General features: G+C 62.7%; 51 protein-coding genes and 2 pseudogenes (2 of these 53 only partly in view). 21 read left to right on the top strand and 32 right to left on the bottom strand.

The features are described 5' to 3' along the window. The 4 genes from PVZ80_RS05465 to PVZ80_RS05450 all read right to left on the bottom strand — a co-directional run. Positions 1-65: the 5' end (the start) of an alpha/beta hydrolase gene (locus PVZ80_RS05465; RefSeq protein WP_016704330.1), read on the bottom strand. It extends 949 nt beyond the left edge of the window; 65 of the gene's 1,014 nt are visible here — the first part of the coding sequence; it begins with the start codon at positions 63-65; the stop codon falls past the left edge of the window. 41 nt (positions 66-106) lie between these two features. Further along, on the bottom strand, positions 107-526 hold the full coding sequence (locus tag PVZ80_RS05460; RefSeq protein ID WP_009044954.1) for an organic hydroperoxide resistance protein: 420 nt from the start codon (positions 524-526) through the stop codon (positions 107-109). Between the two features lie 279 nt (positions 527-805). Next, positions 806-1,267 carry a MarR family winged helix-turn-helix transcriptional regulator gene (locus PVZ80_RS05455; protein WP_007931403.1) on the bottom strand — a complete coding sequence of 154 codons (462 nt, stop codon included), beginning with the start codon at positions 1,265-1,267 and terminating at the stop codon, positions 806-808. 75 nt (positions 1,268-1,342) lie between these two features. Next, positions 1,343-2,293, bottom strand: a complete 951-nt coding sequence (locus tag PVZ80_RS05450; protein WP_016704328.1) for a LysR family transcriptional regulator — start codon at positions 2,291-2,293, stop codon at positions 1,343-1,345. Between the two features lie 108 nt (positions 2,294-2,401). Between PVZ80_RS05450 and PVZ80_RS05445 the strand changes: the two genes are divergently transcribed. Further along, positions 2,402-3,151: a sulfite exporter TauE/SafE family protein gene (locus tag PVZ80_RS05445; RefSeq protein WP_009050124.1), complete on the top strand. Its 750-nt coding sequence runs from the start codon at positions 2,402-2,404 to the stop codon at positions 3,149-3,151. Here the strand turns inward: PVZ80_RS05445 and PVZ80_RS05440 are convergent. Further along, complete coding sequence (locus PVZ80_RS05440; RefSeq protein WP_164486091.1) at positions 3,141-3,995, bottom strand: LysR substrate-binding domain-containing protein; 855 nt, start codon at positions 3,993-3,995, stop codon at positions 3,141-3,143. The two genes, PVZ80_RS05445 and PVZ80_RS05440, sit on opposite strands and share 11 nt — an antisense overlap. Before the next feature lie 97 nt (positions 3,996-4,092). On the opposite strand from PVZ80_RS05440, the gene PVZ80_RS05435 reads away from it, so the two are divergent. Together PVZ80_RS05435 and PVZ80_RS05430 are read left to right on the top strand one after the other, a co-directional pair. Beyond that, positions 4,093-4,314 (top strand): DUF1127 domain-containing protein, encoded by a 222-nt coding sequence (locus tag PVZ80_RS05435; RefSeq protein ID WP_009050122.1) that lies wholly within the window; start codon positions 4,093-4,095, stop codon positions 4,312-4,314. Between the two features lie 64 nt (positions 4,315-4,378). Continuing rightward, a complete protein-coding gene (locus PVZ80_RS05430; RefSeq protein WP_124301948.1) occupies positions 4,379-5,590 on the top strand; it encodes a winged helix-turn-helix domain-containing protein in 1,212 nt (403 codons plus the stop codon). Positions 5,591-5,640: 50 nt separating this feature from the next. Here PVZ80_RS05430 and PVZ80_RS05425 read toward each other — a convergent pair whose 3' ends face one another. Then, a complete protein-coding gene (locus tag PVZ80_RS05425; RefSeq protein WP_273863502.1) occupies positions 5,641-6,987 on the bottom strand; it encodes a class II 3-deoxy-7-phosphoheptulonate synthase in 1,347 nt (448 codons plus the stop codon). 162 nt (positions 6,988-7,149) lie between these two features. On the opposite strand from PVZ80_RS05425, the gene PVZ80_RS05420 reads away from it, so the two are divergent. Beyond that, positions 7,150-7,905, top strand: a complete 756-nt coding sequence (locus PVZ80_RS05420; RefSeq protein ID WP_009050119.1) for a spermidine synthase — start codon at positions 7,150-7,152, stop codon at positions 7,903-7,905. A 77-nt stretch (positions 7,906-7,982) separates the two neighbouring features. On the opposite strand, the gene PVZ80_RS05415 is transcribed toward PVZ80_RS05420, so the two are convergent. Both PVZ80_RS05415 and PVZ80_RS05410 read right to left on the bottom strand, forming a co-directional pair. Then, positions 7,983-8,774, bottom strand: a complete 792-nt coding sequence (locus tag PVZ80_RS05415; RefSeq protein WP_009050118.1) for a crotonase/enoyl-CoA hydratase family protein — start codon at positions 8,772-8,774, stop codon at positions 7,983-7,985. Then, positions 8,740-9,075 (bottom strand): hypothetical protein, encoded by a 336-nt coding sequence (locus PVZ80_RS05410; RefSeq protein WP_164485202.1) that lies wholly within the window; start codon positions 9,073-9,075, stop codon positions 8,740-8,742. Before PVZ80_RS05410 ends, PVZ80_RS05415 begins: the two co-directional genes overlap by 35 nt. Before the next feature lie 85 nt (positions 9,076-9,160). On the opposite strand from PVZ80_RS05410, the pseudogene PVZ80_RS05405 reads away from it, so the two are divergent. After that, positions 9,161-10,868 (top strand): annotated as a pseudogene (locus PVZ80_RS05405) (DEAD/DEAH box helicase). A gap of 112 nt (positions 10,869-10,980) precedes the next feature. Here the strand turns inward: PVZ80_RS05405 and PVZ80_RS05400 are convergent. Next, positions 10,981-11,748 (bottom strand): DODA-type extradiol aromatic ring-opening family dioxygenase, encoded by a 768-nt coding sequence (locus tag PVZ80_RS05400; RefSeq protein ID WP_273863501.1) that lies wholly within the window; start codon positions 11,746-11,748, stop codon positions 10,981-10,983. A gap of 101 nt (positions 11,749-11,849) precedes the next feature. On the opposite strand from PVZ80_RS05400, the pseudogene PVZ80_RS05395 reads away from it, so the two are divergent. Further along, a pseudogene (locus PVZ80_RS05395) lies at positions 11,850-12,506 on the top strand (thiopurine S-methyltransferase); the annotation flags it as partial. 65 nt (positions 12,507-12,571) lie between these two features. Here PVZ80_RS05395 and htpX read toward each other — a convergent pair. Next, on the bottom strand, positions 12,572-13,462 hold the full coding sequence (gene htpX / locus PVZ80_RS05390; protein WP_007931437.1) for a protease HtpX: 891 nt from the start codon (positions 13,460-13,462) through the stop codon (positions 12,572-12,574). Positions 13,463-13,765: 303 nt separating this feature from the next. Next, positions 13,766-14,977 carry a pyridoxal phosphate-dependent aminotransferase gene (locus PVZ80_RS05385; protein ID WP_009050115.1) on the bottom strand — a complete coding sequence of 404 codons (1,212 nt, stop codon included), beginning with the start codon at positions 14,975-14,977 and terminating at the stop codon, positions 13,766-13,768. 224 nt (positions 14,978-15,201) lie between these two features. Between PVZ80_RS05385 and msrB the strand changes: the two genes are divergently transcribed. The 3 genes from msrB to PVZ80_RS05370 all read left to right on the top strand — a co-directional run bounded on the left by msrB (position 15,202) and on the right by PVZ80_RS05370 (position 16,650). Next, positions 15,202-15,594, top strand: a complete 393-nt coding sequence (gene msrB, locus PVZ80_RS05380; RefSeq protein WP_009050114.1) for a peptide-methionine (R)-S-oxide reductase MsrB — start codon at positions 15,202-15,204, stop codon at positions 15,592-15,594. A 112-nt stretch (positions 15,595-15,706) separates the two neighbouring features. After that, entirely contained in the window at positions 15,707-16,192 is a 486-nt protein-coding gene (locus PVZ80_RS05375; protein WP_009050113.1) for a glutathione peroxidase, read from the top strand. Then, positions 16,189-16,650 carry a MarR family winged helix-turn-helix transcriptional regulator gene (locus PVZ80_RS05370; protein ID WP_028683058.1) on the top strand — a complete coding sequence of 154 codons (462 nt, stop codon included), beginning with the start codon at positions 16,189-16,191 and terminating at the stop codon, positions 16,648-16,650. The genes PVZ80_RS05375 and PVZ80_RS05370 overlap by 4 nt, the downstream gene beginning before the upstream one ends. Here PVZ80_RS05370 and PVZ80_RS05365 read toward each other — a convergent pair. Beyond that, positions 16,634-18,955 (bottom strand): hybrid sensor histidine kinase/response regulator, encoded by a 2,322-nt coding sequence (locus PVZ80_RS05365; RefSeq protein ID WP_009050111.1) that lies wholly within the window; start codon positions 18,953-18,955, stop codon positions 16,634-16,636. The two genes, PVZ80_RS05370 and PVZ80_RS05365, sit on opposite strands and share 17 nt — an antisense overlap. A 164-nt stretch (positions 18,956-19,119) precedes the next feature. Between PVZ80_RS05365 and PVZ80_RS05360 the strand changes: the two genes are divergently transcribed. Together PVZ80_RS05360 and PVZ80_RS05355 are read left to right on the top strand one after the other, a co-directional pair. After that, complete coding sequence (locus tag PVZ80_RS05360) at positions 19,120-20,010, top strand: ATP-binding protein (protein WP_009050110.1); 891 nt, start codon at positions 19,120-19,122, stop codon at positions 20,008-20,010. Beyond that, positions 20,007-20,489 carry a GAF domain-containing protein gene (locus tag PVZ80_RS05355; protein WP_273863500.1) on the top strand — a complete coding sequence of 161 codons (483 nt, stop codon included), beginning with the start codon at positions 20,007-20,009 and terminating at the stop codon, positions 20,487-20,489. The genes PVZ80_RS05360 and PVZ80_RS05355 overlap by 4 nt, the downstream gene beginning before the upstream one ends. Before the next feature lie 7 nt (positions 20,490-20,496). On the opposite strand, the gene PVZ80_RS05350 is transcribed toward PVZ80_RS05355, so the two are convergent. The 10 genes from PVZ80_RS05350 to PVZ80_RS05305 form a co-directional block, all read right to left on the bottom strand. Continuing rightward, the gene (locus tag PVZ80_RS05350; protein ID WP_257373109.1) at positions 20,497-23,445 is read right to left on the bottom strand and encodes an HD domain-containing phosphohydrolase; all 2,949 of its coding nucleotides are present in this window, start codon (positions 23,443-23,445) and stop codon (positions 20,497-20,499) included. Positions 23,446-23,664: 219 nt separating this feature from the next. Further along, positions 23,665-25,656, bottom strand: coding sequence for an ATP-binding protein (locus tag PVZ80_RS05345; RefSeq protein WP_273863499.1), 1,992 nt, complete (start codon positions 25,654-25,656; stop codon positions 23,665-23,667). A 221-nt stretch (positions 25,657-25,877) separates the two neighbouring features. Then, positions 25,878-26,504 (bottom strand): response regulator transcription factor, encoded by a 627-nt coding sequence (locus PVZ80_RS05340; protein ID WP_009050106.1) that lies wholly within the window; start codon positions 26,502-26,504, stop codon positions 25,878-25,880. A gap of 290 nt (positions 26,505-26,794) precedes the next feature. Next, positions 26,795-31,753 (bottom strand): hemagglutinin repeat-containing protein, encoded by a 4,959-nt coding sequence (locus PVZ80_RS05335; protein ID WP_273863498.1) that lies wholly within the window; start codon positions 31,751-31,753, stop codon positions 26,795-26,797. 111 nt (positions 31,754-31,864) lie between these two features. Then, a complete protein-coding gene (locus tag PVZ80_RS05330; protein WP_435307278.1) occupies positions 31,865-33,589 on the bottom strand; it encodes a ShlB/FhaC/HecB family hemolysin secretion/activation protein in 1,725 nt (574 codons plus the stop codon). 742 nt (positions 33,590-34,331) lie between these two features. Further along, positions 34,332-35,663, bottom strand: coding sequence for a deoxyguanosinetriphosphate triphosphohydrolase (locus PVZ80_RS05325; RefSeq protein WP_009050103.1), 1,332 nt, complete (start codon positions 35,661-35,663; stop codon positions 34,332-34,334). 68 nt (positions 35,664-35,731) lie between these two features. Beyond that, a complete protein-coding gene (locus tag PVZ80_RS05320; protein ID WP_009050102.1) occupies positions 35,732-36,895 on the bottom strand; it encodes an EAL domain-containing protein in 1,164 nt (387 codons plus the stop codon). Positions 36,896-37,033: 138 nt separating this feature from the next. After that, complete coding sequence (locus PVZ80_RS05315; RefSeq protein WP_009050101.1) at positions 37,034-37,375, bottom strand: hypothetical protein; 342 nt, start codon at positions 37,373-37,375, stop codon at positions 37,034-37,036. Continuing rightward, positions 37,372-37,758 (bottom strand): phage holin family protein, encoded by a 387-nt coding sequence (locus PVZ80_RS05310; protein ID WP_009050100.1) that lies wholly within the window; start codon positions 37,756-37,758, stop codon positions 37,372-37,374. Before PVZ80_RS05310 ends, PVZ80_RS05315 begins: the two co-directional genes overlap by 4 nt. A 1-nt stretch (position 37,759) precedes the next feature. After that, a complete protein-coding gene (locus PVZ80_RS05305; protein ID WP_009050099.1) occupies positions 37,760-38,074 on the bottom strand; it encodes a DUF883 family protein in 315 nt (104 codons plus the stop codon). 330 nt (positions 38,075-38,404) lie between these two features. Between PVZ80_RS05305 and PVZ80_RS05300 the strand changes: the two genes are divergently transcribed. Further along, complete coding sequence (locus PVZ80_RS05300; protein WP_103330995.1) at positions 38,405-39,613, top strand: ammonium transporter; 1,209 nt, start codon at positions 38,405-38,407, stop codon at positions 39,611-39,613. A gap of 49 nt (positions 39,614-39,662) precedes the next feature. Here PVZ80_RS05300 and PVZ80_RS05295 read toward each other — a convergent pair whose 3' ends face one another. Further along, on the bottom strand, positions 39,663-41,621 hold the full coding sequence (locus PVZ80_RS05295; RefSeq protein WP_273863497.1) for a monovalent cation:proton antiporter family protein: 1,959 nt from the start codon (positions 41,619-41,621) through the stop codon (positions 39,663-39,665). Between the two features lie 204 nt (positions 41,622-41,825). Between PVZ80_RS05295 and PVZ80_RS05290 the strand changes: the two genes are divergently transcribed. From PVZ80_RS05290 to PVZ80_RS05275, 4 genes are all read left to right on the top strand, one after another. After that, positions 41,826-42,062 (top strand): glutaredoxin family protein, encoded by a 237-nt coding sequence (locus tag PVZ80_RS05290; protein WP_009050096.1) that lies wholly within the window; start codon positions 41,826-41,828, stop codon positions 42,060-42,062. A 112-nt stretch (positions 42,063-42,174) separates the two neighbouring features. Further along, a complete protein-coding gene (locus PVZ80_RS05285; RefSeq protein ID WP_009050095.1) occupies positions 42,175-42,603 on the top strand; it encodes a S24 family peptidase in 429 nt (142 codons plus the stop codon). 56 nt (positions 42,604-42,659) lie between these two features. Next, the gene (locus PVZ80_RS05280) at positions 42,660-42,980 is read left to right on the top strand and encodes a hypothetical protein (protein ID WP_007923266.1); all 321 of its coding nucleotides are present in this window, start codon (positions 42,660-42,662) and stop codon (positions 42,978-42,980) included. 88 nt (positions 42,981-43,068) lie between these two features. Next, a complete protein-coding gene (locus PVZ80_RS05275) occupies positions 43,069-43,959 on the top strand; it encodes a pseudouridine synthase (protein WP_053269643.1) in 891 nt (296 codons plus the stop codon). 85 nt (positions 43,960-44,044) lie between these two features. Here the strand turns inward: PVZ80_RS05275 and PVZ80_RS05270 are convergent, their stop codons facing one another. Then, on the bottom strand, positions 44,045-44,266 hold the full coding sequence (locus PVZ80_RS05270; RefSeq protein WP_007923269.1) for a YgdI/YgdR family lipoprotein: 222 nt from the start codon (positions 44,264-44,266) through the stop codon (positions 44,045-44,047). Between the two features lie 71 nt (positions 44,267-44,337). Continuing rightward, a complete protein-coding gene (gene mobA / locus PVZ80_RS05265) occupies positions 44,338-44,946 on the bottom strand; it encodes a molybdenum cofactor guanylyltransferase MobA (protein ID WP_009050093.1) in 609 nt (202 codons plus the stop codon). Positions 44,947-45,025: 79 nt separating this feature from the next. Here mobA and moaB point away from each other — a divergent pair, with 79 nt between their 5' ends. Both moaB and PVZ80_RS05255 read left to right on the top strand, forming a co-directional pair. After that, entirely contained in the window at positions 45,026-45,565 is a 540-nt protein-coding gene (moaB, locus tag PVZ80_RS05260; RefSeq protein ID WP_007923271.1) for a molybdenum cofactor biosynthesis protein B, read from the top strand. Beyond that, complete coding sequence (locus PVZ80_RS05255) at positions 45,549-46,775, top strand: molybdopterin molybdotransferase MoeA (RefSeq protein WP_053269642.1); 1,227 nt, start codon at positions 45,549-45,551, stop codon at positions 46,773-46,775. The genes moaB and PVZ80_RS05255 overlap by 17 nt, the downstream gene beginning before the upstream one ends. 58 nt (positions 46,776-46,833) lie before the next feature. On the opposite strand, the gene PVZ80_RS05250 is transcribed toward PVZ80_RS05255, so the two are convergent. Beyond that, positions 46,834-47,097, bottom strand: a complete 264-nt coding sequence (locus PVZ80_RS05250; RefSeq protein ID WP_009050091.1) for a hypothetical protein — start codon at positions 47,095-47,097, stop codon at positions 46,834-46,836. Positions 47,098-47,321: 224 nt separating this feature from the next. Here PVZ80_RS05250 and yegS point away from each other — a divergent pair, with 224 nt between their 5' ends. After that, positions 47,322-48,224 (top strand): lipid kinase YegS, encoded by a 903-nt coding sequence (yegS, locus tag PVZ80_RS05245; protein ID WP_028683048.1) that lies wholly within the window; start codon positions 47,322-47,324, stop codon positions 48,222-48,224. Here yegS and PVZ80_RS05240 read toward each other — a convergent pair. From PVZ80_RS05240 to PVZ80_RS05230, 3 genes are all read right to left on the bottom strand, one after another. Then, positions 48,221-48,880 carry a response regulator gene (locus tag PVZ80_RS05240; protein WP_009050089.1) on the bottom strand — a complete coding sequence of 220 codons (660 nt, stop codon included), beginning with the start codon at positions 48,878-48,880 and terminating at the stop codon, positions 48,221-48,223. The two genes, yegS and PVZ80_RS05240, sit on opposite strands and share 4 nt — an antisense overlap. After that, positions 48,877-49,770 carry a sensor histidine kinase gene (locus tag PVZ80_RS05235; protein ID WP_009050088.1) on the bottom strand — a complete coding sequence of 298 codons (894 nt, stop codon included), beginning with the start codon at positions 49,768-49,770 and terminating at the stop codon, positions 48,877-48,879. Before PVZ80_RS05235 ends, PVZ80_RS05240 begins: the two co-directional genes overlap by 4 nt. A 503-nt stretch (positions 49,771-50,273) precedes the next feature. After that, entirely contained in the window at positions 50,274-50,741 is a 468-nt protein-coding gene (locus tag PVZ80_RS05230; RefSeq protein ID WP_009050087.1) for a hypothetical protein, read from the bottom strand. 540 nt (positions 50,742-51,281) lie between these two features. Between PVZ80_RS05230 and PVZ80_RS05225 the strand changes: the two genes are divergently transcribed. Next, on the top strand, positions 51,282-52,217 hold the full coding sequence (locus tag PVZ80_RS05225) for a chemotaxis protein CheV (protein WP_009050086.1): 936 nt from the start codon (positions 51,282-51,284) through the stop codon (positions 52,215-52,217). A 99-nt stretch (positions 52,218-52,316) separates the two neighbouring features. Beyond that, positions 52,317-53,120, top strand: coding sequence for an MOSC domain-containing protein (locus PVZ80_RS05220; RefSeq protein ID WP_009050085.1), 804 nt, complete (start codon positions 52,317-52,319; stop codon positions 53,118-53,120). Positions 53,121-53,202: 82 nt separating this feature from the next. Here the strand turns inward: PVZ80_RS05220 and ppnP are convergent, their stop codons facing one another. The 3 genes from ppnP to PVZ80_RS05205 all read right to left on the bottom strand — a co-directional run. After that, on the bottom strand, positions 53,203-53,487 hold the full coding sequence (ppnP, locus tag PVZ80_RS05215; protein WP_007930001.1) for a pyrimidine/purine nucleoside phosphorylase: 285 nt from the start codon (positions 53,485-53,487) through the stop codon (positions 53,203-53,205). Between the two features lie 82 nt (positions 53,488-53,569). After that, entirely contained in the window at positions 53,570-54,112 is a 543-nt protein-coding gene (locus PVZ80_RS05210) for an exonuclease domain-containing protein (RefSeq protein WP_009050084.1), read from the bottom strand. A gap of 69 nt (positions 54,113-54,181) precedes the next feature. Beyond that, positions 54,182-55,789, bottom strand: partial view of an acetyl/propionyl/methylcrotonyl-CoA carboxylase subunit alpha gene (locus tag PVZ80_RS05205; protein WP_273863496.1) — the 3' portion only. 354 nt of this gene lie beyond the right edge of the window; only the last 1,608 of its 1,962 coding nucleotides appear in the window; the start codon falls outside the window, past its right edge; the stop codon is at positions 54,182-54,184.

Here is a 55,789-nt window from a genome sequence, read left to right as displayed (position 1 = left end):
GCGAAGGCCGTGTTGATGGACAGGGCGAGAAGGCTACCGGTCAAGACCTTGCTGAAAGTGTTCATGTTCGTCTCCTGGGCGGTGCGGGCGCTGGTGCGCAGTTGGGTTAGACAGTCACGTGCAGACGTACGTCGACGTTGCCGCGGGTGGCGTTGGAGTAAGGGCAGACCTGGTGAGCCGCTTCGACCAGGGATTGCGCATCGCTCTGTTCAAGACCTGGCAGGCTGATGTGCAGGTCGATGTCCAGGCCGAAGCCGCCAGGAATCTGGCCGATGCCGACATGGGCGGTGATCGAGGCGTTGTCCGGGATCTTGCGTTTGCTCTGGCTGGCGACGAATTTCAGGGCGCCGATAAAGCAGGCGGAGTAGCCGGCGGCGAAGAGTTGTTCAGGGTTGGTCGCCTGGCCGCCGGCACCACCGAGTTCTTTGGGGGTGGAGAGTTTGACGTCGAGGATGTTGTCGCTGGAGACGGCGCGACCATCACGGCCACCGGTTGCGGTTGCGACTGCGGTATAGAGAGTTTGCATGGTGTGAGCCTCTTGGGTTTCGAAGTTTTGCGCTAAATGTTTGCGCGCTAAGTAAGTGCGAAATAAATGTATCGCTCAAATATTTAGTGCGCAAGACAATTTTTTGAAAAAAACTCGGAAATGCTTGCCAGAAGCCCATATCTTTTAGCTAAGCGAATGATTTAAATAATATTTTTATCGAGAAATTTTTTCGTCGATACGCTGTTGGCGGCATCGAAATAGAGAGGATCGCGAGCAAGCGCTGCTGCAGGAGGGGCAGGCGTGCTCGCGAGAGCGCGGTTAAAGGCTGTCTTGCAGATGGCCGCGCAGGTTCAGCAGGTCGGCCTGCAGTTTGCGCAGCTGTTCCAGGGTCAGGCCGCTGGCGCCGAGGATGCATTGGGGAACGCCGCGCGCCCGGTCATACAGGGCCCGGCCTTGCTCGGTCAGCTCGATGATCACCACCCGTTCGTCTTCGCGGCTGCGGGTACGGCTCAGCAATCCCTCGGCCTCCAGGCGCTTGAGCAAGGGCGTCAATGAACCGGGATCGGTCAGCAGGCGGCTGCTGATTTCGCCGACGGTCAGGCCGTCCTGCTCCCAGAGCACCATCATCGCCAGGTACTGGGGATAAGTCAGGCCCAGCTCCTGCAGCAGCGGTTTATAGACTTTGGTCATCAGCAGCGAAGTCGAGTGCAGGGCGAAGCACAACTGGTTATCCAGCAGCAGATCGTCGCATTTTTCCGGGGTGGAGCCTTTGGTGTTCATGGTCGGGCCTTGATCGATACTCGCCCTGAATCTAGCGGGCGAATCTTTAATGCGCCAGATAATTCTCGCCGGCTCTCAGCCCATGGCGCTCTGCAGGGCCAGATCCCATGGCGGAATCGGGCTGAAGCGAGTCTTCAGGTATTCCAGCAACAGACGGCTGCGGGCGTTGGTGTGCTGTTCCAGGCGCAAGGCATAGATACCGGCGCTTTCCGGTTTGGGCAGGCCGGTTTCGCAGAACAGCGGCAATAGCTCCCCGCGCAACAGGTATTCGCTGGCCAGCCAGGTCGGCAGGTGGGCGATGCCCAGCCCGGCCAGGGCTCCGGACAACAGGGCCTCGGCATTGTTGGCGCTCAGGCGGATGCGTTGTGGGCGGTGAGTCTGCAATTGCCCGTCCAGTTCGAAGCGCCAGGCGAACAGCGGAGCCAGGCCGTCCCAGTCCAGGCCATCATGCTGGCTCAGCTCGGCGGGATGGACCGGAGTGCCGCGAAGCTTGAGGTAGGCCGGGCTGGCACAGGCGATGCGCACGATGCTCGCCAGCGAGGTCGCCACCATGCGGGTATCGACCCTTTGCCCGGCGCGCAGCACCAGGTCGACCTTGCCCAGGTGCGAGCCCTGCATGTCGACGAAGCTGTCGATCAGGTGCAACTGCACATCCAGCCCCGGATAGAGCATCAGGAAATCGGCGATGGCCGGCGCCAGGTGTCGCCGGCCGAACGCCGCGGGCGCGTCGATGCGGATCAGGCCTTCCGGCGCATGGCTCAAGGACACGGCTTCCGCCCGGGCCAGTTGCAGTTCGGCGACGATGCGCCGGGCGCGTTCGGCGAAGGCCTGGCCAGCCGCCGTCGCCACCACCGCGTGGGTGGTGCGCATGAACAGCTTGCTGCCGACCGCGTTTTCCAGGCTGTCGATACGCCGGGCCACCGCCGAAGGGGTCAAGGGATGCCGGCGCGCGGCGGCTGAAAAACTCCCGGCTTCCAGGACATCGAGAAACAGGCCGAGCTGGTCGGTGAGGGCGTTGGGGTTCATGGCGGGCATTTGCCTGTGCGAAATTGGCAAAGCCATTGTGCGTTGCTGTGCGTTTCCGCACCAGAGCCGACTGCGTAGCATGCAAGGCCCGAGGTGAGGAGAGTGGCGGTGATCGATTTAGCGATGTATGTGGTGTTGGGCGCGGCGCTGGGCACGGTGGGCGGCTTGTTCGGGATCGGTGGCGGCCTGATCGCGATTCCCGTGCTGGGTGTGCTGTTCGGGTTGGACCAGCAGATCGCCCAGGGCACGGCATTGGTGATGGTGGTCCCTAACGTGATGCTCGCGTTGTGGCGCTATCACCAGCGCAACCGGATCGAGGCGCGGCATGCGCTGCCATTGGCCTTGATGGGTTTCTGTTTTGCCTGGCTCGGTTCGATCTGGGCGGTGGGCATCGATGCCCAGGTCATGCGGATCGGCTTCGTCGCGTTCCTGGTGGCCTTGTCGGCCTACAACCTGCTGCGCATGTTCCTGGCCAATGTCCCGGCTTCGGCGCAGATGCGTTACCCCTGGCCGTGGCTCGGCGTGCTGGGGGCCGCTTCCGGGGCCATGGGCGGGCTGTTTGGGGTCGGTGGCGCGGTGGTTGCCACGCCGGTGCTGACCAGCGTGTTCGGCACCACCCAGGTGGTCGCCCAGGGGTTGTCGCTGGCCCTGGCCTTGCCCAGCACCGGGGTAACGCTGGTGACCTACGGAGTGCATCAGGAAGTGGACTGGATGATCGGTCTGCCGCTGGCGGCGGGTGGTCTGCTGAGCATCAGTTGGGGGGTGAAAATCGCCCACGCGCTGCCCGAACGAATGCTGCGCGGGCTGTTCTGCGGTTTCCTGGTGGTCTGTGCGGTGATGCTCGCCTTTAAAGTTTGAAGCCTTCGACTATGTGCTCGGCCAGGCATTCGGTGATGGGCGAGGGCGTGTTGAGGTTGCGCACCAGCATGATGCTGGCTTCGGGCAGCAGGGGCAGGTCTTCGGCGGCGCCCAGGATGCGCATGTCCGGGGTGATCAGGCTTTCCAGTTGCGCGGTGATCGCCAGGCCGGCGCTGACCACGGCCATCAGGGCGGCCAGGCTGGAGCTGTTATAGGCAATGCGATAGTCGCGCCCGGCGGCGTCCAGCGCATTGCAGGCCCACTGTCTGCAGAAGCAATCGCTGTTGAACATCGCCAGGGGCAGCGGCGTCTGTTCGTGGGGACAGAAGCCCTGGGCCTCGGCCCAGACGAAACGCTCCTTGCGCAGCAACTGGCCGATTTCGCTGCCCGGCTCGCGTGTGACGATGGACAGGTCCAGGTCCTGGCGCAGCAACAATTGCTTGGACGACTCGCAATGCACTTCGATCTGGATCAAAGGGTAAGCCTGGGCAAAACGCGACAGGATCCCCGGTAGAAAACGCATCACGTAATCGTCCGGCGTACCGATGCGCACGGTGCCGACCATGTGCGGCTCGCGCAGGGTGTTGAACACCTCGCTGTGCAGTTTCAGGATGCGCCGCGCGTAACCCAGCAGCACCTGGCCCTCGGCGGTCAGGCGCACCTGCCGGCCCTCACGCTGGAACAACTGGCGTTGCAGCACGTCTTCCTCGAGCCGCTTCATCTGCATGCTCACCGCGGACTGGGTGCGATTGACCTGCTCCCCGGCCTTGGTGAAACCGCCCTGATCGGCGATGGCGACGAAGGTGCGCAGGACCTCGGTATCAATGCTTGGGTAGCTGGACAATTCATCAAACTCCGAGATGTATTGCATAAGAAACATTCGTTGGATTGATCTTAGCCCCGGGTGGAGACTTGAGCCATCCCCACTGGAGGGCAAGACGATGAAAGGTCAAAAAGGTTTTGTACTGGCTCACCGATTTGCATGGCATGGCATTTCCGTGCGGCATCTGCTGCAGAGGATTGTCCGCTGGCATGAGCTGCACCGTGAACGGATCATGCTGGCCGGCATGAGTGACGAAGCGCTGAAGGATATCGGCCTCAGTCGCGCGGATGTGGAACGGGAGACCGTGCGGCCGTTCTGGGACGATCCGATGCACAAGTGAATGTCAAAACGCTACACAAGCCACTTCTCACTGAGGTAGTTTGCGGGCAGACAAGGAGATTGCCATGCCCGCAGAACTGTCCTTTTCCCTCAAGCAAGCTCGGCGTCTGGCGCTGGCCGCCCAAGGTTTTTCCGGGCGGGCGCTGCCTGCGACGATCAGGCCGGCACAGGTCAATCGCCTGATCGCGCGCCTGGGCATCCTGCAGATCGATTCGGTCAACGCCCTGGTGCGCTCGCACTACCTGCCGCTGTTTTCCCGCCTTGGCGACTATCCCGCGCAACTGCTGGACCAGGCCGCCTGGAGCCAGGGCCGGCAACGCACGTTGTTCGAGTACTGGGGGCACGAAGCCTCGTTGCTGCCGCTGTCGCTGTACCCGCTGATGCGCTGGCGCATGCAGCGGGCCAGCCAGGGGCAGGGGATCTACCAGCAGTTGGCGCGTTTCGGCCAGGAGCAGCAGGCGACTATCCGCCGGGTCCTGGCCGCGGTCGAGGAACAGGGCGCCCTCGGCGCGGGCAGCCTGTCTACCCGCGAGGAACGCGCCGGCCCCTGGTGGGACTGGAGCGCGGAGAAGCACGCGCTGGAATGGCTGTTCGCCGCCGGTGAGGTGACGGTCGCCGGTCGGCGTGGATTCGAGCGTTTGTACGACTTGCCGGAGCGGGTGATTCCTTCGAGCATCCTGCAACATTCGCAGCTCAGCGAGGCCGACGCCCAGCGCGGTTTGCTGTTGCATGCCGCCAGTGCCTTGGGCGTGGCCACCGAGAAGGATCTGCGTGATTACTTTCGCCTGGAACCGGCAGACAGCCGGGCACGCCTGGCGGAGTTGCTGGAAGGCGGCGAGTTGCTGGCCTGCGAGGTGGAAGGCTGGAAGCAAGCGGCCTATTGCCTGCCGCAGGTGAAGGTGCCGCGCAGCGTGCCGGCCAGTGCCTTGCTTTCTCCCTTCGATTCGCTGATCTGGGAGCGCAGCCGCACCGAGCGCCTGTTCGATTTCCGCTATCGGCTGGAGATCTACACGCCGCAGCACAAGCGGGTGTATGGCTATTACGTGTTGCCGTTTCTGCACCACGAACGGATCGCCGCCCGGGTCGACCTGCGGGCAGAAAGGGCGCAGGGACGCCTGGCGGTGCATGCCGTACATGAGGAAGAGCAGGGGCTGGACGAGCAGGGCATGCAGGCGCTGGCGAGCAACTTGCGGGATATGGCCAATTGGTTGGGGCTGGCCGACGTCCAGCTCAATTGCCCGAGGGCCAGCGCCCAGCGCTTGCGAGGGTTTCTTTGAAGCGCGTCGATCATCCAGCAGCGTTTCCTGGATGATCGAGCGCTACAGGTTCAACGCTTGACCTGTTTCAAGGTCTCGGCAATCAGGAACGCCAGCTCCAGCGACTGATCGGCGTTCATCCGTGGGTCGCAATGGGTGTGGTAGCGATCCGACAAGGCATCTTCGGTAATCGGCCGCGCGCCACCGATGCACTCGGTGACGTTCTGCCCGGTCATCTCGATGTGGATACCGCCGGCATAACTGCCCTCGGCTTCGTGGACCTGGAAGAACTGCTTCACCTCATTGAGGATCTGCGCGAAATCCCGGGTCTTGTAACCGCTGCTGGCCTTGATGGTGTTGCCATGCATCGGGTCGGAGCTCCACAGCACCTTCTTGCCTTCGCTTTCCACCGCGCGGATCAACTGCGGCAGATGGTCGCCGACCTTGTTCACACCCATGCGCACGATCAGGTTCAGGCGGCCCGGATCGTTGTCCGGGTTGAGGATATCGATCAGGCGGATCAGCTCCTCAGTGTTCATGCTCGGGCCGACCTTGACCCCGATCGGGTTATTCACCCCGCGCAGGAATTCGACGTGGGCACCGTCGAGCTGGCGGGTGCGATCGCCGATCCACAGCATGTGCGCCGAGCAGTCGTAATAGTCGTTGGTCAGGCTGTCGCGACGGACGAAGGCTTCTTCATAGTTCAGCAGCAGCGCCTCGTGGGCGGTGAAGAAACTGGTCTCGCGCAACTGCGGCGAGCTGTCCATGCCGCAGGCGCGCATGAAGGCCAGGGTTTCGTCGATGCGGTCGGCCAGCTGGCTGTACTTCTCGGCCAGGGCGGAGTTGGCGATGAAGTCCAGGTTCCATTTGTGCACCTGGTGCAGGTCGGCAAAACCGCCCTGGGCAAAGGCGCGCAGCAGGTTCAGGGTGGCGGTGGCCTGGTGGTAGGACTGCAGCAGGCGGTCCGGGTCCGGCACCCGGCTTTTTGCGTCAAAGCCGATGCCGTTGACGATATCGCCGCGGTACGCCGGCAGGGTCACGCCATTGATGGTTTCGTCATTGGCCGAGCGCGGTTTGGCGAACTGGCCGGCCATACGCCCGACCTTGACCACCGGGCAACCGGCGGCGAAGGTCATGACGATCGCCATCTGCAGCAGGACCTTGAAGGTGTCGCGGATCTTCGCCGCGGAGAACTCGGCGAAGCTCTCGGCGCAATCGCCGCCCTGCAGCAGAAAGGCGCGGCCCTGGGTCACCTCGGCAAACTGGCGGCGCAGCTCGCGGGCTTCGCCGGCAAACACCAGCGGCGGGTAGCTGGCCAGGGCCTGCTCGACCTGCAACAGGTGTGCGGCGTCGGGGTAGGCGGGTTGTTGCTGGATCGGCAGGGCGCGCCAGCTGTCAGGACTCCAGGGTTGGCTCATCACGGACTCGGGTGTTTTTTAAGGTCGGACAGGCATGTTATCAGCAATTAGTGCGTGACCTGTTCCCGCTGGTTCGCGGACAATCGCGCCTTTCCCGCTCGGCGCCGAGCGGCCGGTTTATCGCGACGGCGAGGTTGAGCCCCGTCGCGGCTAGGAGAAGAGATGACTGAGGAGCGCGTCGAGCGCCTGCTCGCCGAAGTGCACGATGAGTTCGGCATGATTCGGGTACTGGAAGTGGCGGATTACCGCTTCCTCGAATTTGGCGATGCCATCGAGCAGAGCTGCGTGTTTACCGCCGACCCGAGCTGGCTGGAGTACGACTACACCCGGGCCATGCTGATCGGCGCGCTCTGCCATGAACAGCCCGAGAGTGCGCTGTTTCTCGGCCTGGGCGCTGGCACCCTGACCCAGGCCTGCCTCAAGTTCTTGCCGCTGGAAGATGTCGAGGCCATCGAGTTGCGCCCCGACGTACCGCGCCTGGCCATCGAGTACCTGGGGCTGGATGACGATCCGCGTCTCTATATCCGGGTCGGCGATGCGCTCGAACTGCTGGACAGCGCCGAGTCGGCGGACCTGATTTTCGTCGACCTGTATACCGACGTCGGACCGGGCGTCGGGCACCTGGCCTGGGGCTTCCTGGAAAACTGCCAGAAGCGCCTCAACCCGGGCGGCTGGCTGGTGATCAACCAGTGGGCCACCGACGATGGCAAGCCACTGGGGGCGGCCTTGCTGCGTGGGCTTTACCACCGGCATTACTGGGAGCTGCCGGTGAAGGAGGGCAACGTGATTCTGATCGTGCCGTCCGACCTGGACCAGGATCTGGACATGGACGGCCTGAGCGCCCGGGCCGAGGCGCTGGCGCCGCGCCTGGGCTATTCGTTGCAGTCGTTGATCAAGTGCATTCGGCCGGCGACCTGAGTCGGTTGGCCGAGCGCATCTGTAGGAGCGAGGCTTGCCCGCGATAAGGCCTCACATTCGTCACCTGTCCGGACCGCTCAACACCCCTTGAACACCCCCGGCCGCTTCTCGACCATCGCTCGTACACCTTCCTTGGCGTCCTCGCTGTTCAATAGCTTCTTCACCAGCGGCGGCAGCCCCTGCGCCGCCGCGCTTTCCCCTTCGAGCCGGGCTTGTCGGGCCGACATCAGGGTCGCCTGAACCCCCAGCGGCGCCTGGCTGGCGATCCGCTCGGCGAGAGCCAGGGCGCGGGGCAGCAGGTCTTCGCTGGCCATGACTTCCTGCACCAGCCCCAGGCGCAGGGCTTCATGGGCGTCGAATTCGTCGCCGGTGAGCAACCAGCGCATGGCGTTGCCCCAGCCGGCGATCTGATGCAGGCGCAGGGTGGCGCCGCCGAACGGAAAGATGCCGCGTTGCACTTCCAGTTGGGCGAAGCGGGTATTGCTGGCGCACAGGTTGATATCCGCCGCCAGCATCAGCTCGATGCCTATGGTCAGGCAGTAGCCCTGCACCGCGACTATTACCGGTTTGCTGACCCGTGGCCCGGCGAAGACGCCCCAGGGATCGCAACCGCCGGCCGGCGCTTGCCAGCCTTTGGCGAGCTTGGCTCCGACATTGGCCAGGTCCAGCCCCGCGGTGAAGTGCTCGCCATGGCCGAACACCACGGCGACGCGGGCTTCGGCACAGGCCTCGAACTCGCCATAGGCCAGGCTGAGTTGATCGAGCAACTGCAGGTCGAAGGCGTTGCGCTTGGCGACCCGGTCCAGGCCGATGAGGAAGAGATGACCACGTTGTTCACGGCTGACGCGACTGCAACTGGGCTGGCTCATGGGGCATTTCCTCGGACGGTAAAGAGTGTCTCGGACCGACGGTATCGGCCGGCAAGATGAACCGTTTAAGCGTCATCCCCCGACAGGCGTGGGCCTGTGCAAAATAGACCTTTGCCGGATTATCCGCAAAGCCTGTGACAACTAGGTATTCAGCGGGTTTTTCCGATAAAAAAAACTCCCTTTTTTGAGTAATTCCGGTATAGTGCGCGCCGGCCTTTAACCGGGCCTCGTTTAGGTGATGCAATTCCCCGAAGTCAGCTTCGGCTGCTTGTCCGCTGCGCGGACTATCCTTGACGTTCATTTCTTTCAATCGTTTTCGCAAATCCCCGCCGACAAAGCTGCCAGGGTGACTCTTGAGTCTTACACGGCATGCGCAGCTTTGGAGCATGGGTCTTTGCGGATGCACTTAGAGGCAGACCCATGACCCAGGAAATCGGCGGCTTCGCCGCTCTTGAACTTCATCCCAATATTGTCGCTGCAGTAGTCGCTACCGGCTATGAAGAGCCTTCGGCCATTCAGCAGCAGTCGATCCCGATCATCCTCGCCGGTCACGATATGATTGGCCAGGCGCAAACCGGTACCGGTAAGACCGCCGCGTTCGCCCTGCCTATCCTGCACCGCATTGATCCGTCCAAGCGCGAGCCGCAAGCTCTGATCCTGGCCCCAACCCGTGAGTTGGCGCTGCAAGTTGCAACCGCTTTCGAAACCTACGCCAAGCAAATGCCGGGCGTAACTGTTGTGGCTGTCTACGGCGGCGCGCCGATGGGCCCACAACTGAAAGCAATCCGTAATGGCGCACAGATCGTTGTCGCCACTCCGGGCCGTCTGTGCGACCACCTGCGTCGCGACGAAAAAGTCCTGGCGACCGTGAACCACCTGGTTCTCGACGAAGCCGACGAAATGCTCAAGCTGGGCTTCATGGATGACCTGGAAGTGATCTTCAAGGCCATGCCGGAAACCCGCCAGACTGTACTGTTCTCGGCCACCTTGCCGCAGTCGATCCGTGCGATCGCCGAGCGTCACCTGAAGGACCCGAAACACGTCAAGATTCAGAGCAAGACCCAGACCGTCACCGCGATCGAACAGGCTCACCTGTTGGTTCACGCTGACCAGAAGACTTCTGCCGTTCTCAGCCTGCTGGAAGTGGAAGATTTCGACGCCCTGATCATGTTCGTGCGCACCAAGCAAGCGACCCTGGACCTGGCCAGTGCCCTGGAAGCCAAAGGCTACAAAGCCGCTGCGCTGAACGGCGACATCGCCCAGAACCAGCGTGAGCGCGTGATCGACTCCCTCAAGGATGGCCGCCTGGACATCGTTGTGGCGACCGACGTTGCCGCCCGTGGCCTGGACGTACCGCGCATCACCCACGTATTCAACGTGGACATGCCGTACGACCCGGAATCCTACGTGCACCGTATCGGCCGTACCGGCCGTGCCGGTCGCGAAGGTCGTGCGCTGCTGCTGGTGACTCCACGCGAGCGCCGCATGCTGCAAGTGATCGAGCGTGTAACCGGTCAGAAGGTGGCCGAGGTTCGCCTGCCGGACGCCCAAGCCGTTCTCGATGCGCGCATCAAGAAGCTGACCAACAGCCTGTCGCCGCTGGTGGCTGACGCTGAATCGACCCACGGTGATCTGCTCGATCGCCTGACCGCCGATATCGGTTGCAGCCCGCGTGCCCTGGCCGCGGCCCTGCTGCGCAAGGCCACCAACGGTCAGGCGCTAAACCTGGCAGCGATCGAGAAGGAACGCCCACTGGTGCCGAATAGCGCGCCACGTGGCGACCGTCCTGAACGTTCTGGCGATCGTCCTGATCGCGGCGAGCGTGAGCGTCGTGCACCGATGCCTCTGGCTGAAGGTCGTGCCCGTTGCCGTACCGCGCTGGGCGCGCGTGACGGTATCGCGGCCAAGAACCTGCTGGGCGCCATCCTCAACGAAGGCGGCCTGGCCCGCGAAGCCATCGGTCGCATCCAGGTGCGTGACAGCTTCAGCCTGGTCGAGCTGCCGGAGGAAGGTCTGGAGCGTCTGCTGACCAAACTGAAGGACACTCGCGTGGCCGGCAAGCAGCTGAAGCTGCGTCGCTATCGCGAAGACTGATCGGCGTTGAGCTGATCGGTTGAACGAAAAAATCCCCGCCTGGTGCGGGGATTTTTTTTGCCTGGTGTTTTGATCCGGTAGGGCTCGCCAGGCTTCATGCCCGACAGTGGCATCAACCGAAGCGATAGATATCCATGCCCAGCGCGCCCATGGTGAAGCCTTGATGGGCGATGCTGAAGTCGCCGCCGGCGCCTCTGGCGAAATACAGCGGCAGCAGGTGTTCGTCGCTGGGATGGCTGCGCACGGCATTCGGTGCCTGGCGACGGTAATCGTGCAGCGCGGCTTCGTCGTTGGCGGCGAGTTTCTCGATCATCCAGTCGCGAAAAGCCTTGGCCCAGGGCTCGACGCTTTCCGGGCCGGCGTGCCAGTCCAGTTCGCGCAGGTTGTGGGTAATGCTGCCCGAGCCGATCAATAGCACCCCTTGTTGTCGCAGGCTGGACAGGGCATGGCCGACCTGAGTCTGCAAGGCCGGGCCCATTCGGCTGGGCAGGGAAACCTGGACCACCGGAATGTCCGCCTGTGGGTACATCAGCGACAGCGGCACCCAGACCCCATGGTCGAACGGGCGCTGGTCGTCGAGCTGCGCCGGCAGGCCGTCGGCCCTGAGCAGCTGCGCCACCTGTTCCGCCAGTTCAGGCTGGCCGGGGGCCGGGTATTGCACGGCGAACAGCGCCGCGGGGAAACCACCGAAGTCATGCCAGGTTTGCGGTTGCGGGTTGCTACTGACCCGCAGGTCCTGGCTTTCCCAGTGGGCCGATACCAGCACTATGGTCTTGGGACGTGGCAGCTCGGCGGCCAGGCGGGCGAGGGCCGGGCCGCTGGCGCCGGGTTCCAGGGCAAGCATCGGCGATCCGTGGGAGATAAACAGGCTAGGGAGCATGAATAAGGTCCTGAGCGTTAAGATGCACCATCTTTAATCAGATCATTGATCTAAATCTAATATAAGTTTTTGTGGTTTTTGATCGAATTTCAGGGTGATTTATGCAGCCGGAGTTTTGGCACAAACGCTGGGAACAGAATCAGATCGGCTTCCATTTGTCCGAGGTTAATCCTTATCTGCAACGCTACTGGCCCCAACTGGAGCTGGCGCCGGGTTCGCGGGTGCTGGTGCCGCTGTGCGGCAAGAGCCTGGACCTGAGCTGGCTGGCCAGCCAGGGGCATCAGGTGCTGGGTATCGAGTTGTCGGAGAAGGCCATCCAGGACTTTTTCAGCGAACAGCAGTTGCAGCCGCAGGTCAGCCTTCGAAGTGGGTTCAAGGTCTATGAGTACGGTCCGATCCAGCTCTGGTGCGGCGACTTTTTTGCCCTGCAGGCCACGGATGTCGCCGACTGCCAGGCGTTGTACGACCGGGCGGCGTTGATCGCCTTGCCGCCGGAGATGCGCGAGCGGTATGCGGCGCATCTGCAGTCCATCCTGCCCCAGGGCTGCCAGGGGCTGCTGGTCACCCTGGATTACGACCAGGCGCTGATGGCGGGGCCACCTTTCGCCGTGCTCGATGACGAGGTCAAGGCCTTGCTCGGTAAACGCTGGCAGCTGCGGGTCGAGGAGGAGCGGGACATTCTTGGCGAGAGCTGGAAGTTTCTCCAGGGCGGCGTGACCCGCCTCGAAGAGCGGGTCTATCGCTTGCTGGCACGCGGAGTTCCGGTTTCCACAGGCAATAAAAAAGGGCGACCTGGGTCGCCCTTTTTTGTGTTGCGCCAGCATTATCCGCGACGACGACTCAGTGCGTCGATACGCTCTTCCAGCGGCGGGTGGCTCATGAACATGCGAGCCAGGCCTTGCTTGAGGCCACCGTTGATGCCGAAGGCATTCAGGGTGTCGGGCATGTGCACCGGCAGGCCCTGTTCCGAGCGCAGGCGTTGCAGGGCGCCGATCATTGCCGCGGTACCGGCCAGTTGCGCGCCGGCTTCGTCGGCACGGAATTCGCGCTTGCGCGAGAACCACATGACGATGGCGCTGGCCAGGATGCCCAGGACCAGTTCGGCGAAGATGGTCGCGATGTAGTAGGCGATACCCTGGCCTTCTTCGTTCTTGAAAATCACCTTGTCGACGAAGTTGCCGATGATGCGCGCGAAGAACATCACGAAGGTGTTCACCACGCCCTGGATCAGCGCCAGGGTAACCATGTCGCCGTTGGCCACGTGACCGATCTCGTGGGCCAGCACGGCTTTCACTTCATCGGGCGAGAAGCGCTCGAGCAGGCCCTGGCTCACCGCGACCAGTGCGTCGTTCTTGTTCCAGCCGGTGGCGAAGGCGTTGGCCTCGTAGGCCGGGAAAATACCGACTTCTGGCATCTTGATCCCGGCTTCGCGGGACAGTTGCTCGACGGTTTGCAGCAGCCATTGCTCATGACGAGTACGAGGCTGGGTAATGATCTGGGTGCTGGTGCTCATTTTCGCCATCCACTTGGAGATGAACAGCGAGAACAGGGAACCGGCGAAACCAAAGACCGCACAGAAAACCAGCAGCTGATTGAGGTTGAGATCAACCCCATTGGCCGCCATGAACCCGTTGAAGCCGAAAAGGCTCAGGGTGATGCTGGCAATCAGCACGACCGCCAGGTTAGTGGCCAAGAACAGCAGGATGCGCATCATGGTTGTAGAAATCTCCTCATGCTAAAGATGTAGCGTTCTGCGGGGTATATAAGGTGCGGCACCGGCCTATTCAACCGGGTGACTATTTCAAACTGTGTCCTGCAGGCTGATTTTAGACGCTTGCATGAGCTTTCTGTCGCAGGTGGGGAAGGCACCGAAAGCTGACCAGCGCTTCAGAGGCGTGTTACCACTGGGCACGAGGTGCAAGGCAAAGATACAGAAGGGTAGGCGCAGCAGGGAGTACAGAAGTGTTGCTGAATTAATCGCAGTGCGACCCGGGGCGGTCGCACTGCGTCGCAAGGCTTACTGGCGATACGACTTGAGGAAGCTGCCGATACGGCCGATCGCCTGTTCCAGGTCATCGACCCGTGGCAATGTCACGACACGGAAGTGGTCCGGCCATGGCCAGTTGAAGGCGGTGCCCTGAACCACCAACAGTTTCTCCGAGAGCAGCAGGTCCAGGACGAACTTCTCATCGTTGTGGATCGGGCAGACTTTCGGGTCGATTTTCGGGAAGGCGTACAGTGCGCCCATGGGCTTGACGCAGCTGACGCCGGGGATGTCGTTGAGCAGTTCCCAGGTGCGGTTGCGCTGTTCCAGCAGGCGGCCCGGCGGCAGCACCAGGTCGTTGATGCTCTGATAGCCGCCCAGCGCGGTTTGGATGGCGTGCTGGCTCGGCACGTTGGCGCACAGGCGCATGTTGGCCAGCATGTCGATGCCTTCGATGTAGCTCTGGGCGTGGTGCTTGGGACCGGAAATGGCCACCCAGCCGGAACGGAAACCGGCCACCCGGTAGGACTTGGACAGGCCGTTGAAGGTCAGGCACAGCAGGTCCGGCGCCAGGGAGGCGGTGCAGACGTGCACAGCGTCATCGTAGAGGATCTTGTCGTAGATCTCGTCGGAGAACACCACCAGGTTGTGCTGGCGCGCCAGTTCGAGCATCTCCAGCAACACTTCCTTGGGGTATACCGCGCCGGTCGGGTTGTTCGGGTTGATGATCACCAGGGCCTTGGTGTTCGGGGTGATCTTGGCCTTGATGTCGGCGATGTCCGGCCACCAGTTGGCCTGCTCGTCGCACAGGTAGTGCACCGGGTTGCCGCCGGCCAGGCTCACGGCCGCGGTCCACAGCGGGTAGTCCGGAGCCGGTACCAGCACTTCGTCACCGTTGTTGAGCAGGGCCTGCATGGCCATGACGATCAGTTCGGAAACGCCGTTGCCCAGGTAGATGTCTTCGATGCCGACGCCTTCCACCTGCTTTTGCTGGTAGTACTGCATGACTGCCTTGCGGGCGCTGAACAGGCCCTTGGAGTCGCTGTAGCCCTGTGCGGTCGGCAGGTTGCGGATCACGTCCTGGAGAATTTCGTCCGGCGCTTCGAAACCAAAAGGCGCCGGGTTGCCGATGTTCAGCTTGAGGATGCGATGGCCTTCCTCTTCCAGGCGTTTGGCGTGCTTGAGCACTGGGCCGCGAATGTCATAACAGACGTTGGCGAGCTTGTTCGATTTGCTGACCTGCATGGCGATGTGTTCCCGAAAATGAACGATCCAGACGGTGAGTGAGCTACCGTACTGGGAATCCTGCGTTTGCACACAGGCCTGAAGCCTGGGTTCGCGGCGGCAAAATCCGTTTGAACCCGTGTAACACGGCTGCCAGACTGGCGTCTAACGAGGCGCAATCATACGTGCCGCCCGATCCGTGGAAAAGATACAGATCGGGCTTTTTCAGTTGCAGAGGAAGGACCATGGAAAAGCTGGAAAAAACCCTTGAAGAATGGCGTGCCATGCTCGATCCGGAGCAGTACAACGTCTGCCGCCTCAAAGGCACCGAACGGCCGTTCTCGGGCAAGTACAACGCCACCAAGACCGACGGTGTGTATCACTGCATCTGCTGCAATGCGCCACTGTTCGACTCCAAGGCCAAATTCGACTCCGGTTGTGGCTGGCCGAGCTTCTACGAGCCGATCGGCGAGAGCGCCATGGTCGAGATCCGTGACCTGAGCCACGGCATGATCCGCACCGAAGTGGTCTGCGCCAAATGCGATGCGCACCTGGGGCATGTATTTCCGGACGGTCCGCCGCCGACCGGCCTGCGCTACTGCATCAACTCGGTGTGCCTGGACCTGGTTCCACGCTGATCGTAGTGGGCGCCCAAGGCGATTTTTCGAAATCGCTTTTTGGCTAATTAAATTGCACACAATTTAATTGAACGCTATTTTTGTCGCACCTTTCGTTTCTGGAGTCCGCGCCATGAGTGACACATTGCTGAACATTCCGTGCACCACCATCAAGGGTGAGCAAAAGACCCTGGCCGACTTCGCCGGCAAGGCCGTGCTGGTGGTCAACACCGCGAGCAAGTGCGGTTTCACCCCGCAGTACAAGGGCCTGGAAGAACTGTGGCAGACCTACAAGGACCGGGGCCTGGTGGTGCTGGGCTTTCCCTGCAATCAGTTCGGCAAGCAGGAGCCGGGCAACGAAGGGGCGATTTCCGAGTTCTGCGAGCTGAACTACGGCGTCAGCTTTCCGCTGTTCAAGAAGATCGACGTCAATGGCGCCGAGGCGCATCCACTGTTCGTGCAGTTGAAAAAACGCGCGCCGGGGGTATTGGGTTCCCAGGGCATCAAGTGGAACTTCACCAAGTTCCTGATCGGCAAGGACGGCGCGCTGGTCAAGCGTTTCGCCCCGGCCACCAAACCCCAGGACCTGACCCGCGAGATCGAAGCCCTGCTCCAATGACCGACCTGTCCGCCGATTCGCTGAAACTCGACAGCCAGTTGTGCTTCAAGCTGTACGCCGCCTCGCGGGCCGTAGTGCGGGGCTACAAGCCGATGCTCGACCAGTTGGGACTGACCTATCCGCAGTACCTGGTGATGTTGGTGCTCTGGGAATGGCAGGCCACGCCGCCAGAGCTGCCGACGGTCAAGGCACTAGGGGAGCGCCTGGCGCTGGATTCCGGGACCCTGACACCGCTGCTCAAGCGCCTTGAACAGCTGCAACTGGTGCAGCGCCAGCGTTCGTCCCGCGACGAGCGCGAGGTGCACCTGAGCCTGAGCGAGGCCGGCCTGGCCCTGCGCGATCAGGTACCACCGCTCAAGGCAGCGTTGTTATGCGACAGCGGTGTCGACCTCGACAGCCTGAGCGAATTGCGCAATGGCCTGGACCGTCTGCTGGCTCAGGTCAAAGCGCTGTCGTAGTCGGCACCCAGAGGTCCAAGAGGGCGATCAGCTCTTCACGGCGGAAGGGTTTGGCCAGGTAGTCGCTCATGCCCGCGGCCCGGCAGCGCTCGCGCTCTTCGGGCATGGCATTGGCGGTCAGGGCGACGATCGGCAGGTCCGGCCAGCGGCCGCTGCGGCGGATCTGCCGGCTGGCCTCGTAGCCATCCATCACCGGCATGTTGCAGTCCATCAGCACCAGGTCGAAATGCTGGTGCTCCAGCACGTCCAGGGCTTCGGCGCCCTGGGAGGCGACCGTCACTTCGCAGCCGAGCTTGCTCAGCATGCCTTTGGCCACCAACTGGTTCACCGGGTTGTCCTCCACCAGCAGGATGAAGGCGCGGCGCAGGGGCGCCAGGGTTTCCAACTGGGTTTCATTGATCACCGCGGTTTCGGCCAGCAGGGCCCGGCGCAGGGTCTGATACAGGGCGTTGCGCGCCAATGGCCGCGCCTGTTGCTGCAACGGCGCCAGGGCGCTGGCTTCTTCGCTGGGCAGGAAACTGCCGTAGGCGGTGACCAGCAGAATCGGCGCGCTGATGCTCGGGCGCAGGCCGAACAGGCATTCCGGGCAGTCGGTGATCAACAGGTCCGGCTTCTGCCCGAGCAGTGATTCATCGAGATCGCAGCGCCGATATTCCAGCCCCCAGAACGGCAACTGCACGCTCAGCAGTTCGGCCAGCCCGCTGCCTTCGGAGGTAATGGCCAGGACCTGGCCGTGCAGAGGCGACGGTGGGCTGGCAGGCGTGTGGCAGGGCAGCGGCAGGTCGGCACAGAACTGGCTGCCAAACCCCACTTCCGAGCTGATGCTCAGGCGCCCCTGCATGGCTTCGCAGAGGTTGTAGGTCAGCGCCAGGCCCAGGCCGGTGCCGCCGTATTGCCGGGTGATCCCGGCGCCGGCCTGGGTATAGGGCTGGAAGATCTTCACCTGGGCCTCGCGGGCGATGCCGATGCCGGTGTCGCAGACTTCGATCCTGACCCCGTCTTCGAGCCTACGCAGGCGCACATCGACACGGCCGAAGCGGGTGAACTTGAGGGCGTTGGACAGCAGGTTGCTGACGATCTGCCGCACGCGCGTGGGGTCGCCGAGGACCAGCGCCGGGAACTCCGGCTCGATCAGGCAGGCCAGCTCGACACTCGGCGCGGCGTTCTGCGACAGCAGGTTGGCGGTGTCCTCCACCAGCACCCCGAGGTCGAAGGGGATGCGCTCCAGCTCCAACTGGCCGGCGTCGAACTTGGACATGTCGAGAATATCGTTGAGCAGCTCCACCAGCACTTTGCCGGAGTCGTGGGCGATCGACAGTTGCTGGCGTTGTTCGGCGTTCAGCGGACTGTCCAGCGACAGGGCGATCATGCCCAGCAAGCCATTGAGCGGCGTGCGGATTTCATGGCTCATGTTGGCCAGGAAAGCGGCTCGCGCCTGGGCCATGTCGAGGGCGGTACTACGAGCGATTTCCAGCTCTTCGTTGGACTGGCTCAGCCGGTCGTTGATCGCCTTGAGCTCGGTGGTGCGCGCCGAGACGATATTTTCCAGCTGCCCGAGGTAGTCGGTCAGGCGGTTTTCGGCATTGCGCCGTTGCTGGATCTCGGTGGCCATGTTGTCGAACTGCTGGTTGGCGACCTTGACCAGTACGCCGATCTCGTCCTGTTCGTGGCTGGGCGGAAAGTCCAGTCGCGTCTGGTCGGGGTTGCGCGGATCGCGGCCGCTGAGCTCGCGAATGACGCCGACCAGGGGTTTGGTCAGCATCACGTAGAACAGCGCCAGGAGCAGCCCGGTGAGGATTAGGCTGCGCATGAAACCGTTGATCAGGGTGATTTCCGCACGGCGCAGGAAGCGGCTGCCGAACGAGTAGGTGTCGACTTCCAGGTGCAGGACGCCGAGGGATTCCGAGGGCAGGTGATCGAGGTACAGGCGGTCCTGGAACTCGCGCTTGGCGCCGAACAGGAAGTCGCTGAGCATCCGGTAGGGGCTTTGCTGGGCCGGTCGGGTGACGTTGGCCAGCAAAGTGTCGTTGTTGTCGATCAGCCGGGCGCGGATGATCGCCGGCGAGCGCAGCAGGCCGAGCGTCAGCTCCTGGGCGAGCTCGGAGTCGATGTTGTAGGCGATACGCGAGGCCGGATTGTGGCTGATTTCCAGGAGCGCGTTGATTTCCCGGTTGATGGAGGCATCTTCGCTGGCATAATCGATGCCGATTTGCAGCAGACTGAGCGCCGTCCCCAGGACAAACCCGACCAGCACAGTGAGCCTGGCTTGCTTGTAAGACAGGCGGTTGGTGAACTTGATGTCCATGGGGTGTTGAACCAATTTCCGTTTCCCTTCGCTGGGCAAGCATAGCTGATCGTCAGTGTGTTCCGGCAGGGCCCGGCGCCGTTCGCCTGCGGTAGACCTGGGCGGCGGAAGGTCGTTTCGTCTGCGTGCCACATCATTACTGGGAACCTGCCCGAGGAGAAGTCGTGGAATCTCGATTGAATGCTTTTCTTGAACGCGCCGACGCGGTTCTGGCGCGTATCGAGCCGCTGTTGCCTGCGCCGCGACAAGCCATCGACTGGAGCCAATGCCTGGCCGCGCGCTGGCAGCGTGAAGGCCGCAGCGGTTTTCTGCTGCCGCTGGAGGTCAGCCTGGACATGCGCTTGTCCGACCTGATCGGCGTCGACAACCAGCGCGACCAGTTGGGGCGCAATACCCGGCAGTTTCTCGATGGCCTGCCGGCCAACCACGCCTTGTTGTGGGGCTCGCGCGGCACCGGTAAATCGTCGCTGGTCCGCGCGCTGCTGGCCGAGCATGCCGAGCATGGCCTGCGCCTGATCGAAATCGAGCGCGATCACCTGGCCGACCTGCCGCGGGTGGTGGAGCAACTGGTCAAGCTGCCGCAGCGTTTCGTGCTGTTCTGCGACGACCTGTCGTTCGAGTCGGGCGAGGGCGACTACCGGGTACTCAAGAGCGTGCTCGACGGCTCGCTGGAGCAGGCCCCGGACAACGTGCTGCTGTATGCCACCTCCAACCGCCGGCACCTGGTGCCGGAGAAGGAAAGCGACAACGAGAACTGGAAGCGCGTCGATGGCGAGCTGCACCCGAGCGAGGCAGTGGAAGACAAGATTGCCCTGTCGGACCGCTTCGGCCTGTGGCTGTCGTTCTATCCCTTCACCCAGGAGCATTACCTGAACGTGGTCGAGCACTGGATCGGCGAGTTGGGAAGCAAGGCTGGCCTGCAATGGCAGCGTGACGAAGCCCTGGACATCCTCGCCGTGCGCTGGGCCACCGGCCGCGGCAATCGCAATGGTCGCTGCGCGTATCAGTTCGCGCGCTACTGGGTAGGTTTGCAGTTGTTGGAGCAAAAAGCATGATCGATCTGCAGAACACCGGCAAAGGCCTGGACGGCTATGCCTTGCTGTGCGCCCAGCTGGAATCGTTGCTGGCCGACGAGTGTGATTTCATCGCCAACGCCGCGCAATTCTCGGCGTTTCTGTTCAATCAGCTGGACGACTTGAACTGGGCTGGGTTCTACCTCAATCGCAACGAGGAACTGGTGCTCGGCCCGTTCCAGGGCCAGATCGCCTGTGTGCGCATTCCCTTCGGGCGTGGCGTGTGCGGTGCGGCCGCGGCGAGCCTGCAGACCCAGCGGGTCGAGGATGTGCACGCGTTCCCCGGGCATATCGCCTGCGACAGCGCTTCCAACAGTGAGCTGGTGGTGCCCCTGGTCAAGGCTGGACGGCTGATCGGCGTGCTGGACCTGGACAGCCCGAAAATCGCCCGCTTCACCCTCGAGGATCAGGCCGGCATCGAGCGCCTGGCGGCAATTTTCCTGCGCCTGACCGACTGCTGAACCCGCGTCAGGCCCTGAGCCCGGCCTTGCCCAGCACGCCCTCGGGGTCTACTCCATCGATCTGCTGCGGTTCCATGAAGCGGTCGGCGTACTGCTGGTAGATCCCGGTCTGGATAAACAGCTCGAACAGCTGTGGATCGATATGGGCATCGCGGCACATGGTCGCCATGATGCCCAGCGCTTCGCTCAGGGTCTTGCCCTTCTTGTAGGGGCGATCGGCCGCGGTCAGCGCTTCGAAGATATCGGCGATCGCCATCATCCGCGCCGGCAGGCTCATCTGCTCCCGTTTCAGCTGCCTGGGATAACCGGTGCCATCCATTTTCTCGTGATGGCCGCCGGCGATCTCGGTGATGCTGTTCAAGTGGCTGGGGAAGGGCAGGTGGCTGAGCATCCGGATGGTCTGCACCATGTGGTGATTGATCACGTAGCGCTCTTCACGGGTCAGGGTGCCTTTGCCGATTTTCAGGTTGTACAGCTCGCCACGGTTGTACTTGTAGGGCGGCACATCGAGCTTGAAGCCCCAGGGATTGTCCGCCGGAATCAGCTCGCAAGGGTTGCGTTCGATCAGATGCTCGGGCTTGTCGGCCAGCAGCGGTTCGATGACCGGCAGGGGCGCCGCCGGGGTACGTTGCTGGCGGCGGTTTTCTTCCCAGGACACGCCCAGGCGATCGTCCAGGGTGCGGCTCCAGGTGCGTTGGGCAATTCGTTCCAGGTGTTGCAGATCGGCCTCGGCCATGGCTTCGCTGCCGAGGTTGCAGCGGGCGATAAAGGCAAAGTCGTCGTCCAGTTCCGCCAGGCCGGCATCGCGGATCGCCGCCAGCGAAGCCTCATCGCCACCCTGGGCACGAGCCTGCCAATAGTCGATCCAGAGATCGCGCTTGAGCACCTCGAAGCGGGTGCGGATCTCGTGGATGCGGTCGTTCAGGGTTTCCAGCTTGGTGGCCTTGTCCACCACGTACTCGGGGGTCGTGATCTTGCCGCAATCGTGCAGCCAGGCCGCGATATGCAACGCCTCCCACTCGTCCTCGGTGGGCTGGTAGGCGCTGAACGGCGGTTGCTGGCTGGCCGCGGCGGCCTGGGCCAGCATCAGGGTCAGCGCCGGCACCCGCTGGCAATGCCCGCCGGTGTACGGGCTCTTGGCATCGATCGCCCCGGCCAGCAGTTGGATGAAGGCGTCGAGCAATTGTTTTTGCCGGTTCTGCAAGCGCTGGCTGTCGATGCTGACCGCCGCGGCGCCGGAGACTGCCTGCAAGAAAGCGATGCGGTCCGGGCGCAGCTTTTCCAGGTCGGCTTCCTGGCCGCTGTCGGCCAACAGCAGGACAAGGATGCCGACGGTTTCGTTGTGACGATTGTGCAGGCGGATACCGATCAGATGGACGCTGGGGCAATTCATGGCCAGCAGCACGCTTTGCAGGTCGGCCGCCTGCTCGAACCCCAGGGTCGTGACCACGTTCTCGCTGTTCGCCAGTTGCCGCAGCCACACCGGGCTTGCGTCGTGCTGGGCATCCTGGCTCCGTATGTCGAATGCCGGCAGGTCCTGGACATTGCCGGCGATGATCAGGCCGTGAGGCTCCAGGCTCATGCCTTCGTTTTCCCGCAGGTAGATCAGCCCGGCCTGGGCCTGGCCGATCTTCATGGTTTCAAACAGCACCCGTTGCAGCAGCGGGTCGAAGCGGGTTTCCGCGGAAAGGCTGGCGGTGATTTCAAAAAAGCTGGCCAGGGTGTCTTTCATGCGGGCCATCGACACGCTCAACTGGTCGACTTCCAGCACCGGCGAGCGGCGGGTCAGCGGGTAGTTGAAATCGAAGCTGCGGACGGCGTCGGCTTCCTGCACCAGGGCGCGCAACGGCCTGACCAGCACCCGTGAGGTCAGCCAGCCGAGTGGCAGGCACAGCAGCAGAATGCTCAGGGTGATCAGCGCGCCTTGCCAGCGCATGCGATAGGCGTCCGCCAGCAACTCGTCCTCGGGCACCAGCAGCGCCAGCTGCAAGCCACGGGGCCCACCTTCCTGCAGATGACGACTGGCAACTATCCATTGGCGATCCTTGAGTCGCAGGCGATTACCCTGGGCCTTGCCCTGCAACAGCGCATCGAGGGCCGGGTTCAGGTCGTTGGCGCGGATCAGCCGGGCACTCTGTTCTTCGACGATCAGGCGACGGCTGTCCGGATAAGCCACGGCATGGCCATTGCCATCCACCAGGGCGATTTCAGTGCTGGGCGTGACCCGATGCTTGGCCAGGGTGGCCGAGAGTTGTTCCAGGGTCAGGTCGGCGCCCATCACCGCGTTATGGCCACTGCGGCGGGCGAGGGTGGTACCGACGTTGCGGGTGGAGAAAAAGACGTACGGCTCGGTGGTGATCTGATCGGTATCGGCCTTGGCGTTGGCAAACCAGTTGCGGCTGCTCGGGTCGTAGGCTTCCTGGGAATTGTCCCGGCGGCTGACCAGGGCGAGGTCGGCGTCGTAGAACAGCGACTGTGAATGCAGTTGCCCGGTATGGCGGTCGCGCTCGATGCTCCAGACTTCATAGGCCGCGGGTCCGGGGGCCTGGCGGGCCTCCTTCAAGGCCTGGCTGCGCAAGGGCCGGACCATGAAAAAGTCCCCGTCGGCATAACCCACATAGAGGGAAGCCAACTCGGGATTGTCCTTGAGCGATTGGCTGAAAGGCCCGAGCAGCGCCAGGCGTTGCCCCAGATCGGTGGCCTGGACGGCCGGATTGCCCACCAGCAGGCTGAGCAGATGGCGAATCGGTTCGTAGGTCGCTTTCAGGTCCAGCTGCACGTCCTGTTCGATGCGCTGGAACAGTTTTTCGCTGCTGGAAAGGATGATGCGGGTGGTCTGCTGGTAATTGAAAACGCCCAGCACCACGCCGGTCAGCAGAAGCAGGCAAGTGAACATCACGCTGATATGCACATGGAGAGGAAATCGGCGTTTATCGAACGACAGCGTGCTCGGCATTACAGCTCTCTCCAGGGGGCGCGTGATGCGCAGCTCAACGTCTCAGCATAGTTAAGGCAGGTGCATTGTGCTCAGGGGAGGCGGCTCCGGGGGCGTTGCGAATTGCAGTCTGATGGAGACTCGCCATGAGGCTTTTGCGGCCGACTGACAGGATAGTGGCTTTTTGATATTTATCTGGCAACTAGCGGCAAACACAAGCTGTTGCGTTGGTGATGGGGCTCAGGTCAGGGGCGCGCTGGGCTGTTGATCGATCTGCCACAGCAGGGCCCGTTCGAGCTTGAGCATGGCCTGTTCCAGGGCGGTTCTGCGCTGCGTCAGGGTTTGCCTGTCCGCGTCTTCCAGAACGGCCTGCTCAAGGGCTTCGCACTGCGCTTCAAGGTCTTTGGCCTGCACCATCAGCGCCGAGCCCTTGATCTTGTGGGCCAGTTCCGCGAGTGCTCGGGGCGGTGGCTCGCAGGGCAGGGCCATCAGTTGCTGGCGGTCCCGATAGCTGCAATGCAGCAGTTCGGTGAGGATGCGCAGGGCGAACTGCGGTTTGCCACGGGACAGGGTGCGCAGCGCTTTCAGGCTGAACACGCCATTCCAGGGCCGCGGTTGCAGGCCAGCCAGTTTGTGACTGAGGGTCGCCAGGCTGACAGGCTTGAACAGGCAGTCATCGATGCCGGCCTGTTCGCACTGCTGTCTCTCTTGCGGTCGGGGGCTGGCGGTCACCCCCAATACCCGGCAGGCCGCGCGGGACTCCAGGCGTTCATGCTCGCGGATGGCGCGGATCAGCTCGTAGCCGTGCATGCCCGGCATGTTGCAATCGACGATGAGCAGGTCGAAGAACCCCTTGCACCAGAGCTCGAAGCCTTGCTCGACGTCTTCGGCGGTGCGGCAGCGGTGCCCGAGAAAATGCAGTTGTTCCCCCAGCAGCAGGCGGTCCGCCGAATGATCGTCAATCACCAGTACGTTCAAGGCCCGGGTGGCAGGGGCAATGAGTGGCTCGACGAGGGTCGCGGGTTTTCGCGCGGGCTGACAGGCCAGCGGCAACAGGACCCGTACTTCCGTGCCTATGCCCGGCTGGCTGGCCAGTTGCAGCGTGCCTTGCATGAGTTCGCAGAGGTGACGGCAAAGGGTCAGGCCCAGCCCGGCGCCGTCAGGCCGGGAAAGGGGGCGAGCCTGGGCCTGGAAGAAGGGTTCGAACAGCCTGTGCTGATCCTGCTCGTCGATGCCGATGCCGCTGTCCGTCACTTGCAGCATCAGTTGCACCTGTTGCGGCTGCGTGGCCGCTTGCAGGTCGAGATGGACCCTGATCTGGCCCTGTTCGGTGAACGTGATCGCGTTGTGCAGCAGGTTGCCCAGGACCTGCCTGAAACGCAGCGGGTCGAGCAGCACATCGACCGGCTCGAGGCTGGAGTGGAAGGTCGGCAGCAGCTTGAGATGCTTCTCCCGGACCTGGCTGTCGAACTCGCTGACAACGGTTTCGACAAGCAGGCGCGGGTCGAGCCATTCAGGCTTCAGCGCCAGGCTGCCTGATTCGATGCGGGCGATATCGAGGGTATCGTCGACCAGGGCCTGCATTGTCCGCGCCGAGCGATAAGCCATTTCAATGACCGGACCATCCTGGGACTGGCTGGCGGAGCGCTGCTGCAGCAGTTCCAGCGCACCGATCAACGCATTCATCGAGCGGCGCAGTTCGTGGCTGGTGCTGGCCAGGAATGCACTTTTCGCCCGGCAGGCCGCTTCGGCCTGTTGCCGGGCGGCCTCGAGGCTGTCGCTGAGCCGATGGCGTTCGCTGATATCGACCCAGCCGCCGATGATGCCCCGGACCTCGCCGTTCGCGTCCCGATAGGGCAGGACCCAGTGCTGGACGGTCAGTTCCTGCCCGTTCAGGCGCAGTGGCCGGTCACGCAGCAGCGGGCGGCCTTGCGCCATGACCCGCTGGTAGTCAGCGTGATATTCGCGGGCCTGCCCGGGATCGTCCATGACGCCCTGCAACAGGGTTTTGCCGATGAGCGCTTCGCGGTGGGCGGCGAGACTTTCCAGGTAACTGGCATTGCAGCTTTGCAGCAAGCCCTGGCGGTCGCGCACGTAAGTCGGATGCGGCACGCCGTCGATCCAGGCCTGCATGAATGCGAGCTGCTGCCCAAGATCATGCGCGGCCTGTTGCTGGCGGGCCAGGCGTAGGTGCAGCCAGGCATTCCAGCCCAGGGACGCCAGCAGCGGCACGCCAAGCCCCAGGCCAGCGAGCAGGAGCAGCCCGCGATGGCCGTTATCGAGAGGTGGGTCGGCAGCCGATTCAAGACAAGGCGCGGTGCCAGTGCACTGAGGGGCGGATGTTATTCCGGACTCTCGTTGCCCGGCCTCGACCAGGCCAAGAAACAGTACCGCCAGAACGGTCGTGGCCGTCAGGGTTAAATAATAAGAAATGTGTTTGAACATCCTGTTTCTCACACCAGTTCGTGACGTTGTGCCAACTCGATAAGTTCCGCCATGGAAGTCGCGCGAAGTTTGTGCATGATTCTTTTTTTATAGGTGCTGACGGTCTTGCCACTGAGAAATATGCTGTTGGCTATTTGCGTACTGGTGCTGCCCTTGGCAAAAAGTTGCAACACCATGAGTTCCCGATCACTGAGCAACATCAGGCGGTTCAGTTCGTCGTTCGAAGTTTCATCCTGCCTTGGCGTTTGCAGGGCATGACTCGGAAAGTAGTTGTAGCCGCACAGCACGGCCTTCATGGCGCTGAGCACTTCGCTCAGGTCTTCCTGCTTGCACACATAGCCGCAGGCCCCGGCCTGCATGCAGCGCCCGGCGAACAGGGCTGGCGACTGCGCCGTCAGCACCAGCACCCGCAGCGACTTGTCCAGGGCGCCGAATCGCAACAGCAGCTCCAGCCCGTCGAGCTTGGGAATGCTGATATCGAGCACGATCAGGTCCGGCATGCTGTCACGGACCATTTGCAGGGCATCGACCCCGTTATCGGTTTCGCCGACGACTTTATAACCTTCATGTTCCAGCAACATGCGGATGGCCAGTCGGATAACGGGATGGTCGTCGATGATGAAAACAGAACTCATGGTCAAACCCGTGGGAATAAATACAGGGCTGGACCTTAGCGCAGGCAGGACAGTGGATATATGCGGGTTAAGGCGGGGTTGGGGACAATAAGGCAGTTCTTACATGAAAGACGGTTTCGGATTACAGCGGTTTTTCAGTTGAAAGTAGGAATGAGTATCCAGCCATGTAAAAGGTAAGGAGATGTTGGCGGTTTAGTGCAGTTTTCGCAGGGCAATAAAGGGAGGAGGGAAGGGAACAGAGCGAGGCTGCCCCCCGTTCATGGGGGGCAGCCGATCACGGAGCGCTTGCCTCAGGGCGCTTTCTGATCGATGCCGGCCTGCAACAGCTGGCTGTCGCTATGGCCGCCGACGCGCAGCGGCCCCAGGTTGAACGCCTGATCCTTCTGGGTGGCCTCGTCCTGCTTGCGGGTCAGCTCATCCTTGGCGCCGAGGGCCAGGTTGACCGGCGACTTCGACAGGTTCAGCCCGACGTCGGCACGGTAATCCGTACCGGCCAATGCCGTGGTGCTGACGGTCGAGCCGCCGAGGTCGACCTTGCCCTCGCTGGCGCCGATCCGCGCGCCGCTCAGGCGGGTCTCCCCCGACACTTGCAGGCTCACGCCCCGGGTCCCGCTGATGCCTGAAGCCTCTGCCACGCTGTCCTTGCTCTGACGGCTGACATTCAGGTTCAGGGTCGGCGTGTAGGAAGTGTTGCCGCTCTTGTCGCCGAACAGCACGCCTTCCGCGGTGTTGGTCAGCTTGCTGCCAGCGCCGGTTTTCTCGCTGACGGCGTAGCTGTCGCTGGTTTTCGGCCAGACCCGTTCCTTGAGGCTGGAGAAGCGATCGCCCAAGGCTTCGGTCTTGTCGGCGAGGTAGCCCTTGGCTTTGTCCACGCCGCGACCGAAGGCGCCCTTGGGTTCCGGGTTGACGTCATAGCTGCCGCTGCGGGTGAATTTCTCGCCCAGGCGCTCCTTGGCGATTTCGGCCTTGTTCACCAGGTTGTCCTTGGCCGCCACCAGGCGCTCGGTGCCCTTGTCGACGACGTTTTCCAGCTTCTCGCGGTGCTTGTCGAAACTGCCTTCGGCCTTGGCCTGCAGCTTGTCCTTGAGCGGGCCGGTCTGCTTGGTCAGCTTGTCGACCACGCCAGGCTGGTTCTTCTCGGCGTCCAGGCGGGCGTCGAGGTTGACCGTGGTGCTGCTGAGCTGGTCCTTGCGGCTCTCCACCTTGAGATCGCCACCGATCCGCCCATCGACCTGGTTGGCGTCGATGCGCGCCCCTGCCAGATGGGTGTCGCCGTTGCTGACGAGCGTCACCTGGTCGGCCTTGATCAGGCTGTTGTGCTGGGTGTTGCTGTGCACCTGCGCGACATCGATCTTGGCCCGGGCGTGGATACCGCGATCGGTTTTCGGCGAGTCGTGTTCGCCGGCGTCGGCGCGGGTGGTCTTGCCGCCATTGCCACCAGCGCCCAGGGTCAGGCCCCAGTTGTTGTGGGCCTGGGTGGATTGCGCCGACTCCTGGTAGATCCCGCCGCGGTCAGCGCTGAGGGTGACGTTTTTGCCCTCGACCTGGGTGCCCTGCAAGTGCAGCGCGGTGTTGCTGTCGGAGCCGCTGGCGAGTGTTACCTGGCCATTGCTGTGCAGTTGCCCGCCGGTCTGCTTCTGGTCCTGTTCCGAGACCCGGCCGATGTTGAAGTTGGCGCTCAGGTTGGCGCTCTTGCCGCTGCTCTGCTCGCTGCTGGTCTTGCTGGCGCCGCCGGTCAGGCCGCCACCGAGGTTGCTGCCCTGGCTGCTGTGGGTGTCGACCGCGGCCTGCAGGTCGAGTTTGCCGCCGGCGTTCAGGTTGATGTCGCCGGTCTTGGCGGTTTTGCTGCCGATGGTGGTGCCCTGCAGGATCAGGTCGCCACCGCTGGTCAACTCGACCGGGCCTTTGCCCTGGATGGTCGCGACCCGCGCCTGGCTGTCCTGTTGGTCCAGGCGCTTGTGGTCCAGTTGCACGCCAGCGCCGAGGTTGAGGTTATTGCCATTGGCGCCCGGGGCGCTGCCGACGGTGAGCGAGGCGTCGCCGCGCAGGCTGGAGTCGCTGCTGTTCTGGCGGTCATTGGCCTGGTTCAGCGCCAGTTCGCCGCCGCTGTGCAGCTTGACGCCGGCTTCGCCGCCATCGAACCGGCTGCCTTCGTACTGGCCGTCGCCGCTCAGCGCGATGTCCACGCCCTGTTTGCCGACATAGCTGCCGACCACCGCCTTGCTGCTGTCGCTGCGCTTGTCGCTGCTGCCGCCAGCGCCGCTGCCACGTACGTTCAGGTCCTCGCCCGTGGTGGTGTAGACCCGTACGCCAGCCTTGGCGTCCAGCGCCTGCTCGCTGCTGCTGTGGGTATTGCTGGCGGCCTTGGCCACCTGGCTGCCGGCGTCGATCTTCAGCGTGCCTTGGGTGGCCTCGTAGCGGCTGCCCTCATCCTGCAACTGGCCGGCTACCTTGACCTCCACCTGGCCGCCCTGGAACTGGCTGACCACGGCGTTGCTGCCTTGCTCGGTGCGCTGTTTGTTCTGGTGGCCGACTTCCACGTCCAGGCCAACGTTGGGTTGTTCCAGGGCGTCGAGCAGGCCTGGCTGATGGAACTTGCGCTGGGCCACGCCTTCGATGGCTTTTTCCACCGGGCGGGTCAGGCCCTTGTATTCGACGTTGGCGCCGACATCGGCGCTCCAGGTGTTTTCCTTGTGGCTGGTGGACTCAGTGTTGTGCGCCGCGCGGTTGTCGACCTGCTCGGCGTTCACCAGCAGCTTGCCACCGGCCTTGACCTGGGCGCCCTCGGTCACCAGGGTGTTGCCGGCCTTGATGGTCAGGTTGCCGCTGGCGGCGATGCCGGTGGTGTTGGCGGTACCGGTGTCATGGGTGTCCTGGGTGCTGCTGTGGGCGAACTCCACACCGTTGCCCGCGCGGTCCAGGCCGCCGGTGTAGTAGAAACCGCCGCCGGTGGTGCGGGTGTCGGTGCTGCTGCTCTTCTGGTCGTGATCGGCCAGCAACTCGACCTGCTTGCCGCTGAGGCTGGCATCGCCGTGGGTGGCCTTCAGGTCGCTGCCCTTGATGCTCAGGTTGCCGCCCGCAGCGACTTGCAGGCTGCCGCCGCTGAGGCTTGAACCCTGTTGCTGGGTGTCGCTGGTCTTGACCGTTTTCTGCTGGTCTTCGTAACGCACGCCGGCACGGTATTGCCGGGTGTCCGGGGCATTTTCCTTGGCATAGGCGTCGAAGCCACGGGTGTGGGTGGTGCTTTCACTCTGCGAGGTGTTTTGCGCCGAGTCGATCTTGATGTCGCCGTCAGCCTTGGCTTCGAGCTCGCCGGTCGCGGCCACGTGCGCGCCGCTGATGGCGATGTCCTGGGTGCTTTGCAGCTTGAGGTTGCTGTCCGAGCGCAGGTCGCTGGTGACAGTGGTACTGTCTTTGCGGTTCTGCCGGCTTTCATCCTTGGTGATGCCGAAGAACTTGCTGTCCTTGCTGTAGCTGTTGTCGTGGGAGCGGTCTTGCACGCCGTCGATGGTCAGCGAGCCGTTTTCGCTGATCACGCTGGCCTGCTTGCCGCCACGGGCCTGGCTGCCGCTGATGCGGACCTCGTCGGCCTTGACGATCAGGTCGCCCTTGGCGTTGACCTTGCTGCCCTTGTTCAGGGTCTTGCCCTTGTCGCCGTCGCCGTTCTTGCCGAAGAAGCTGCCGCCGACCAGATCGCCGGAGTAGGACTTGTCGCTGTTGCTCTGGGTGCGGCTGGCACTGGTGATGTCCACCTGGCGCCCGGTCAGCTCGATATTGTTGCTGGCCAGTTCGGCGCCCTGCAGTTGCAGCTGCTTGCGACTGGTCAGTTGTAACTGTTCTTTGGCCTCCAACTGGCTGGTGATACTGCGCTGTTCGCTGCTGGACTTGTCCCAGTCGGCTTTCCACAGGTGTTTACGGTGGTGGCCCTGGTCGCGTTGTTCGTGGGTTTCGGTGGCGGCGGTCAGGCGCAGGTCGGCGCCGCTGTCGACCGTCAGGTTGTTGCCGGCCTTGATCTGGCTGGCCTTGAGTTCGGTGTTGGCGCGGGCCTTGAGCTCGGCATCGCGGCGGGCGGTCAGCTGGTTGCCGTGCTGACGGCTGTCGCTGTCGGTCAGGGTGCGGTCGTAGGTTTCCCAGGTGATGCCGATGGTGCTGTTGCTCCACTGCTCGCGTTTTTCCTGGAGCTTGCGGCTTTCGATGGCGCTCAGGGTGAGGTTGCGTCCGGCATCGAGCTTGATGTCGCGGGCGCTGACATCGGTGGCGGCGAGGGTCAGGTCCTGGCCGCTGCGCAATTGCACGTCGCCCTGGCTGCTGTGCACGCCGGCACGGACGGCGTCGAGGCTATCGGGCTTGGCCTGGCCGCTGATCTGCAGGTCGCCGGCAGACGCGATATCCACCCCGTCGTGACCTTTGACCTGCACCGCGCCGACCCGCACGCCGGCGCCTTCGGCGGTGCTGACAATGTTGATGCGCCCGGCCTGCATGGCGCCGAACAGGCTGGCGTCGATGCGCTGCTCTTTGGTGTTACCGGCCGGGTCGGTGCTGAGCACCTTGCCGCTGGCCGGGTCCACGCGGTTGCGTCCGACGGTGAGGTTGAGCTGGTTGCTGGCGGTGATGTCGCCCTGGCTGTCGATGCGCGGGGCGATCAGATTGATGCTGCCATTGTCGTTCTTCAGGCCTCGGCCCTCGACCGTCAACTGGCCTTTGGCGTCACCGGTGCTCAGGGCTTGCAGCTTGCCGTCGTTGAACTCGGGGCGACCGACCAGCAGGCTGGCGTTCGGCGTGTTGATGAAGCTGCCGCCGTTGACCGAGATGCCATTGGGGTTGGCCAGCACATAGTCGGCGGCGCGGCCGAAGATCTCCTGGGTGCCGTTGAGCGCCGAGGCGTTGCGGCTGATCACCTCGTTGAGAATCACGCTGGCGTCCTGGCCGTGGAACTGCGGGTTGGCAGCCAGCTGCCCGGCCAGTTGCGAGGCGCCGGATTGCAGGGAGTTGTTCAGCACCACGCCCTGGCGATCGACGTTGTAGTCGAGGAACTGGTTATGGGAGAGCCCGGCGCCGTTGGGCGCGACGATGTTGACGATCGGCACGCCGTTCTGGTTTTGCAGCTGCGGGATACCGCCCGGGCCCGGGGCCACGGTGATACCGCCGGCCAGCGCCTGCGGCAGATGGGAGACCAGGAGCAGGCTGGCGATGGCCAGGCGCAGTTTGCCCCTGGGGGACAGGTGAAACACAGATGTGTTGTCGGGCATAAGAAGCTCTCTATGTGTGGGCCGAGTGGCGGTGCGCGCTGTTCGTTGCAACGCTGCTGTGGTGTTCAGGCTCGGCTGTTTTTTTCAGGCTGATGCACGGTTCGCGGGACCTCAGATCTGCACACTCAGGCGGGTCAGCCAGGCGGGCGATTCATGGTGAAAACGCTGGGGTGTTTCCAGGCTGTGCTGGTAGTCGACATCGACTTGCACGTTCTTCCAGCTCAGGTTCAGGCCGATGCTGGCGCTGCTCAGGCGCTCGCTGCTGGCGCCTTCTTGCGCCTTGATCCGGCCGTGATCGAAGGCCAGGCGCGGGGTCAGCTTGACGGGCAGGTCGTTCTGCAACGGCAGGCGCAGGGTGTTGCGCCAGATCCCGCCGATGGCGCCCGAGGCGCTGTTCTCGCGATAGCCGCGCACGGCGGAGTCGTCGGTGCCCAGCAGTTGTTCGATGGCCGGCAGCGGGTCGGGGCTGTACTGCAGCGACAGCTGGCTCTGCCACTGCCAGGGCTGGCTGGCGAAGTGGCCATTGCGCCATTGGCTGAGGCTGGCGCGGTACTTGCGAAACTGCGCCTGCGGCAGGTTTTTCTGCACCTGTTGCGAGTCGCGGTCGGCGCCGAACCAGGTCAGGCCCTGGGCGTAATTGACGTCGAGGTTCCACACCGCGCTGTCGAGCCAGAACAGGTTGAGCCCGGCTTCGGCCACGGTCAGGGTCGGGCTCTGGATGCCCAGGCGGACTTTCTCCAGGTAGCTGTCGACATCCTTGTGGGCCAGTTGCAGGTTGGCGCTCAGCTGGTGCCCCTGGTCGCGCCACAGCACACGCTCGGCGCGCAGGCTGAACAGGTCAGTGCGCCCGCTGTTGTAGAAGGTCACGCTGCTGAGCTTGAACGGCGCCCGGTACTCGGCATGGCTGGCGAACAGGCTGTAGGTCCAGTAGCCGTAGGGGATCGAATAGAAAACGCTGGCGCTGCGGCTGTAGCGCGGACCGTGATTGAGGGTGTCGCTGAAGTTCAGGTTGAGCGCGTCGTTGAGTTGCAGCGGGCTGTCGAGGCTCAGGTTGACGGAGTTGCGGTCGCGCCCGGTACTGGCGCTGCCGAGGTTATCCACACCCAGCCCGAGGGCCCAGCGCGAGGCGCCGCTGCTGCGCGAGCGCAGGATGATCCGCGAGGCGCCGGGCTGGCTGCCGGGGGCGATATCGGCAGTCAGGTCGAGGGAGCGCAGGCGATTGAGCTGGTCCAGGCCCTGTTCCAGGTCGCGCAGGTTCAGCGGTTCGCCGAGCATGCCGGGAAAGGCCCCGGCCAGGGAAACCGGCAGGCTCTGGTCGGCCAGTTCGACGGCCTCGACATAACCTTCGTCGACCACGATATCCAGCGAATGGCCGGCGGCGGGAGCGCTGCTCAGGTAGGGGCGGCTGGCGATGTAACCGGCCTCGACATAGATCCGGGTGATCTGCGCCAGCAGGCGGTTGATCCCGTTCACTCCCATGCAGGGCGCGATATAGGGTTCGAGCTGGCGGTTCAACCGGTCTTTCTTGAACAGCGTGACGCCGGCGATCCGTGTGCCGCTCAGGGCCCAGCACTGTTCATCCTGGCCACCCTGGGTGGTTTCGGCGGGAGTGACCGCCGGGGTCCCGAAGCTGCCGCGCTGTAACTGGCGCTGGCGCTGTTCCAGTTGCAGTTGTTGCAGGTCGCGCTGTTGCTGTTGCTGCAGACGCAGGGCTTCCTGACCCGGTTGTGGCATATCGGCGGCGGCCACCGGCAGGGACCCGGCCAGCAGCGAGAGCAGCAACCAGCGACGCAGGCTGGTATGGCAACTTGGGTGACTTGAGGACGTATGGGGCACTCGACATCCTTAACAGTGAAAAACGGACGAGGAAGTGCGGGAACAACTTATTGACACGGATTCATTCCGTGTACTCACTTCCATTTTGACGCTTGAGTCCTGGGCGTGCTCTTTGTTACAGCGAGGGGTGAAATTATTTTCGAACTAACCGTTGGCTTGAAGTTTGAGTGAAGGTACTTAGTTTGCTTGCTATTTGTTTTGCCGGCGATCATCCGGCCTGGGGTCATGAACGGGGAACGATCTATCGAGGTGTGAAATTAACCTTGTTAAGCCATTACGGTTCGAGACTAGCGGAAACGATAAAGTTGATTTGTACGGAATTTGTAATCGACGGGAACCTGCAGGGGCCTTGTGTTGCAAGGGGTTTGGTCCGACGGGTGAGCAGATGTATCGAAAGGTAAAGGTAGGATGTCTGGTTGTTTCGTTAACGGTCTGTTTAATTCAGGTTAGTTGGATTGATTGTTCAGCTACATATATCGGTCACTATCGCTAGTTATAGAGCAAGTGCTCTAGGTGCTGAAGGCTGCCTGGAATAGTATCGAGACTTGATGGATGTCTAGTGAACGAGGTGGAAGTGAAGGCGCTGTCGAACAGTGCGCAGAAGGCAGCTGATCAAAGTTGAAGTAACGATTGCATCGGGATATTGCCTGATAAGGGCCTAGGGGAATCCCTTAGTTGCCGACTCACACAAAACCGCTCGAACGGCCACCTCGATAACGCGAGGCAGCCGTTCAACGACGGGTCATTGCGGGCTGGAACGCCCGGTCATTTCCCGGGCCATTTCGCTGGCGTAGCTGTCGGTCATGCCGGCGATGAAGTCGATCATGCGCAGGAAGGAGGTGTGCAGCGAACCGTTCGGATCCGGCGCGTTGTTGCCGAGCAGGTCGAGGATCCGCCGGTTCTTGAACGACGGTGTGCGTCCGCCGTGCTGTTCCAGCGCGGCGCCGCAGAACGAGTTGAGGAGGATTTCCAGGGTGGTGTAGGCACCGATCTCGTGCAGGGTCTTGCGCTTGTCCTGGAAGATCTTCTTGCGCGCGATGTCCTTGGCATTGAGCACGCAACGCTTGGCCGGGCCGTGCATGTGCTCCACCAGATCGCCGGGCAGGGTGCCGCTGAGCAGGGCGTCCTGCTGTTCGACGAAGGCCCGGGCGGCGGCGTTGGTCAGGTGCTCGATGGCCTTGCCGCGCAGGATCGCCAGCTTGCGCCGGCGCGAGTCCCGCGGGCCGAGCTGGCGATAGGTTTCCGGCAAGTCGTCGCCCACCAGGCCGAGCAGCAGCGACTCGACTTCGGCATAGTCGAGCAGCTCCATCTCCAGCCCGTCCTCGAGGTCGATCAGGGCATAGCAGATGTCATCGGCGGCCTCCATCAGGTACACCAGCGGATGGCGGGCCCAGCGTTGTTCCTCGAGTTGCGGCAGGCCGAGCTTGTTGGCGATCTGTTCGAGCAACGGCAGTTCGCTCTGGTAGCAGCCGAACTTGTGCTTCTTGTAGCCCAGGGAGTCGGCGTGACGCGCGGTCCAGGGGTACTTCAGGTAGGTGCCGAGGGTGGCGTAGGTCAGCCGCGTGCCACCGTCGAACTGGTGATATTCCAGCTGGGTCAGCACCCGGAAGCCCTGGGCATTGCCTTCGAAGTTGAGGAAGTCGTTGCGCTCGTTTTCGCTCATGGCGTCCAGCCAGCCGCGCCCGGCGGCCTGCTGGAACCAGTGGCGGATCGCATCTTCGCCGGAGTGGCCGAACGGCGGGTTGCCGATGTCGTGGGCCAGGCAGGCCGATTGCACCACCATCCCCAGGTCGCTCGGTTCGCACCACTCGGGCAGGGCGTCGCGAATGGTTTCGCCGACCCGCATGCCCAGGGAGCGACCGACACAGCTGACTTCCAGGGAGTGGGTCAGGCGCGTATGGATGTGGTCGTTGCTGGACACCGGGTGCACCTGGGTCTTGCGGCCCAGGCGGCGGAAGGCACCGGAGAAGATGATGCGGTCGTGGTCCTTGTGGAAGGGGCTGCGGCCCAGTTCTTCAGGGCTGTGCAGCGGTTTTCCGAGGCGTTCGCGGGTAAGCAGGGTATGCCAATCCAAGGCGGGGTCTCTCCGTCGAATGACTGATGGGCTAGCTTCCCGGTTCGCGCCAGCGCCTGCAAGTGGAACTAAAGCCCCGCGGCATCGATATCGATCAACAGCAGGCGCTGGCCATTGTCGAAGAACTGCCCGGCGGTCAGGCAGTACTGGTTGCTGGTGGCGTCGCGGTAGGTGTTGGACAGGGTCAGCCGCCGCTCGTCCCAGCCTTCGGCCAGCAGGTGGTAGAAGTAAGGACGCCACGACCAGTTGTGGCCGACGTAGCTGTGGTCGGCCTGCCAGCGCTCGTGGCGCCATTCCAGGTTCGGCGTCAGCTGGGTGCCGTGGCGATCGCATTGATAGAAGCGCAACAACCAGGGAAAGGCATCCACCTGCGGTAACCGTTCGATCGGGGCCCGGGCCTGGGCCCAATCCTGCAGCAGGGTCATCAGCTCCGCGAGTTGCTGGCGCATCTGCATCAGTCGTCCGCGTTCGGCCAGTTTCTGCTGCACATAGCGCTGGCGCGCCCGGGCAAAAGGCGCGACGAAAGCATCGCTGGCGAAGAACGCCTGCTCGGCCCGGGCAAACAGGAAACCCTGGACATACCGCGAGCCGCATTCCAGGGCGAAGTTGAGTTCGGTTTCGCTCTCGACCCCTTCGGCGATGATCCAGCAGCCGGTCTTCTCGGCCATCTGCGCCAGGGCCTTGACCACGTCGCTGCTGGGCCCGCCACGGGCCGCGGCCTGGAACAGGCGCATGTCGAGCTTGAGAATGTCCGGTTGCAGGGCCAGCACTCGGTCGAGCTGGGAGTAGCCGGCGCCGAAGTCGTCGATGGCGATCCGCGCGCCGGCTTCGCGGTAGCGCGCCACCACTTCGCTCAGGCGCTGACTGTTGCCGCTCAACTCGGTGATTTCGAAGACCACGCGCCGCGGATCGACGCCCTGTTGCTGCAATTGCCTGAGGCTCGGCAACGGCTGGCCGGCGCGCAGGCGGCTGATCCAGCGGGGCGAGATATTGAGGCTCAGGAACCAGTCCGCGGGCGCTTCATGCAGGCGGCTCAGGGCGTCGGCGCGAATCAGCCGGTCGAGCCGGCGCAGGGCGGTGGAAGAGGTCCGGGGATCGTTGAACAATGGGCCGACCGACAGCAGTTGGCCGTTCGGTTGGCGCAGGCGGCCCAGGGCTTCGACACCGGCAATGCGGCCAGTGGCGGTGTCGATGAAGGGTTGAAAGCAGGCAAGCGGTTGCCCGTCGATCACGGGGCCTCCTTGGTTGATCTTGTTGATCTTGGGCGGCGCGCCGACGCAACAGGCAGGCAAGGCCCGACCTCTCGTGAGAGAGGCCGGGGCGCAGCTATTGCGGGAACGGTTGCAAGAATGCAGCCAGATGGTGGCGGCTCAATGCTTGCTCGAAGAACCTTGCATGACCAGCTTGATCAGCGGCAACAGGCCGGCGCTGAGCCGTACCAGTCGGGCGAAGTTTCTGACGCTGCCGCTCTTGGCGCCCTTGCCGGTGAGAAACCCCAACAGGGTCACGGCGGCCACACCCCACAACGGCGCGTGCTTGATGCCGAAGCCCTGTTGCCAGCTTTGGCCAAGGCCACGGACCCGCTGCAAGGGTTGCAGCAATTGATGGGATTCGTGGCGGATTTCCTGGCGATGCATTTCCATGCGCAGGCGGATCAGCGCCTTGCGCATTTCGCGCCGGGAATTGGTTTGCGGAATGTCCGGCAGGCTCATGGCAGCAGGCGCTCCCTGTCATTGGCCAGCTCTTCGAGGGTGGCATGGAAGGGCGAGGATTCATCGAAAATCGCCGCCTTCAGGCGCAGGGCGCAGAACAGCGCGGCCAGCGTATAGAAGACGCACAGCCCGGTGATGGCGGTCAGGCGATAGGTGTCCCAGAACAGGATCAGCACCAGCGTCGACAGGCCTACCAACAGCAGCAGGGCGAACACCAGGGTCAGCCCGGCGAACAACAGCAGGCTGACGGTTCTGGCTTTCTGTTCCTGCAACTCGATACCGAACAGTTCGACGTGGCTGTGCAACAAACCCAGGAAAGCAGCGCCCAGGCGCCGCGTTGAGGAGCCTTGGCCCGCGGTGGAGCCGGATTCATCGATAGCCATATCAGCGCCGGGTCGCCAGCAGGCCGATCAGGAAGCCCACGCCCGCCGCGATGCCCACTGCTTGCCAGGGGTTGTTCTGCACATAGTCTTCGGTGGCAGTGACCGCCGCCTCGCCGCGTTCGCGCAGCGATTGCTCGGTCAGTTGCAGGGTCTCGCGGGCGCGCAGCAGGCTGTCGTGAATCTGTGTGCGCAATTCGTCCGCCTGTTCGCCCGCCAGGGTGGCGGTGTGTTCCAGCAGGCGTTCCGTGTCACTGACCAGTGCCTGAAAGTCCGCCATCAGGGTTTCTTGAGCTGTCTTGGTGGTTTTGCTGGCCATGATGATCTCCATAGTGGCGTTCTGAAGGGTTCGAGTATGAGCCTTGCGCGAAGGTTCAGTGCAATTGTCTGGTACAGCTTTTGCTTTGTCCTGGTGCGTAAACACGGGTGGTTGCGCCGAAAGCGCGCAGGATGCGGTGCCTGGCAGCTAAAACCTTACCCTAAAAAATCAACACTTATGGAAACACCCCCGAGCGATACACCTCTCTCGAAAAAGCGTCGCGCCAAAATGGGTCGCAATACGTAGGTCGACAGGACCTTAGGTGCCAAGTTGGTGCAAAAACGCTCGAGCGGCTCGCGGATAATTCCTGCTATCAGGTCTGCCCATTCCATGGAAAATCTGCAAAGCGCTGTGGACACTCTGGTCCATGGTTCCAATACCCTGTTTATCCTCATCGGTGCGGTCATGGTCCTGGCCATGCATGCCGGCTTCGCCTTTCTCGAGGTGGGCACGGTGCGCCAGAAAAACCAGGTCAACGCCTTGTCGAAGATCCTCAGCGACTTCGCGGTCTCGACCCTGGCCTATTTCTTTATAGGCTATTGGATCTCCTACGGCGTCAGCTTCCTGCAACCGGCGGCGGTGATCAGCGCCGATCACGGCTACGGGCTGGTGAAGTTCTTCTTCCTGCTGACGTTCGCCGCGGCCATTCCGGCGATCATTTCCGGCGGCATCGCCGAGCGTGCGCGGTTCGTCCCGCAGCTCTGCGCCACGGCGCTGATCGTGGCCTTCATCTATCCCTTCTTCGAAGGCCTGGTGTGGAACGGCAACTACGGCCTGCAAGCCTGGCTGCAGGAGAGCTTCGGCGCAGGCTTCCATGATTTCGCCGGCTCGGTGGTGGTGCATGCCATGGGCGGCTGGCTGGCGCTGGCCGCGGTGCTGTTGCTCGGGCCGCGCAACGGGCGCTACCGCGACGGCAAGCTGGTGGCGTTCGCGCCGTCGAGCATTCCGTTCCTGGCCTTGGGTTCGTGGATCCTGATTGTCGGCTGGTTCGGCTTCAACGTGATGAGCGCGCAGACCCTGCAGGCGGTCAGCGGGCTGGTGGCGGTGAACTCGCTGATGGCCATGGTCGGCGGCACGGTGGCGGCGTTGATCGTCGGGCGCAACGACCCGGGCTTTTTGCACAACGGCCCGCTGGCCGGGCTGGTGGCGATCTGCGCCGGCTCCGACCTGATGCACCCGGTGGGAGCGTTGATCACCGGGGCGATCGCCGGCGCGCTGTTCGTCTGGTGCTTTATCGCCACCCAGACGCGCTGGAAGATCGACGATGTGCTGGGTGTCTGGCCATTGCATGGTGTGTGCGGTGTGTGGGGCGGTATTGCCTGTGGGGTCTTCGGCCAGAGCGCCCTGGGTGGCCTGGGCGGTGTCAGCCTGACCAGCCAGTTGATCGGTACCGGCCTGGGCGTGCTGGTGGCGCTGGTCGGCGGCTTCCTGGTGTATGGCGCGATCAAGGCGCTCTGCGGCCTGCGCCTGACCCAGGAGCAGGAGTACTACGGCGCCGACCTGTCGCTGCACAAGATCGGCGCGGTCAGCCAGGACTGAAGCCTTGCGGCCCGGGCTGGAGCCTCCAGCCTGGGCTGCTTGCCGCTGATCATTGGCCGCCGAGCAGGCGCGCCTCCGACGCTTCGATGGCCGCCAGCGGGCCGGACATCAACACCGTATCGCCGGCTTGCAGCAAGGTGCCGGCGGTCAGCTCCAGGTCACGGCCATCGCGCTGCACGCCTTGCACATCCACGCCCAACTGCTCCAGCGCCAGCTCGCCCAGGGCCAGGTCGCAGGCGTGGGCCGCGCTGCCGAGATTGACCGCATGCATCAGCACTCGTGGCTGGCCGCGGTTGTCCAGCAGGTCGGTCTGCGCGCCATGGTAGAAGCCGTGCAGCAGGCTATAGCGGTTGTGGCGGACTTCATCGACCTTGGCCTGTACCTGGTGTTCCGGCAGCCCGAGCATCACCAGCGCATGGGACGCCAGCATCAGGCTCGACTCCAGCAGCTCCGGCACCACTTCGCTGGCGCCGGCGGCTTTCAGTTCGGCCAGTTGGCTGTCGTCCCGGGTGCGTACCAGGATCGGCACGTCGCTGTTGATCCGGCGCGCGCTTTTCAGCACGTTGAGGGCGATGTCGGTCTTGTCCACGGCAATCACCAGCAGCCGTGCGCGTTCGAGGCCGACCGCCGCCAGCAGTTCGGCGCGGCGGGAGTCGCCGTAATGCACGCAGCTTTCGCCGGCCGCGGCTTCCTGGACCCGCACCGGGTCATCGTCCAGGGCAATGAAACGCTGCTGTTCGCGGCGCAGGAAGCGGCCGATCGACTGGCCGACGCGGCCATATCCACAGATCACCACATGGCCCTGCAATGCGGCGTTGAGGGCGCTGATTTCTTCCAGGTGGGCCTCTTGGTTCGGCTTGCGGTGCAGGCGCGCGGCAATGCCCGGGGCGGCGCGCAGCAGCAAGGGGGTCAGCAACATCGAACAGAAGGTCGCGGCCAGCAGCAGGCCGCTCAGCTCGGCCGGCATCAACTGGCTTTGCTGCATCTGCGCCATCAGCGCAAAACAGAACTCGCCGCCCTGGGCCAGGGCCAGGCCACTGCGCCAGGCCGTCTCGCCGTCGCTGCCGCGCAGCTTGAGCAACAGCGCCACCACGGCGCCCTTGATCAGCATCAGGGCCAGGGTCAGGCCGAGGATCAGCAGGGCATGGCTGGCGAACAGTTGCAGGTCGATCAGCATGCCGATGCTGACGAAAAACAGCCCCAGCAGAATGTCGCGGAACGGCCGGATATCAGCCTCGATCTGGTGCCGGTAGCGGCTTTCCCCCAGCAGCATGCCGGCGAGGAACGCGCCAAGGGCAGGGGACAGGCCGAGCAGGTGGGTCAGCCAGGCGGTCAGCAGGACGATGACCAGGGCCAGCAGCACGAACAGCTCGGCGGAATGGGAGGCGGCCACCTCGTGGAACAGCCGTGGCAGCAGCCAGCGGCTGGCCAGCGCCAGGCCGATGAACAGCAGGGTGGTCTTGCCCAGGGTCAGGGGCAGGGCCCAATACCAGGCCTGTTCGGTATTGCCGGCGAATACCGGCACCAGGGTCAGCAACAGCACGGCCACCACGTCCTGGAACAGCAACACGCCGATCGCATTCTGCCCGTGGCTGCTGAAGATTTCCCCTAGGCTGCCCAGCTCCTTGCTGACGATGGCGGTGGAGGACAGCGCCAGGCCCGCGCCGAGCAGCAAGGCCGGGATCAGCGGCCCGCCGGCGAGGATCAGCAGGCCACCGAGGACGGCGCCGCTGCACAGCACTTGCAAGCTGCCCAGGCCGAAGACCACCTGGCGCAGGGCCAGCATCTTCGATACGGAAAACTCCAGCCCCAGGGAAAACAGCAGGAACACCACCCCCAACTCCGCCAGGTCAGGCAGGTTTTCGTTGTCGTTGACCCAGCCGAAGGCGGTCGGCCCCACCAGCAGGCCCACGCACAGGTAGCCCAGCACGGGCGGCAGGTGCAGGCGGCGGAACAGGGCGATCACCACCAGGGATGAAGCGAGGATGATCAACAGATTGGCAAACACAGGCATCTCCGGCGGCGGGTTGGAATACAGAGCGTAGAGGCAAAAAAAGCCACGAGGGTCGCTCAATCGCAAGTTGGCGACGCTGACCTGCATCAGCTGTTTGGCAGAATGCCCGACGATGACCGCACGCTGCCGTGTTCATCGGTCGACGGCTTTTTATCGCGGGCCTAGAATAAGCGCCTGTCTCTTTTCGGTCTGTATGTCATGCCTCCTGAATGTCAGCTGTTCGGCACCCTGGGTTGCCACCTGTGCGAACTCGCCGAAGCGGAGTTGATGCCGTTGGTGGAGCACGGGTTGTTGGTCGAGCTGGTGGATATCGCGGAAGACGAAACCCTGTTCGAGGCGTATGGCCTGCGTATCCCGGTCCTGCGCCGGGTGGACAACGGCGCCGAGCTGGGCTGGCCGTTCGATGCCGAACAGGTGGTGGCCTTCCTGCGCTGAGCCGGCTGTCGCTGGCACGACCCTTTCCGTTTGTCGCCTTCGCTGCAATCCCTTGGCGGGATCCCGATTATTCGGTTACTGTATATGCGTACAGTTATCGGGATGGTTCGTCATGTCTCTCACAATCCTTGCCCGCGCCGAGCGTTTGCAACACCTGTCGCCCGAACATGCGGAGCACGGCGGGTTTGCTGCCGGGCTCCAGTTCGAAGGCGGTTTTTCGCTGGATCGCACCGTGGGTCTCGGAGCCCCGCAGATCCGCGCGGTGCTGGTGGATGACGACAGCCTGCTGGGCTTCGGTATCTATCCCGGCGACCGGCTGATCGTCGATCGTTCGGCAGCCCCGGCAGTGGATCAATACGTGGTGGCCCATCTCGATGGCGAAGACGCCTATGGCGTGCGCCTGCTGGCTCCCGACCCCAAGGGCGGGCTGCTGCTCAAGGCGGCGCGACCTTCGATTGCACCGATTCCCCTGGACGATCGGGATTCGGCGCAAATCTGGGGCGTGGTGTTGTGGGTGGTCAGTTACGTCGGCCGTGGCTGATATCGATGCGCAGGGCGTGTGCTCAGTGGATGAATGAGAGGGTAGAAGGACTGATGATGGTCAATGTCGAACAATTGAAGAGCAGTGTGAACCGCATGTCCGCCGATGTGGTGCGCGAAGCGGTACTCGAGCTGCGCCTGGACGGGCTGGTCACGGAGGGCAAGACACCGTTCAACAAGCTGCATTTCAATACCTGCTTCGCGGAAATCGAAGCGCTGTTCCAGCGTGCGGGTTATCACCGGCAACTGGACGTGGTGGGGTATCAGGGTTTGTTGTATGCGTTGTATGACCCGGCCCGCTGGGAGGCGGTCGATGTGCTGCGCTGGCTGAAGGAGTTCACCGATGCCGCCGCGCAGGCTGGAGTGGCCCGCGCCTAGTCGTTGGTCCCGAAGGGGGAAACTCTCCTAGGTTCCCCGGGACCCATGTTGGATAATGCCGCTCTGCATTGTCCGCTCGAGCTTTTGTATGTCCTCCGTACCTTTTTCCGCCGCACAGCATCAGGCCAGCACCCTGTACCTGCCCCCCGGGTCATGGCCAACCGTACTGGACTGCCTGTGTGATCACTTCAGTACCATCAGCCGCGAGCAGTGGCTGAGCCGGATCGTCCGTGGCCGGGTGCTCGATGGACAGGGTTTGCCGATCAGCGTCGACCTGGCGTACCGCGAAGGCCTGCGCATTCATTATTTCCGCGAAGTACCCGACGAAAAGGTCATCCCGGTGCAGGAATCGATCCTCTATGTCGATGAGCATCTGGTGGTGGCGGACAAGCCGCATTTCCTGCCAGTCACCCCGGCGGGGGAATATGTCGAGCAAACCTTGCTGCGCCGCCTGATCCGCAGCCTGGACAATCCCCACCTGGTGCCTCTGCATCGCATCGATCGGCATACGGCGGGCCTGGTGTTGTTTTCGGCCAATCCGCAAAGCCGCTCGGCTTATCAGTCGCTGTTTCCGACACGCAGGATCGACAAGCGCTACGAGGCCATCGCCCCGGCCTTGCCCGGTCTCGAGTTCCCGCGGGTGCATAAAAGCCGTCTGGTCGATGGCGAGCCTTTTTTCCGCATGCAGGAGGGGCCTGGTACACCTAATACGGAAACAGCAATTGAGGTCCGGGAAAAGAACGGTGACCTCTGGCGTTATGGGTTGTATCCGGTGACTGGCAAAAAGCACCAGTTGCGGGTGCACATGAGTGCGCTGGGGGCGGCAATCTGCAACGACCCGTTCTATCCCGATGCGCTCAAGGATGTGGAGGACGATTACGCCAAGCCGCTCAAACTGTTGGCTCAGGGGCTGCGTTTTACCGACCCGCTGAGCGGGGAGGAGCGTGAGTTCGAGAGTCGGATCACCTTGCAGTGGTAATCCAGGCCACTGCTGGTTGTTGCCCGGAAACGATAAAGCCCGCGAAAGCGGGCTTTATCGTTCAAGGCTGTTGTAACGGTATGGATTACAGCTCTTTTACCGTACGAACCTGATCCTTGTTGATACGGGTTTGTTTGCCGTCCAGTTGTTCGAACTCGTAGAAGCCGGAATCCTCATCGTATTTCGGCGTATCGACGGCCTGGATTTCGCGACCGTCATTCAGGGTGATCACAGTAGGCGATGCGCAACCGGCGAGAGTGGCAAGGCCCAGTGCGAGCATGAGAGTGGCGAGAGTCCGCTGAATCATTATGTGTCTCCGAGATGAATACTTTTAGTTGCTGTGCTTGAGACGTATACAACGCCTGCAAGTTCCTTGAGTTAAGGGCATTCTGACACGCCGTGCTGCTGGCTTAACAGCGCTGGTGTATTCAGATTAGCCAATCGGGGATCGTTTGCCGGACATTGCAGGGCCTGAGCATCCAGCCCGCGCATGATACGTCCGGGGCTGCGTTCACCGTTCTGCCAGGCGCCGTCGAAGGTGCCGAGCAGGGCGCGCGGAATGATACACAGCAGGGGTTCCCAGTGCTCGCCATGGCGCAGCATCAGTGGTTTGTCCGGGTGCCGGGCGGCGCTTTGTCGCATGGCGTCGATCAGTTGCGCGTCGATACGCGGTACGTCGCAGGGCAATACCAGCAGTCGGGCATGCCGGGCGACCGCCAGTCCGGCACGAATACCTGCCAGCGGCCCGGGGAAATCGTTGCTTTCGTCCTGCACCAGTTGATCGGCATAAGGCGCGTACTGCTGCTGATTGCGGTTGCAGGAAATGATCAGGTCATCGCTCAGGCTGCGGGTCAGTCGATGCAGGTGGGCGATCAATGGCCGGCCCTGCCACTCGATCAACCCCTTGTCCCTTCCGCCCATGCGTTGGCCGCGCCCACCGGCCAGGAGCAGAATGGAGCAGGGCGGCAAATCTGCGCGCTGGGTCATGGCACGTCTCCACAGGGGCGGGCAAAGAGAGCGCTGTGATATAACACCGGGCTGTTTCTCCTACAACTGGATCGAGCCTATGAAAGCCAAGGCTGATGTACCTTTTGCACCCCTGAACATCGCGGTGCTGACTGTCAGTGATACCCGGACCCTGGAGACCGATACATCCGGCCAGGTCTTCGTCGATCGTCTGAGCGCTGCTGGCCATAACCTGGCCGCGCGCGTCCTGCTCAAGGACGATCTCTACAAGATTCGCGCACAAGTGGCGACCTGGATCGCCGACGATCTGGTCCAGGTGGTGCTGATCACCGGCGGCACCGGTTTCACCGGCCGCGACAGTACCCCGGAAGCCGTGTCTTGCCTGCTCGACAAACAGGTCGACGGATTTGGCGAGTTGTTCCGCCAGATCTCGGTGGCCGATATCGGCACTTCCACCGTGCAGTCCCGAGCCCTGGCTGGCCTGGCCAACGGCACGCTGGTGTGCTGCCTGCCGGGTTCGACCAATGCGGTGCGTACCGGTTGGGACGGCATCCTCGCCGAACAGCTGGATTCGCGGCACCGTCCGTGCAATTTCGTCACCCACCTGAAACAGGCAGCGCCTTGTGAATCCCGTGGGTAAGCCGGGCAAGACCGGTGCCTTGATGCCGGTCGAGGTCGCACTGGCCCGTTTGCTCGAGATGGCCGAGGCTACCCCCATTCTCGAACGCGAACGGTTGCCACTGGCGGCTGCTCAAGGCCGGGTATTGGCCGACGACTTGATTTCCACCCTGGATCTTCCGCCCTGGCCCAACAGCGCCATGGACGGTTACGCCTTGCGTGCCTCGGACTGGAAGGGCGAGCCCCTGGTGGTCAGCCAGCGCATCTTCGCCGGCCAGGCGCCTGAGCCTTTGGCACCTGGCACCTGCGCACGCATCTTCACCGGGGCGCCGGTCCCGGCGGGAGCCGACTGCGTGGAAATGCAGGAGAACGCCAAGGTCCAGGCCGATGAGCGGGTGGCTTTTACCGAGCCTCTCGGCGCGGGGCAGAACATTCGTCCGCAAGGCCAGGAAACCACGGTTGGCGAGTGTGTGCTGGTGGCCGGAACGCAGCTGGGGCCGATCGAGCTGGGGCTGGCTGCGTCCCTGGGTTGCGCGGAGCTGGATGTGGTGCGCCGCGTGCGGGTCGCCGTGCTCTCCACTGGCGATGAACTGGTCGAACCCGGGCGGGCGCTTGGTCCCGGGCAAATCTACAACAGCAACCGTGTCCTGCTGTGCAGTTGGTTGCAGCGTCTGGGCTGCGAGGTGATCGACGGCGGAATCCTGCCGGACGACCTGCCCATGACCCGGCGTCGTCTTGCCGAGCTGGCGGATGTGGATCTGATTCTGTCCACCGGCGGCGTATCGGTGGGCGAAGCGGATTTCCTGGGGATCGCCTTAAGAGAAGAGGGTGAACTGGCCCTCTGGAAGCTGGCGATCAAGCCGGGCAAGCCGTTGACCTTCGGGCATTTCCGCGGTGTGCCGGTAATCGGCCTGCCCGGTAACCCGGCCTCGACGCTGGTGACCTTTGCCTTGCTGGCCCGCCCCTATATTTTGCGGCGCCAGGGAGTGAAGCAACTGCATCCCTTGCAGTTCCAGGTTCCGGCTGGATTTGCCTGGCCGAAGCCGGGGAACCGCCGAGAGTATCTGCGCGGGCGCCTGGAGCAGGGCAGGGCAATCATCTACCGGAACCAGAGTTCCGGGGTCTTGCGCAGTGCCGCCTGGGCCGAGGGGCTGGTCGAGGTGCTGGAAGAGCGAACGCTGGTCGAGGGCGATTGGGTCAACTTCATTCCGTTGAGTGAAGTCCTGGGCTGACGCCAGGGGAGGCGGACCTGGTCGGCAGGGCCGGGTCCATCCTCCAGAGCCCTACCTATCAACGCAGCAGTAGAAGGATCAGCAAGCCAAAACGGCTGTTCAGTCCCCAGGACAGCAGTGCCGATAGAAACCCGGCATAGGCCAATATCCACGCGAGTTTCTTGAGCAAGGCGTGAAGCTTGCTGTCGGGCTTATGCTCGCGGTCATGGGCATGTACTTGATGGACACTCAGTTCCGGGTGTTTGCCTGTACTGAGCAGGATGCTTCCTTCCAGCCGGTTGAGCGCGGAGTTCGAGCGTTCAAAGCATTTCTTGTCATCCATGTGTTTCGCTTCCCTGTTTGAGGCGTCGTTCGCCTGCCATGAACATTCTCCGATTGTCTGTTTCGGGTCAATTCAGGTGATTCTCAATCTGCGGTCAGAAAAGTTACCGGTCAGCCAGCAGACGGCCTGATGGGGACAAATTGATTACATTCCGGTCGGACTTTTTCTCATGGAGCGAGGGTCAACATCCTTCAATGGCCCTCGAATGACAGGAGTGATGAGCGATGAGCGAACGCAAGGCGATGCTGATATTGCACGGCAAGCAGGCCCTCAACGAAGAGGTTCGCGACGCTGTCGAGCGCAAGCGCGAAGAGGGTTGGGAGCTGGCGGTCCGCCTGACCTGGGAGGCGGGCGATGCCCAGCGCCTGGTGGATGAAGCCCTCGCGGGCGGTTATACGCGCCTGATCGCAGGAGGCGGTGACGGCACCTTGCGTGATATCGCCGAGGCCATGGCGGCGCAGGCCAACGATGCCAGTCTGGTGTTGCTGCCACTGGGGACGGCCAATGATTTCGCGCGGGCGGCTGGCGTTTCGTTGCTGCCCCATGAGGCATTGAGCCTGCTCGACGTGCCGGCACGGACGATCGACCTCGGTGAGGTCGGTGGCCAGGTATTCCTCAACATGGCCACGGGTGGGTTCGGCAGCCAGGTGACGGCCAATACCTCCGAGGACCTGAAAAAGATCCTGGGGGGCGCCGCCTATCTGTTCACTGGTTTGTCCCGCTTCAATGAGCTGCATGCGGCCTATGGCGAGCTGCAGGGGCCGGATTTCCATTGGCGCGGCGAGCTGCTGGCCCTGGGGATCGGCAACGGGCGCCAGGCCGGTGGCGGTCATCTGCTGTGCCCTGAGGCGATGGCCGATGACGGGTTGCTTGATGTCAGTATCCTGCCGGCCCCTCAGGAGCTGGTGGGCACCTTGAAGGATCTGCTGGCCGGCGGCTGGGGGATCGACAATCTGTTTGTGCGTACACGCCTGCCCTGGGTGGAAATCAAGGTGTCCGAGGGGCTGGATATCAATCTCGATGGTGAGCCCCTGCAAGGCGAAAACCTGCGTTTTCGCGCGCTTCCAGGGGCATTGCGGGTGCATTTACCGGAAGACTCCCCGCTGTTGGGAGCTTTGGCGCCTTAATCGTCGAGGCTGATGATCTGCTCGCGGACGGCAAACAGGACCAGGCCGGCTACGTCGTAGATCTGCAGGCGTTTCATGATCTGCGAGCGGTGGGTTTCCACAGTCTTGATGCTCAGGCCCAGCCCGTGAGCGATTTCCCGGGTCGATTTGCCGCGAACGATCAGGCGCAGGATCTCCAGCTGGCGGGCGGTCAGGTTATGGGTTTCAACGGGTTCTGGATGGGGCTTCTGCACGCGGATCAGCGCCTGGTTGATCACCGTATGGGCAATGGCCGGGCTGAGGTAACGCTCGTTGTTGCGCAAGGCGTCGAGCGCGTGCTCGAGCTCGTTGGCGGTGGTGTCCTTGAGCAGGTAGCCATGAGCACCGGATTCCAGGGTCTGCATGATCAGCGCCGGATCGGTATGCATCGAGAGAATCAGGACTTTGCTCTGCGGATGCACCACCTTGAGTTTCTTCAGGGCTTCAAGGCCGCTAACATCCTTCATGGAAATATCTAGCAGGATAATGTCTGGCGACAGCCTTTCGACCATTTCCAGTACTTGTGCGCCATCGTTGGCTTCGCCGATCACGGCATAGCCAGGAATGTCCATGACCAGGGCACGCACGCCAGCCCTGATGAGCGAGTGGTCATCCACCAGAAGTAAATTGCAGGTCAATGTAAAACCTTATTCGTACTGGCCCGTTCGAGTGCGCGAGGCGCCCAGGGGAAGAGTGCTTCGATTTGTGTGCCCTGGTCGGGCTGGCTGGAAACCTTCAGGGTGCCACCCAGTTGCGCGATTCTTTCCGACATGCCCGCCATGCCGCGTTGTCCTTGTGCGCCAGGATTGGCCGCCGGGGAAAAACCACGGCCATCGTCGCTGATAAACAGCGAAAGTCCCTCGGGCAGGCGTTGCAGGCGTACCAGCAGGTTATCCGCCTGGGCGTGACGCAGCATGTTGGTGACGGCTTCCTGGGTGATGCGAAAGGCGGCCACCGCCATCTCTTCGGGGATGCCAGCCAGGCGTTGCTTGCATTCCAGGCTCCAGTGCACGGAGGTGTTTTCCAGGGTCTTCAGCAAGTGGGCCCGCAGGCTGGCTTCCAGGCCCAGGCTGGCCAATTGCCGGGGATTGAGAATGGCCGATACATCGCGGACCTTGGCCAGGGTTTCTTCCAATGTGCTTTGAAGCGTCGTGCAATGCTGTTGCAGCTCTTCGGGCAGGCGGCGCTTGAGCCATTCGCTTTGCAACTTGGCGGCGGTCAACAACTGACCAATATCATCATGCAATTCACGACTGAGGCGATGGCGCTCGTTTTCCTGGACTTCCAGCAAACGGTCCGCCAGTTCCTGAGGCTGGAACTTGATCGATTTGCGCGAATCGCCGTAATAGGCCCAGACACTGGCCAGGGCCGCCAGATTCAGGATCAGCAGGCTGAGGGGAAAGGTAGTCGACAGGCAATAGACGGCCAGGCTTCCAAGTGCCGAGCATGAGCACAGCAACAGGTTGAGCCGGCGCAGGTGTATTCGAGAAAGAAGCCTGGTGGCGGTTGACTTGAGGCTGGCGTACATAGCGGATGGAGCCAATGAATGTTCGCTGCGGGGAGACCGGTCAAGTCGGCTGACGGGCCCCGGTTTGGAAAACGGTATTGTTTGAGTATGCGGCTTCAATTAACGCGGTCTATTCGTTGGGAGCAAGCCTTGCACTGATCCGGTGTGTAACAAGATCAATCTGAAGTCACAGTGCCATTAAGTACATCGGTTAGTGGTTGGCATAGTACCAGCTTAGCTACCGTTGGTCGCGCCTCTATATATGTCCAGAAAGTCAGGAATATCGCCTTTTGGGACGTATGTGCCGATTTGCTTGTTTCAACTGGCCACCCTGAAACAGTGACTGTATCTCGCCTTGAGCGAACGGGCAGGCGAAATTCAGGACACTTGAAGTCTCGGGATTGGTTTTATTTAGTTGCGCTAGTTGGTTCTGTCGTTAACAGGCATGAAATATTGAATAACGACATGATGCTGATCAATGTCACAACATATCTAACGGCTGAAGTTAGGGATTAACGACAGGTTTATGCGTTTCTCTTGGCGATCGAAAAAACTTTAAACGAGTTGTGTTGGCAGGACAGGGGCGCAGGCAGAGGATCCATTTGCACGGCGAGGGTTTCGATGAGGGTGGCCTGTTCGTTGCCGTCGAGGTTCAGTTGCCCGGTCACCGGATCGACGAGTTCAAGCTGCCAGGCCATCAGGCTGAAGCACTCCCCGAGGGTGTCGAGAATCTGCTCGTTCATGTCCGGATGAGGATGGGAATGATCCAGCAACGCATGAACCTGGCGCGAGAATTCGGCGGTGCTGCGCAGCGCCAGCGCGTCGGTTTTCTCGGCAAGCTTGAGCAGAGTGGACAACATGCAATCGATGGCGTCCTGATCGTTCTTGATCAGATTGAGATGGTTCAGGCACTCAACCGACTTGGCCAATAGTGCTTCTGCCTCAAGCAGAAAGTCAGGTGATTGGTGCCACGTTTGATCGTCGATCAGCATGCTTGTCTCCACGACGCCACGTCAGATGATGGAATGGTCCGTTTTGTGAGCGGCTGTAAGGTATTACGCCGGTTATGCCGTGGGATATAGGACGAATCTGATTGGTTCTGAATGGACGAAGACGATGGGCTGGTGTTTAGTCTGCAGGATGCAACTCGTCGGGCACGGTCTATCGACCACGCTTGGACAGCGGAGGTGGGGGGGCTCGAAAGGGCACCAGCCCATCTTCCTGCGATCACAAACAAAAGCCTGACTCCATTCATGCAATGAGAATGGCGTCACATTAATGGCTATTGGATATTGCGAATATCAGGTTGGTCCTGATTGCCGATAGGGGATTCCCTTACAGAGGGGAACCAAGCGCTGAAATAGAGGTCGCGGCGGGGAAGTTGCGTGGATGAAATCGCGAAGCCAGTAAAGCATGATGTTAATGTGACATCAATGCCTTTGCATGGCATTTTGTATGCGGGTCAAGATTCGGCGAATTGCGCCGATAACCCGCGTTAGTGAATTCATCAGAACAAGCCCAGGAGTCATTACATGGCCGGCATTCTCGACACGGTAGATCAACGCACGCAACTGGTGGGTGAGAATCGCCTGGAAATCCTCATGTTCCGTCTGGCCGGGCGACAGTTGTTCGCGATCAACGTGTTCAAGGTGCAGGAAGTCCTGCAATTGCCGAAGCTGACGCTGATGCCCCAGCGCCATCCGTTCGTCTGTGGCGTGGTCAACCTGCGGGGGCAGACGCTGCCGGTCATCGACCTGTCCCAGGCGATCGGCATGCGGCCGCTGGTGCCGGGGCCCAACAGCACCATCATCGTCACCGAGTACAACCGCTCGGTGCAGGCTTTCCTGGTGGGAGGCGTCGACCGTATCGTCAACATGAACTGGGAAGCCATCCTGCCACCGCCGACCAGTGCCGGGCGCCAGCATTACCTGACGGCGATCAGCAAGGTCGACGATCAACTGGTCGAGATCATCGACGTGGAAAAGGTCCTGGCCGAAATCGTCCCGTACAACGCCAAGGTCTCTCGCGACAAGCTCGACGACCCGGTGCTCGAACGTGCCCGCGGCCGTGAAGTGCTGCTGGTGGACGACTCCAACGTGGCGCTGACGCAATTGCGCGACACCCTGGGCCAGCTGGGGGTGAAGATGCACATTGCCAGCGACGGCCTGAAAGCCCTGAAGATGCTCAAGGCCTGGGCCGATACCGGGGTCGACATGACCGACAAGCTGCTGATGGTGTTCACCGACGCCGAAATGCCGGAAATGGACGGCTATCGCCTGACCACCGAAATCCGCAACGATCCGCGTCTGCGCGGTCTTTATGTGGTGTTGCACACCTCGCTGTCCGGCAGCTTCAACGAGTCGATGGTGAAGAAGGTCGGTTGCGACAACTTCCTGTCCAAGTTCCAGCCGGACAAACTGGTCGACGTGGTGCGCCAGCGCCTGATGCTGGACGAAGTTCCCGCCTGACGGGAGCAGTGGCCGGAGTGATGCCTGCGCCGCAGGTGCTTCTTTGATTCGCGGGCCGGCTCGTATAAGGTTGCTTTTTTTGCCTCCCGGGAGCTGGCCATGCGTCTCAGCGCGCTTTATCGATACCCCTTGAAGTCCGGCAAGGGTGAGTCCCTGCAACAGGTCGCGCTGGACAGGCTGGGGCTGGAGGGAGATCGACGCTGGATGCTGGTCGATGAACCCAGCGGACGCTTCCTGACCCAGCGCGCGGTCCCGCACATGAGCCAGCTGTCGGCGCTGTGGAACGCCGACGGTGGGCTGACCCTCAGCGCTCCCGGCTATCCAGCCCTCGATGTGCCACTGCCTGGTGCGGATGCGCCGTTACGTGGCGTGACCATCTGGCGCGACACCCTGCGCGTGCCGGATGCCGGCGAGGCGGCCCATGCCTGGCTGAGCGAGTTCATCGGCAAGCCGACCCGCCTGGTACAGGTGCCCCTGGAGCGCGCGCGCACCACTCAGGCCGGTTACGGCAAGGATGACGATCAGGTGGCCTTTGCCGACGGTTTTCCGTTGTTGCTGATTGGCGAGTCTTCCCGGGAAGACCTGTCCAGTCGCGTCGGCCGTCCCCTGGAGATGCTGCGTTTTCGTCCCAACCTGGTGATCGAAGGCTTCCCGGCATTCGCCGAAGACGGCTGGAAGCGCATTCGCATCGGCGATATCGAGTTTCGGGTGGTCAAGCCTTGTGCGCGTTGCATCCTCACCACCATCGATCCGCAGACCGGAGAGCGCAGCGCCGACCGTGAACCGCTGGCCACGCTGCAGCAGTACCGGGCGCAAGAAGGTGGGGCGATGTTCGGGCAGAACCTGGTGAACGATGGCATTGGCCGGCTGGAAGTCGGCATGCCGGTCACTGTGCTGGAATAGCCAGCGGCGCTGCAACGAAAAATGCCCGTATCGTCAGATACGGGCATTTTTTATGACCAGCAATCAGTCCCCGGGGGAAGGATCAGCCGCGGTATTCGCACAGGTAGGCGGTGTCGACGGCGACCTTCAGCTGGAACTTGCTGTTGGCCGGTACGTTGAACTGGCTGCCGGCGGCGAAGGTTTCCCAGTCGTTGCTGTCAGGCAGCTTGACGGTCAGGGCACCGGAAACCACGTGCATGATTTCCCGTTGAGCGGTGCCGAACTCGTATTCGCCCGGAGCCATGACGCCGATGGTGGCTGGACCTTCGGCCGTGCCGAAGGCAATCGACTTGACGGTGCCGTCGAAGTACTCGTTGACTTTAAACATGGGCGATTCCTCAAAAAAGGGGTCAAAAAGGCCGGCCAGTATGCACAAGGCCTTCAGATGCGTCACCTGTTGCGCAGACGGATCAGCCGGGAAGAATCAGAGGCAATAAACGCGCCGTATTGCGGGCATCTTCCAGGGCGCGATGCTGCTGGCCGGTGAACTGCAGCCCGGCGAGTTGCAGCGCGCCGTTCAGGCCCAGCGGCCGTTCGAGGCGACGCGCCTTGGCGAAGCGTTGCTTGAGGTTCATGTGCGGCAGTTGGGCGAGGGCGCTGTGCAGTTGCGAGCGTTGCCACTCCTGCAACAGCTGCTTGCGATCGTAGTCGCCCCAGCTGGCCCAGCCTTCCAGGCGCGCATGGTGCTGGCCCAGCCAGCGTTCGAACAGCGGCCAGACCTCGCTCAACGGCTGGGCGCCGTCGATCTGGGCCTGGCTGATGCGGGTCAGTTCACGGCAGAACGGCGTCAGCATCGGCCGCCGCAGCGGGCGCACGAAGCGCTGGAAATGGTCCAGTTCACGCCCTTCGCGGTTCACCAGGGTGGCGCCGATCTCGATGATTTCCATATCGGTCACCGGCCAACCTCCTTCGTCCGTGGTGGCTTCCAGATCAATTACCAACCAGTGGGGCATCACAGGCTCCAGCTTCAACATCCCGATGAGGCTTGAGCGTAGCCAAACCCGACGCCTGCGCCTAGCGGCTTATTCCACCTCCAGCAGAACCTGGCGGTTTTTCACCTGATCGCCCAGGTTGACCTGCAGCCGCTTGATCACGCCATCGATCCCGGCCTTCAGCGGATGCTCCATCTTCATGGCCTCCAGCACCAGCAGCAGTTGGCCCTTGCTGACGGTCGCGCCCTCGCTGACCAGTACGTCGACGATGGCGCCGTCCATGGGCGCCTTGAGCATGCCGCTGTGGGCGCCGGCCTGGCTGGCGACCGGTGCGTGGCTCAGGTCTTGAAGGTGCAGGCTGCCGGGACGGGTAAACAGCCAGAGCTGCCCGGCTTCCAGGGTGTAGGCGTAGTGGCGGCGGATGCCGTCGATGGTCGCGCAGGCCCAGCGGCCATCCGCTTCCAGCAGCTGTACCTCGAAGCTTTCGTCGGCGTGTTGAATCTGCAGCGTCCCGGCTTGCTGGTTATTCAGTTCAAGGTTCCACACGGCTTCACCCGAGCCCAGGCGATAGTGCAGCGGCACACTGGCGTTGTTGCGCCAGCCGGCCAGCGCCGCGCCGTGGCGTTGGGCCGCGTGCTGATACAGCAGCGCCGCGGCCAGGGCCAGTTCGGCGCCGCTTGGCGGCTGGGGATGCAGACTTGGGTCGTCGGCAAAATGTTCGGCGATAAAGGCAGTGCTGAATTGGCCGCTGACAAAACCGGGATGGCGCAGCAGGTTCGCCAGCAGTTTCTGGTTGTTCGCCACACCCGTCAGCACCGTGTCCTCGGCCGCGCGCAACAGCTTGCGGCGCGCTTCTTCGCGGGTGGCGCCGTGGGCGATGAACTTGCCCAGCATCGGGTCATAGAACGGGCTGACGCTCTGGCCTTCCAGCAGGCCATGGTCGATGCGCACATCGGTGCCCAGCGCCGGCTCCCAGCGCCGTACCTGCCCGGTTTGCGGCAGGAAGTCCTGCGCCGGGTCTTCGGCATACAGCCGCACTTCGATGGCATGGCCCTTGAGTTCGACCTGCTCCTGGCGCAGCGGCAGCGCTTGTCCGGCAGCCACCTGCAGTTGCAGGGCCACCAGGTCCAGGCCGGTGATCATTTCGGTGACCGGGTGTTCGACCTGCAGCCGGGTGTTCATTTCCAGGAAATAGAACTGCCCCCGCGCATCGAGGAGAAACTCCACGGTGCCGGCGCCGACATAGTTCACCGCGCGGCCCGCCTTGAGGGCGGCTTCGCCCATGGCCTGACGCAGTTCGGCGGTCATCACCGGGCAGGGCGCTTCTTCGACGACTTTCTGATGACGGCGCTGGATCGAGCAGTCGCGTTCGCCGAGGTAGATCAACTGGCCGTGGCGGTCGCCGAACACCTGGATTTCCACATGCCGCGGTTCGATCAGCGCCTGTTCCAGAATCAACTCGTCGCTGCCAAAGGCGTGCAGCGCCTCAGAGCGAGCGGTGCGCACCTGTGCCAGCAACTCATCGGCCCGTTGCACCAGGCGCATGCCGCGTCCGCCGCCACCGGCGCTGGCCTTGATCATCAGCGGGTAGCCGATGCGTTCGGCTTCCTGTTGCAGAGTCGTATCGTCCTGTTCCGCGCCCTGATAACCGGCGATGCAGGGCACGCCCGTCGCGAGCATCGCGAGCTTGGACAGGCG

This window comes from Pseudomonas sp. B3G-3, assembly GCF_028640915.1.
Taxonomy (GTDB): domain Bacteria; phylum Pseudomonadota; class Gammaproteobacteria; order Pseudomonadales; family Pseudomonadaceae; genus Aquipseudomonas; species Aquipseudomonas chlororaphis_I.
The sequence above is the reverse complement of the archived record's forward strand: the minus strand, read 5'-3'. Positions and strand labels throughout refer to the sequence as shown.

Bases quoted from the DNA above. Each gene is read 5' to 3' on its own strand.
- PVZ80_RS05460 (WP_009044954.1), bottom strand. From the start codon at position 526: ATGCAAACTCTCTATACCGCAGTCGCAACCGCAACCGGTGGCCGTGAT.
- PVZ80_RS05455 (WP_007931403.1), bottom strand. From the start codon at position 1,267: ATGAACACCAAAGGCTCCACCCCGGAAAAATGCGACGATCTGCTGCTG.
- PVZ80_RS05450 (WP_016704328.1), bottom strand. From the start codon at position 2,293: ATGAACCCCAACGCCCTCACCGACCAGCTCGGCCTGTTTCTCGATGTC.
- PVZ80_RS05435 (WP_009050122.1), top strand. From the start codon at position 4,093: ATGAAAGGTCAAAAAGGTTTTGTACTGGCTCACCGATTTGCATGGCAT.
- PVZ80_RS05430 (WP_124301948.1), top strand. From the start codon at position 4,379: ATGCCCGCAGAACTGTCCTTTTCCCTCAAGCAAGCTCGGCGTCTGGCG.
- PVZ80_RS05425 (WP_273863502.1), bottom strand. From the start codon at position 6,987: ATGAGCCAACCCTGGAGTCCTGACAGCTGGCGCGCCCTGCCGATCCAG.
- PVZ80_RS05420 (WP_009050119.1), top strand. From the start codon at position 7,150: ATGACTGAGGAGCGCGTCGAGCGCCTGCTCGCCGAAGTGCACGATGAG.
- PVZ80_RS05415 (WP_009050118.1), bottom strand. From the start codon at position 8,774: ATGAGCCAGCCCAGTTGCAGTCGCGTCAGCCGTGAACAACGTGGTCAT.
- PVZ80_RS05410 (WP_164485202.1), bottom strand. From the start codon at position 9,075: ATGAACGTCAAGGATAGTCCGCGCAGCGGACAAGCAGCCGAAGCTGAC.
- PVZ80_RS05400 (WP_273863501.1), bottom strand. From the start codon at position 11,748: ATGCTCCCTAGCCTGTTTATCTCCCACGGATCGCCGATGCTTGCCCTG.
- htpX (WP_007931437.1), bottom strand. From the start codon at position 13,462: ATGATGCGCATCCTGCTGTTCTTGGCCACTAACCTGGCGGTCGTGCTG.
- PVZ80_RS05385 (WP_009050115.1), bottom strand. From the start codon at position 14,977: ATGCAGGTCAGCAAATCGAACAAGCTCGCCAACGTCTGTTATGACATT.
- msrB (WP_009050114.1), top strand. From the start codon at position 15,202: ATGGAAAAGCTGGAAAAAACCCTTGAAGAATGGCGTGCCATGCTCGAT.
- PVZ80_RS05375 (WP_009050113.1), top strand. From the start codon at position 15,707: ATGAGTGACACATTGCTGAACATTCCGTGCACCACCATCAAGGGTGAG.
- PVZ80_RS05370 (WP_028683058.1), top strand. From the start codon at position 16,189: ATGACCGACCTGTCCGCCGATTCGCTGAAACTCGACAGCCAGTTGTGC.
- PVZ80_RS05365 (WP_009050111.1), bottom strand. From the start codon at position 18,955: ATGGACATCAAGTTCACCAACCGCCTGTCTTACAAGCAAGCCAGGCTC.
- PVZ80_RS05355 (WP_273863500.1), top strand. From the start codon at position 20,007: ATGATCGATCTGCAGAACACCGGCAAAGGCCTGGACGGCTATGCCTTG.
- PVZ80_RS05350 (WP_257373109.1), bottom strand. From the start codon at position 23,445: ATGCCGAGCACGCTGTCGTTCGATAAACGCCGATTTCCTCTCCATGTG.
- PVZ80_RS05340 (WP_009050106.1), bottom strand. From the start codon at position 26,504: ATGAGTTCTGTTTTCATCATCGACGACCATCCCGTTATCCGACTGGCC.
- PVZ80_RS05335 (WP_273863498.1), bottom strand. From the start codon at position 31,753: ATGCCCGACAACACATCTGTGTTTCACCTGTCCCCCAGGGGCAAACTG.
- PVZ80_RS05315 (WP_009050101.1), bottom strand. From the start codon at position 37,375: ATGAGCCTGCCGGACATTCCGCAAACCAATTCCCGGCGCGAAATGCGC.
- PVZ80_RS05310 (WP_009050100.1), bottom strand. From the start codon at position 37,758: ATGGCTATCGATGAATCCGGCTCCACCGCGGGCCAAGGCTCCTCAACG.
- PVZ80_RS05305 (WP_009050099.1), bottom strand. From the start codon at position 38,074: ATGGCCAGCAAAACCACCAAGACAGCTCAAGAAACCCTGATGGCGGAC.
- PVZ80_RS05300 (WP_103330995.1), top strand. From the start codon at position 38,405: ATGGAAAATCTGCAAAGCGCTGTGGACACTCTGGTCCATGGTTCCAAT.
- PVZ80_RS05290 (WP_009050096.1), top strand. From the start codon at position 41,826: ATGCCTCCTGAATGTCAGCTGTTCGGCACCCTGGGTTGCCACCTGTGC.
- PVZ80_RS05285 (WP_009050095.1), top strand. From the start codon at position 42,175: ATGTCTCTCACAATCCTTGCCCGCGCCGAGCGTTTGCAACACCTGTCG.
- PVZ80_RS05280 (WP_007923266.1), top strand. From the start codon at position 42,660: ATGGTCAATGTCGAACAATTGAAGAGCAGTGTGAACCGCATGTCCGCC.
- PVZ80_RS05275 (WP_053269643.1), top strand. From the start codon at position 43,069: ATGTCCTCCGTACCTTTTTCCGCCGCACAGCATCAGGCCAGCACCCTG.
- PVZ80_RS05270 (WP_007923269.1), bottom strand. From the start codon at position 44,266: ATGATTCAGCGGACTCTCGCCACTCTCATGCTCGCACTGGGCCTTGCC.
- mobA (WP_009050093.1), bottom strand. From the start codon at position 44,946: ATGACCCAGCGCGCAGATTTGCCGCCCTGCTCCATTCTGCTCCTGGCC.
- moaB (WP_007923271.1), top strand. From the start codon at position 45,026: ATGAAAGCCAAGGCTGATGTACCTTTTGCACCCCTGAACATCGCGGTG.
- PVZ80_RS05250 (WP_009050091.1), bottom strand. From the start codon at position 47,097: ATGGATGACAAGAAATGCTTTGAACGCTCGAACTCCGCGCTCAACCGG.
- yegS (WP_028683048.1), top strand. From the start codon at position 47,322: ATGAGCGAACGCAAGGCGATGCTGATATTGCACGGCAAGCAGGCCCTC.
- PVZ80_RS05235 (WP_009050088.1), bottom strand. From the start codon at position 49,770: ATGTACGCCAGCCTCAAGTCAACCGCCACCAGGCTTCTTTCTCGAATA.
- PVZ80_RS05230 (WP_009050087.1), bottom strand. From the start codon at position 50,741: ATGCTGATCGACGATCAAACGTGGCACCAATCACCTGACTTTCTGCTT.
- PVZ80_RS05225 (WP_009050086.1), top strand. From the start codon at position 51,282: ATGGCCGGCATTCTCGACACGGTAGATCAACGCACGCAACTGGTGGGT.
- PVZ80_RS05220 (WP_009050085.1), top strand. From the start codon at position 52,317: ATGCGTCTCAGCGCGCTTTATCGATACCCCTTGAAGTCCGGCAAGGGT.
- ppnP (WP_007930001.1), bottom strand. From the start codon at position 53,487: ATGTTTAAAGTCAACGAGTACTTCGACGGCACCGTCAAGTCGATTGCC.
- PVZ80_RS05210 (WP_009050084.1), bottom strand. From the start codon at position 54,112: ATGCCCCACTGGTTGGTAATTGATCTGGAAGCCACCACGGACGAAGGA.